General features: G+C 70.6%; 50 protein-coding genes (1 of these 50 running past the window's edge). 17 read left to right on the top strand and 33 right to left on the bottom strand.

The window, feature by feature from the left end; translation table 11 throughout:
- Positions 1-929, top strand: a 929-nt coding sequence (locus BLT97_RS33305) for a 2-oxoacid:ferredoxin oxidoreductase subunit beta (protein WP_093617077.1), incomplete at its 5' end; no start/stop codon positions are given.
- 40 nt (positions 930-969) lie between these two features.
- Here the strand turns inward: BLT97_RS33305 and BLT97_RS33310 are convergent.
- Positions 970-1,353 carry a winged helix-turn-helix transcriptional regulator gene (locus BLT97_RS33310; protein WP_093617079.1) on the bottom strand — a complete coding sequence of 128 codons (384 nt, stop codon included), beginning with the start codon at positions 1,351-1,353 and terminating at the stop codon, positions 970-972.
- Positions 1,354-1,445: 92 nt separating this feature from the next.
- On the opposite strand from BLT97_RS33310, the gene BLT97_RS33315 reads away from it, so the two are divergent.
- Together BLT97_RS33315 and rarD are read left to right on the top strand one after the other, a co-directional pair.
- On the top strand, positions 1,446-2,306 hold the full coding sequence (locus BLT97_RS33315; RefSeq protein WP_093617081.1) for an SDR family oxidoreductase: 861 nt from the start codon (positions 1,446-1,448) through the stop codon (positions 2,304-2,306).
- 203 nt (positions 2,307-2,509) lie between these two features.
- A complete protein-coding gene (gene rarD / locus BLT97_RS33320; RefSeq protein ID WP_245769689.1) occupies positions 2,510-3,412 on the top strand; it encodes an EamA family transporter RarD in 903 nt (300 codons plus the stop codon).
- A 40-nt stretch (positions 3,413-3,452) separates the two neighbouring features.
- On the opposite strand, the gene BLT97_RS33325 is transcribed toward rarD, so the two are convergent.
- The 5 genes from BLT97_RS33325 to BLT97_RS33345 form a co-directional block, all read right to left on the bottom strand.
- Positions 3,453-4,886, bottom strand: a complete 1,434-nt coding sequence (locus BLT97_RS33325) for an alpha/beta hydrolase family protein (RefSeq protein ID WP_093617085.1) — start codon at positions 4,884-4,886, stop codon at positions 3,453-3,455.
- Between the two features lie 219 nt (positions 4,887-5,105).
- Entirely contained in the window at positions 5,106-6,392 is a 1,287-nt protein-coding gene (locus tag BLT97_RS33330) for a LolA family protein (RefSeq protein WP_093617087.1), read from the bottom strand.
- Positions 6,393-6,573: 181 nt separating this feature from the next.
- A complete protein-coding gene (locus BLT97_RS33335) occupies positions 6,574-7,617 on the bottom strand; it encodes a CHRD domain-containing protein (RefSeq protein ID WP_093617089.1) in 1,044 nt (347 codons plus the stop codon).
- 133 nt (positions 7,618-7,750) lie between these two features.
- Positions 7,751-8,761 (bottom strand): polyprenyl synthetase family protein, encoded by a 1,011-nt coding sequence (locus BLT97_RS33340; protein ID WP_093617091.1) that lies wholly within the window; start codon positions 8,759-8,761, stop codon positions 7,751-7,753.
- A 228-nt stretch (positions 8,762-8,989) separates the two neighbouring features.
- Positions 8,990-9,796, bottom strand: a complete 807-nt coding sequence (locus BLT97_RS33345; protein ID WP_093617093.1) for an HAD family hydrolase — start codon at positions 9,794-9,796, stop codon at positions 8,990-8,992.
- Positions 9,797-10,076: 280 nt separating this feature from the next.
- Here BLT97_RS33345 and fahA point away from each other — a divergent pair, with 280 nt between their 5' ends.
- On the top strand, positions 10,077-11,306 hold the full coding sequence (fahA, locus tag BLT97_RS33350; RefSeq protein WP_093617095.1) for a fumarylacetoacetase: 1,230 nt from the start codon (positions 10,077-10,079) through the stop codon (positions 11,304-11,306).
- 194 nt (positions 11,307-11,500) lie between these two features.
- Here fahA and recQ read toward each other — a convergent pair whose 3' ends face one another.
- The 15 genes from recQ to BLT97_RS33425 form a co-directional block, all read right to left on the bottom strand.
- Positions 11,501-13,495 (bottom strand): DNA helicase RecQ, encoded by a 1,995-nt coding sequence (gene recQ, locus BLT97_RS33355; RefSeq protein WP_245769685.1) that lies wholly within the window; start codon positions 13,493-13,495, stop codon positions 11,501-11,503.
- Positions 13,496-14,070: 575 nt separating this feature from the next.
- The gene (nuoN, locus tag BLT97_RS33360; protein ID WP_425442806.1) at positions 14,071-15,774 is read right to left on the bottom strand and encodes an NADH-quinone oxidoreductase subunit NuoN; all 1,704 of its coding nucleotides are present in this window, start codon (positions 15,772-15,774) and stop codon (positions 14,071-14,073) included.
- On the bottom strand, positions 15,771-17,354 hold the full coding sequence (locus BLT97_RS33365) for an NADH-quinone oxidoreductase subunit M (protein WP_093617097.1): 1,584 nt from the start codon (positions 17,352-17,354) through the stop codon (positions 15,771-15,773). The genes nuoN and BLT97_RS33365 overlap by 4 nt, the downstream gene beginning before the upstream one ends.
- Before the next feature lie 5 nt (positions 17,355-17,359).
- Positions 17,360-19,306, bottom strand: a complete 1,947-nt coding sequence (gene nuoL / locus BLT97_RS33370) for an NADH-quinone oxidoreductase subunit L (protein ID WP_093617099.1) — start codon at positions 19,304-19,306, stop codon at positions 17,360-17,362.
- Between the two features lie 15 nt (positions 19,307-19,321).
- Entirely contained in the window at positions 19,322-19,621 is a 300-nt protein-coding gene (gene nuoK / locus BLT97_RS33375; protein ID WP_062780258.1) for an NADH-quinone oxidoreductase subunit NuoK, read from the bottom strand.
- Entirely contained in the window at positions 19,618-20,451 is an 834-nt protein-coding gene (locus BLT97_RS33380; protein ID WP_093617101.1) for an NADH-quinone oxidoreductase subunit J, read from the bottom strand. The genes nuoK and BLT97_RS33380 overlap by 4 nt, the downstream gene beginning before the upstream one ends.
- A complete protein-coding gene (gene nuoI / locus BLT97_RS33385) occupies positions 20,448-21,113 on the bottom strand; it encodes an NADH-quinone oxidoreductase subunit NuoI (protein ID WP_093617214.1) in 666 nt (221 codons plus the stop codon). Before nuoI ends, BLT97_RS33380 begins: the two co-directional genes overlap by 4 nt.
- Positions 21,114-21,162: 49 nt before the next feature.
- Positions 21,163-22,509 carry an NADH-quinone oxidoreductase subunit NuoH gene (gene nuoH, locus BLT97_RS33390; RefSeq protein ID WP_093617103.1) on the bottom strand — a complete coding sequence of 449 codons (1,347 nt, stop codon included), beginning with the start codon at positions 22,507-22,509 and terminating at the stop codon, positions 21,163-21,165.
- The gene (locus tag BLT97_RS33395) at positions 22,509-25,007 is read right to left on the bottom strand and encodes an NADH-quinone oxidoreductase subunit G (protein WP_093617105.1); all 2,499 of its coding nucleotides are present in this window, start codon (positions 25,005-25,007) and stop codon (positions 22,509-22,511) included. Before BLT97_RS33395 ends, nuoH begins: the two co-directional genes overlap by 1 nt.
- Entirely contained in the window at positions 25,004-26,356 is a 1,353-nt protein-coding gene (gene nuoF, locus BLT97_RS33400; RefSeq protein ID WP_176953981.1) for an NADH-quinone oxidoreductase subunit NuoF, read from the bottom strand. The genes BLT97_RS33395 and nuoF overlap by 4 nt, the downstream gene beginning before the upstream one ends.
- Positions 26,353-27,159, bottom strand: coding sequence for an NADH-quinone oxidoreductase subunit NuoE (gene nuoE / locus BLT97_RS33405; protein ID WP_093617109.1), 807 nt, complete (start codon positions 27,157-27,159; stop codon positions 26,353-26,355). Before nuoE ends, nuoF begins: the two co-directional genes overlap by 4 nt.
- A gap of 29 nt (positions 27,160-27,188) precedes the next feature.
- The gene (locus BLT97_RS33410) at positions 27,189-28,511 is read right to left on the bottom strand and encodes an NADH-quinone oxidoreductase subunit D (RefSeq protein WP_093617111.1); all 1,323 of its coding nucleotides are present in this window, start codon (positions 28,509-28,511) and stop codon (positions 27,189-27,191) included.
- A complete protein-coding gene (locus tag BLT97_RS33415) occupies positions 28,508-29,245 on the bottom strand; it encodes an NADH-quinone oxidoreductase subunit C (RefSeq protein ID WP_093617113.1) in 738 nt (245 codons plus the stop codon). Before BLT97_RS33415 ends, BLT97_RS33410 begins: the two co-directional genes overlap by 4 nt.
- Positions 29,242-29,796 (bottom strand): NuoB/complex I 20 kDa subunit family protein, encoded by a 555-nt coding sequence (locus BLT97_RS33420; RefSeq protein WP_093617115.1) that lies wholly within the window; start codon positions 29,794-29,796, stop codon positions 29,242-29,244. Before BLT97_RS33420 ends, BLT97_RS33415 begins: the two co-directional genes overlap by 4 nt.
- A gap of 10 nt (positions 29,797-29,806) precedes the next feature.
- The gene (locus BLT97_RS33425; protein WP_093617117.1) at positions 29,807-30,166 is read right to left on the bottom strand and encodes an NADH-quinone oxidoreductase subunit A; all 360 of its coding nucleotides are present in this window, start codon (positions 30,164-30,166) and stop codon (positions 29,807-29,809) included.
- Between the two features lie 763 nt (positions 30,167-30,929).
- On the opposite strand from BLT97_RS33425, the gene BLT97_RS33430 reads away from it, so the two are divergent.
- On the top strand, positions 30,930-31,718 hold the full coding sequence (locus BLT97_RS33430; protein ID WP_093617119.1) for a C40 family peptidase: 789 nt from the start codon (positions 30,930-30,932) through the stop codon (positions 31,716-31,718).
- An 853-nt stretch (positions 31,719-32,571) separates the two neighbouring features.
- A complete protein-coding gene (locus tag BLT97_RS33435) occupies positions 32,572-32,958 on the top strand; it encodes a DUF952 domain-containing protein (protein WP_093617121.1) in 387 nt (128 codons plus the stop codon).
- Here BLT97_RS33435 and BLT97_RS33440 read toward each other — a convergent pair.
- The gene (locus BLT97_RS33440; RefSeq protein ID WP_093617216.1) at positions 32,924-34,237 is read right to left on the bottom strand and encodes a geranylgeranyl reductase family protein; all 1,314 of its coding nucleotides are present in this window, start codon (positions 34,235-34,237) and stop codon (positions 32,924-32,926) included. The genes BLT97_RS33435 and BLT97_RS33440 overlap by 35 nt on opposite strands.
- Positions 34,238-34,372: 135 nt before the next feature.
- On the opposite strand from BLT97_RS33440, the gene BLT97_RS33445 reads away from it, so the two are divergent.
- Together BLT97_RS33445 and BLT97_RS33450 are read left to right on the top strand one after the other, a co-directional pair.
- Entirely contained in the window at positions 34,373-34,903 is a 531-nt protein-coding gene (locus BLT97_RS33445; protein WP_093617123.1) for a GNAT family N-acetyltransferase, read from the top strand.
- A 151-nt stretch (positions 34,904-35,054) separates the two neighbouring features.
- Positions 35,055-35,384, top strand: coding sequence for a PASTA domain-containing protein (locus BLT97_RS33450; RefSeq protein WP_093617125.1), 330 nt, complete (start codon positions 35,055-35,057; stop codon positions 35,382-35,384).
- Between the two features lie 66 nt (positions 35,385-35,450).
- Here BLT97_RS33450 and BLT97_RS33455 read toward each other — a convergent pair whose 3' ends face one another.
- The 6 genes from BLT97_RS33455 to BLT97_RS33480 all read right to left on the bottom strand — a co-directional run bounded on the left by BLT97_RS33455 (position 35,451) and on the right by BLT97_RS33480 (position 43,555).
- A complete protein-coding gene (locus tag BLT97_RS33455; RefSeq protein ID WP_143041426.1) occupies positions 35,451-37,784 on the bottom strand; it encodes a hypothetical protein in 2,334 nt (777 codons plus the stop codon).
- A 368-nt stretch (positions 37,785-38,152) separates the two neighbouring features.
- The gene (locus BLT97_RS33460; protein ID WP_093617127.1) at positions 38,153-39,088 is read right to left on the bottom strand and encodes a glutaminase; all 936 of its coding nucleotides are present in this window, start codon (positions 39,086-39,088) and stop codon (positions 38,153-38,155) included.
- Positions 39,089-39,091: 3 nt separating this feature from the next.
- The gene (locus BLT97_RS33465) at positions 39,092-39,787 is read right to left on the bottom strand and encodes a demethylmenaquinone methyltransferase (protein ID WP_093617129.1); all 696 of its coding nucleotides are present in this window, start codon (positions 39,785-39,787) and stop codon (positions 39,092-39,094) included.
- A 109-nt stretch (positions 39,788-39,896) separates the two neighbouring features.
- Positions 39,897-40,487 carry an imidazolonepropionase-like domain-containing protein gene (locus BLT97_RS33470; protein ID WP_093617132.1) on the bottom strand — a complete coding sequence of 197 codons (591 nt, stop codon included), beginning with the start codon at positions 40,485-40,487 and terminating at the stop codon, positions 39,897-39,899.
- A 7-nt stretch (positions 40,488-40,494) separates the two neighbouring features.
- Entirely contained in the window at positions 40,495-41,694 is a 1,200-nt protein-coding gene (mqnC, locus tag BLT97_RS33475; RefSeq protein ID WP_093617134.1) for a cyclic dehypoxanthinyl futalosine synthase, read from the bottom strand.
- 115 nt (positions 41,695-41,809) lie between these two features.
- Positions 41,810-43,555, bottom strand: coding sequence for a serine/threonine-protein kinase (locus tag BLT97_RS33480; protein WP_093617136.1), 1,746 nt, complete (start codon positions 43,553-43,555; stop codon positions 41,810-41,812).
- A gap of 272 nt (positions 43,556-43,827) precedes the next feature.
- Between BLT97_RS33480 and BLT97_RS33485 the strand changes: the two genes are divergently transcribed.
- A complete protein-coding gene (locus BLT97_RS33485) occupies positions 43,828-44,865 on the top strand; it encodes an alpha/beta hydrolase (protein WP_093617138.1) in 1,038 nt (345 codons plus the stop codon).
- Positions 44,866-44,885: 20 nt separating this feature from the next.
- Here the strand turns inward: BLT97_RS33485 and BLT97_RS33490 are convergent, their stop codons facing one another.
- Positions 44,886-45,743: a menaquinone biosynthetic enzyme MqnA/MqnD family protein gene (locus tag BLT97_RS33490; RefSeq protein WP_093617140.1), complete on the bottom strand. Its 858-nt coding sequence runs from the start codon at positions 45,741-45,743 to the stop codon at positions 44,886-44,888.
- 341 nt (positions 45,744-46,084) lie between these two features.
- On the opposite strand from BLT97_RS33490, the gene BLT97_RS33495 reads away from it, so the two are divergent.
- The 3 genes from BLT97_RS33495 (at position 46,085) to BLT97_RS33505 (ending at position 48,057) form a co-directional block, all read left to right on the top strand.
- Positions 46,085-46,288 carry a cold-shock protein gene (locus BLT97_RS33495; RefSeq protein WP_033319512.1) on the top strand — a complete coding sequence of 68 codons (204 nt, stop codon included), beginning with the start codon at positions 46,085-46,087 and terminating at the stop codon, positions 46,286-46,288.
- A 235-nt stretch (positions 46,289-46,523) separates the two neighbouring features.
- Positions 46,524-47,318, top strand: coding sequence for a thioredoxin domain-containing protein (locus BLT97_RS33500; protein WP_093617142.1), 795 nt, complete (start codon positions 46,524-46,526; stop codon positions 47,316-47,318).
- Between the two features lie 16 nt (positions 47,319-47,334).
- Positions 47,335-48,057: a trypsin-like serine peptidase gene (locus BLT97_RS33505; protein WP_176953982.1), complete on the top strand. Its 723-nt coding sequence runs from the start codon at positions 47,335-47,337 to the stop codon at positions 48,055-48,057.
- On the opposite strand, the gene BLT97_RS33510 is transcribed toward BLT97_RS33505, so the two are convergent.
- Entirely contained in the window at positions 48,054-49,859 is a 1,806-nt protein-coding gene (locus tag BLT97_RS33510) for an AMP-dependent synthetase/ligase (RefSeq protein WP_245769686.1), read from the bottom strand. The two genes, BLT97_RS33505 and BLT97_RS33510, sit on opposite strands and share 4 nt — an antisense overlap.
- A gap of 116 nt (positions 49,860-49,975) precedes the next feature.
- Between BLT97_RS33510 and BLT97_RS33515 the strand changes: the two genes are divergently transcribed.
- Entirely contained in the window at positions 49,976-51,133 is a 1,158-nt protein-coding gene (locus tag BLT97_RS33515; RefSeq protein ID WP_093617220.1) for an AraC family transcriptional regulator, read from the top strand.
- A gap of 84 nt (positions 51,134-51,217) precedes the next feature.
- Entirely contained in the window at positions 51,218-52,381 is a 1,164-nt protein-coding gene (locus BLT97_RS33520) for a lipase family protein (protein WP_093617146.1), read from the top strand.
- Positions 52,382-52,471: 90 nt separating this feature from the next.
- Here BLT97_RS33520 and BLT97_RS33525 read toward each other — a convergent pair whose 3' ends face one another.
- A complete protein-coding gene (locus BLT97_RS33525; RefSeq protein WP_093617148.1) occupies positions 52,472-54,073 on the bottom strand; it encodes an alpha/beta hydrolase in 1,602 nt (533 codons plus the stop codon).
- A gap of 262 nt (positions 54,074-54,335) precedes the next feature.
- On the opposite strand from BLT97_RS33525, the gene BLT97_RS33530 reads away from it, so the two are divergent.
- Entirely contained in the window at positions 54,336-55,190 is an 855-nt protein-coding gene (locus BLT97_RS33530) for a MaoC family dehydratase (RefSeq protein WP_093617150.1), read from the top strand.
- A 52-nt stretch (positions 55,191-55,242) separates the two neighbouring features.
- Here BLT97_RS33530 and BLT97_RS33535 read toward each other — a convergent pair whose 3' ends face one another.
- Both BLT97_RS33535 and BLT97_RS33540 read right to left on the bottom strand, forming a co-directional pair.
- On the bottom strand, positions 55,243-55,860 hold the full coding sequence (locus tag BLT97_RS33535; RefSeq protein WP_093617222.1) for a TetR/AcrR family transcriptional regulator: 618 nt from the start codon (positions 55,858-55,860) through the stop codon (positions 55,243-55,245).
- 210 nt (positions 55,861-56,070) lie between these two features.
- Positions 56,071-56,622: a GNAT family N-acetyltransferase gene (locus BLT97_RS33540; protein WP_425442809.1), complete on the bottom strand. Its 552-nt coding sequence runs from the start codon at positions 56,620-56,622 to the stop codon at positions 56,071-56,073.
- A 278-nt stretch (positions 56,623-56,900) separates the two neighbouring features.
- Between BLT97_RS33540 and BLT97_RS38135 the strand changes: the two genes are divergently transcribed.
- Together BLT97_RS38135 and BLT97_RS33545 are read left to right on the top strand one after the other, a co-directional pair.
- Positions 56,901-57,065: a DUF5993 family protein gene (locus tag BLT97_RS38135; protein WP_176953983.1), complete on the top strand. Its 165-nt coding sequence runs from the start codon at positions 56,901-56,903 to the stop codon at positions 57,063-57,065.
- Position 57,066: 1 nt separating this feature from the next.
- A protein-coding gene (locus BLT97_RS33545) for a disulfide bond formation protein B (RefSeq protein WP_093617154.1) crosses the window boundary here: on the top strand, positions 57,067-57,671 show its 5' portion. Its footprint extends 31 nt past the window's final position; 605 of the gene's 636 nt are visible here — the first part of the coding sequence; it begins with the start codon at positions 57,067-57,069; its stop codon lies beyond the right edge, outside the window.

Below are 57,671 nucleotides of genomic sequence, written 5' to 3' on the forward strand. Positions count from 1 at the left end.
TCCAGGGCTTCATGCCCGAACTCGGCCTGGCCAAGGAGAACATCGTCTTCGTGTCGGGCATCGGCTGCTCCAGCCGCTTCCCGTACTACATGGACACCTACGGGATGCACTCCATCCACGGCCGCGCCCCCGCGATCGCCACCGGACTCGCCACATCCCGACGGGACTTGAGCGTCTGGGTCGTCACCGGCGACGGCGACGCCCTCTCCATCGGCGGCAACCACCTCATCCACGCCCTGCGCCGCAACGTCAACCTCAAGATCCTGCTCTTCAACAACCGGATCTACGGACTCACCAAGGGCCAGTACAGCCCCACCTCCGAAGTCGGCAAGATCACCAAGTCCACGCCGATGGGCTCACTCGACGCCCCCTTCAACCCGGTGTCTTTGGCGATCGGCGCGGAGGCCAGCTTCGTGGCCCGTACGGTCGACTCCGACCGCAAACACCTCACCGACGTGCTGCGCCAGGCCGCCGCCCACCCCGGCACCGCGCTGGTGGAGATCTACCAGAACTGCAACATCTTCAACGACGGCGCCTTCGAAGTCCTCAAGGACAAGCAGCAGGCAGAGGAAGCCGTGATCCGCCTGGAGCACGGGCAGCCGATCCGCTTCGGAGTCGACGGCGCCAAGGGTGTCGTGCGGGACTCGCTGACCGGTGACCTGAAGGTCGTCGACGTCACCGAGGAGAACCAGTCGCAGATCCTGGTGCACGACGCGCACTCCGCCTCCCCGACGACGGCCTTCGCGCTCTCGCGCCTGGCCGACCCGGACACCCTGCACCACACCCCCATCGGCGTGCTGCGCAGCGTCGACCGCCCGGTCTACGACACCCTCATGGCCGACCAGCTCGACACGGCCATCGAGCAGAACGGCAAGGGCGACCTCGCCGCACTCCTCGCCGGCAAGGACACCTGGACGGTCGTCGGCTAGCTCATAGCGATTGCCTTACGAGGCCCGGTTCTGAGTCCGCTCAGGACCGGGCCTCGTCGTATGCCGTACGGGCCGCCTCGACCCGATCGATGCTCCGCTCCGTCCAGCGGGCCAGCTCCCACACCTGCTGCGCCACCTCACGCCCGAACTCGGTCAGCGAGTAGTCGACGCGCGGCGGGATCACGGGCTTGGCGTCCCGGTGCACGAAACCGTCGCGCTCCAGGGTCTGCAATGTCTGGGCCAGCATCTTCTCGCTGACGCCGCCGATCATCCGGCGCAGCTCGCTGAAGCGGTACGAGCCGTCGAGCAGCGCGGCAAGGACGAGCACGCCCCAGCGGCTCGTGACGTGCTCGAGGATCAGGCGCGACGGGCACTGGGCGGCGTTCACGTCGGGCCGCAGATTCCTCAGCACACTTTCACTCATGCCAGTACCTTACTTCAAAGTGGGTACTTACGAAAAGTTAGTGACTCTCCTAGGGTGAGTGAAGAACACGGACAGTGCGCGTATTGCCAGTCATGAGCCTCGTCATCACCGGAGCCACCGGAAACCTCGGCCGTCTCGTCATCGCGAGCCTCCTCGACTCCGGGGTCCCGGCCGGACAGATCGCCGCGGTCGTCCGCAACAAGGAGAAGGCGGCCGACCTGGCCGAGCGCGGGGTGGAGCTGCGGGTGGCCGACTACGGGCAGCCCGAGACCCTGGCCGGCGCCTTCCGCGCGGGCGACCGCGTGCTGCTGATCTCCGGCAGCGAGGTCGGGCAGCGCATGGCCCAGCACCAGGCCGTGATCGACGCGGCGAAGAACGCGGGCGTGGCGCTGCTCGCGTACACCGGTGTGCTCGGCGGCCCCGAGGCCGACTTCAAGCTCGCCGACGAGCACAAGGTCACCGAGCAGGCGATCCTCGACTCCGGCCTGCCGTACACCTTCCTGCGCAACGGCTGGTACCACGAGAACTACACCGAGAACCTGGCCCCGGTCCTGGAGCACGGCGCCGTGCTCCAGAGCGCCGGCGAGGGCCGGGTCGCCTCCGCCTCGCGCGCCGACTACGCCGCCGCGGCCGCCGCCGTCCTGACGGGCGAGGGCCACGAGAACGCCACGTACGAGCTGAGCGGCGACGACGCCTGGAGCTTCGAGGAGTACGCGGCCGAACTGTCGCGGCAGACCGGCAAGTCCATCGCCTACGCGAACGTGCCGGGCGAGCAGCAGCTGGCCGTCCTGACGGGCGCGGGCCTGCCGCAGCCGTTCGCCGAGATCCTCGTGGACGTGGACGCGGCGATCGCGCGCGGCCGGCTCGCGGTGCGGACCGGCGACCTGGCCCGCCTCATCGGCCGCCCGACCACCCCGATCGCGGACGCGGTCAAGCAGGCCCTGGCCGCCTGACCTGCCGGAACACCCCTTCGTACGCCGGGGCCCGGCTGTCATGACCGTATAGCGATACGGGCATGACAGCCGGGCCCCTCTGCCGCTACCTTCGAAAGAGTCGAGGTACGAGACGAGGAGGGGCCTTGAAGCCGTCGGGTGAGGCCGTGAAGCCGGCAGGGGATGGACGTGCCGGGCTGGTGTACGGGTTTGCCGCGTACGGGATGTGGGGGCTCGTCCCGCTGTTCTGGCCGCTGCTCAAGCCGGCCGGTTCGGTGGAGATCCTCGCCCACCGCATGGTGTGGTCCCTCGCGATCGTGCTCATCGCGCTGCTCTTCGTGCGGCGCTGGGCCTGGGCCGGCGAGCTGATACGCAGCCCGCGCAAGCTCGGCCTGATCACCGTGGCCGCCGCGGTGATCACCATCAACTGGGGCGTCTACATCTGGGCGGTGAACTCCGGCCAGGTCGTGGAGGCCTCGCTCGGCTACTTCATCAACCCGCTCGTCACCATCGCGATGGGCGTCATCCTGCTCAAGGAGCGGCTGCGGCCCGCGCAGTGGACGGCCGTCGGCATCGGCTTCGCCGCCGTCCTGGTGCTCGCGATCGGATACGGGCAGCCGCCCTGGATCTCCCTGACGCTCGCCTTCTCCTTCGCCACGTACGGCCTGGTCAAGAAGAAGCTCAACCTCGGCGGTCTCGAGTCCCTTGCCGCCGAGACGGCCGTGCAGTTCCTGCCCGCGCTCGGCTATCTGCTGTGGCTGGGCTCGCGCGGCGAGGCGGCGTTCGGGGCGCACGGCGCCGGGCATGCGGCCCTGCTCGCGGCCACCGGCATCGTCACCGCACTCCCCCTGGTCTGCTTCGGCGCGGCCGCGATCCGCGTTCCGCTGTCCACGCTCGGACTGCTGCAGTACCTGGCGCCGGTCTTCCAGTTCCTGCTCGGCGTCTGGTACTTCCACGAGGCCATGCCGCCCGAGCGCTGGGCGGGGTTCGCCCTCGTCTGGCTGGCCCTGATCACGCTGACCTGGGACGCGCTGCGCACCGCCCGGCGCAACCGGGCCGAGGCGCTGCGGCTCGCGGTCCAGGCGCAGGCCCAGGCACCGGTGCCGCCGCGGGAGCCGGCCGCGTAGGGCGAGGCGTACGACGGACTCCCCTGCGGCCGGCGTCCGTTCAGGGCGCGATCCCGACCCCTTCGATCCGGCTCCAGCGCCGCTCCTGTGCCGCGGTCATCGCGGGCCAGTCGCGGCCGCCGTCGGGCCGGGGCTCGACCCGGGAGGCGTACGGGCCCGGCCGGAAGCCCGGATCGTAGAAGCAGCCCGTGCCGTACGTCCGGTCGAACGCGGCGCAGCTCTCCGCCACCGACCGGACCGAGGGCCGCCTGCTCGTCTCGGCCCAGCGGGCCAGGTGGGCCATGGAGTTGGCGTACTCGGCCTTGCTGAGCTGGCTGTGCTCGCTCTCCCGCGTGAAGGTCTGCACGAGATGCCGGTCGCGGTCCGCCTCCTCCAGCGTCATCCGGTACGCGGACTCGTGCTCCACGAAGGCCGTCGGGTCGTCGATCGCGTGCAGCGTCAGGACCGGGATCTCGACGTCGCCGGTCAGGTCGCTGTCGTACGAGAGATCGCGCCGGGCGGCCGGATCGGCCTCGAAGCGTGCGACACCGGCGTTGAGCGCCCGGTCGTCGTGCGAGCCGGTGTAGCGGACCCCGGTGTTGGAGAACGGGTTACGGCCGCCGAGCCGGGTGTGCACGATGTCGCGGAAGGTGAACACCGCGAAGCGCAGATGCGATTCGAGGGTGCGCTCGGGGATCTTCGTGACGGCGAGGATGTCGTCGAGGTTGCGCTGCTGTACGGCGGTGCGCTCGGCGGGCGCGAGGTCGTATCCGGTGCACTCGCTCAGGCGGGCGCGCAGGCCGGCCGTGGTCAGCGTGGAGTCGGCGCGCAGGCCCTGCCACAGGGGGTACGGGGGCTCGGTGGGGCGGGGCAGGTTGTTGCAGTAGAACTGGTAGACCACGCGCAGGTCGACCCGGTAGTCGTAGCCGCGCGAGCCGCCGCCGAGCACGCCGTTGGTGAGCAGCGCGGCGTCGTACGGGCCGCGCCGGTCCCCGTACATCTCGAGCGTCTTCGCCGCCACGTTGGCGCCCCAGGACTGGCCGTGCAGGAAGGTGCGCTCCGGCTCGCCGAACTCGGCGACGAACTGCCGGCGCACCTGCTCCGTGTCGATCGCGCCCATCCGCGTCCCGTAGCCGCCGCGGCGGTACGAGGAGCCGGCCCAGGCGTAGCCCTCGTCGACCATGACCGACCAGCGGTCCAGGTCCTCGACGCTGCGGGCCGGGTCGGAGGCCGCGCCGAGGTCGGGGCCGCCGTGGGCGTGCACGACGAGGTCGCCGTTCCAGTCCTTCGGGATCGCGATGGCGTAGTACGCGCCGTTGCCGTCCCGGCCCGTGTAACAGGCCGCCTTGTCCCCGATGTTCGCCGGGCAGGCGACCGGGTCGGACCTGGGCACCTCGGCCTGCGCCGGGGGTGCGACGGTCAGGGTGCCGGCGAGCAGGGCGGCCGCCCCCGCCGCGCTGAGGGTGACGCGCAGTCCGGCTCTCGGTATCCGCACAACAACGCTCCTGTCCTCGGTGGCACGCCGTCGGCGCGCCGAGCGCTGTGATGCTAGGAACGGAGCGGCTCCCCCTCCATGGGCCGGGCCGTTGTGTTCATAGTGTGCGAACGCGCAGGGGTGCGAACGCGCAAGGGTGTGCGAACGCGCAAGGGTGTGCGAACGCGCAGGGCCGGAGGGCGGCAGCCGCCCTCCGGCCCAACTGGCTTGCCCGTACGGTTACTTCGCCTCGTTCGCCGCCTTCACCAGCGCGTCCTTCGTGACGGCGCCCGCGTAGACCTTGCCGTCGTCGGTCATCAGGACGTTGATCAGGCGGGTCTTGAAGACCGTGCCCTCGCCGAACGTTCCGCTGACCTTGTCGCCGAACGAGTCGAGCAGACCGGAGACCTCGGCGGGCATGTCCTTGGTCTCGGAGGTGTCCGGGAGACCCTTGGTGCCGGTGTCGAAGGTGGCGATGGCGGACCAGCCTTCGCCGATGACGTTCATGCCGTTGCCGAAGTCGCCTCCCGCCTCACCCTTGGCGCCGTCCTTCCCGAAGTCCTTGCCGAAGTCCTTGTCGAACTCCTTCTCCAGGTCCTTGAGGTCCTTCTCGACGTCCTTCGGGAGCTCGCCCTTCGGCGCGTCCTTGTGGAGCTCGTCGGCCTCGGTGACCTTGGCGCCCTTGGGCAGCTGGAAGGCCGACGCGTCCGGCTTCGAGAAGTCCACCTCGGTGAAGCCCGCGTCGATCACGGGCTTGCCGCCGTCGGTGGAGTTGAGCGTGAACTTCAGCGGTACGTAGGTGTCCGCGTCCACATCGATCGTGACGGAGCTGATCGTCGAACCGGACTGCTTGGGCTCCAGCTTCAGGCGGTACGCGTCTTGGCCGGCGATCCGCGAGGTGCCGTCCACGGTGACCTTGGTGGTCGGGTCGACGGCCTTCAGGGCCTCCTCGGCGAGCTCCTTCGGGGTCGCGGTCGGCTCGGCCTGCTCGGGGGCGCCCGCGGACTCGTCCTTCGAGTGGACCGCTTCCTTGGACCCGCTGTCGTACGCCCAGACGTCCTCGCCGTTGTGGATCAGGCTGAAGTCCGAGCCCTTGCCGAGGATCGTGAGCTTCTGCCGGTCGGGGCCGTCGGCGGCGACCTCGAGGTTGTGGGTGCCGGTGGCGAGTTCGAGCAGCTTGCCCTGCGGGTCGGCGGTGGCGCCCTTGCCGTCCTTGCCCTCGCCCTGGAGGAACGAGTCGGCGAGACCGGCGAAGGAGGGCAGGCCCAGGTCGGTGGAGATCTTCACGTGGCCCGAGAGCTGCTCGGTGTCGGACGCGGCGATCTTCTCGATGAGCTCCTGCGCGCTGATCTTCGGCAGATCCGGGTCGCCCGAGCTCGCGAGCGCCGGGACGAGGCCGATGGTCGCCGCCGCGACGCCGGCCACGGCGACGGGCACGAGGTAACGCGCGGCCTTGCGCCGGCCGCTGCGCAGGTCGTCGGCCTCGTCGCGTACGGGGGCCGGTTCGTAGGGTGCGTTCGGTGCCATGGGTGCCTTACCTCCGTGGTGCGGCGGCGGTTCTCGTCGTCCTCTGTCCTTCTCCATACGACCAAATCGCCCGCCCGGAAGCGTCAGCCCCCGGAATCAACTCCATGTACTGCTGTGGGATGACATACGGGGGTGGCGCACCCCTCCACCCGTAAGGGATGCACCACCTCAGCCGGTCCGGTCAGTTCTGGATGAACACGTAGTCCGCCTTGTACGGGACCCCGACGACGGCGCCCTTCTCGCAGGTGCCGGCGGGTGCGACGCCGCCCACCGTGTTCAGGCGGAGGATCTCGGTGGTGTCCGCGAGCAGGCCGTGGCGCCTGCCGGTCTGCTCGGCGTCGAGGGCGAGTTCGGGGATGTTGGCCGTGCCGTTCGGGGTCCTGGAGATCAGCTTGGCCTTGACGGCGCTGCCGTCGCGGGCGATCCACTGCGGCGTACCGGAGTTCGGCGCGACGAAGGAGTGGTCGATCCGGCCCGCGAGCACGGCGCGGACATCGCGCTGCTGGAAGGACAGCTTCCCGTCCTCGCCCGCCTTGCACTCGTAGATCTGCTCGCCCTTGATGACGGGGGCCTGGAAGTTGTGCAGCGCCTTGCGGAAGTCGAACGGGTCGCTGACCTTGTGCAGTTGACCGCGGACCGCGCCGCCCGGGAACTCAGCGGTGTGCAGATTCGCGTAGAAGCCGCCCGGGTCGGACTTCAGGGCGTCGAGCAGCGCGCGGTCCTCGACGGTGACGGTGCCGACCGCGCTGCGGCCCTTGCTGTGCGCGAGCAGGGTGGTGAAGTCGACCTTGATGCCGCCGTTGACGCCCTTGGCGCCCTGGTGGATGTGGAGGGCGGTGGGCTTGGCGGTGCCCCGCCACTTCACGGCGAAGGACACCTTGTCCCCGCTGACCTTGACGAACTGAAGCGCCGCACCGTCCTTGTCGCCGACGGCCTTGCCGTCCGGGGTCGGGACCTCGTTCGCGCCGTTCAGGCTCGCGGCGAGGATGGTGCCCTTGCCGGTGGTGACGCCCGGGCTGCCGCCCTGTCCCCCATGACCCTTGCCGTGGCCCTTGCCGTGCTGGGTGCCGATCGCGGCGCCCGTGTCCGCCTTGGCGGCTCCTCCGTTGTCCGCGACCGCGGGCAGCACCGCGACGGCCACACCCGCCGCGGCGACGGCGGCGATGGAACCCGCGATGATCGAACGGCGGCCGGTAAGTCCACGACGTCCGGTAGATGCACTCATGACAGGACTGCTCCCCGTTTCCCCGCCGACGCCCCCTGCGTCAGCTTCTGGGCATGAGTACGGAACGGGTCCTGGCTTGGACTCAATCCAAGAAAGTGACCTACGTCACACCGACTGGATAGCCGTACGGGTCTCAGCCCGCCCGGTGCACCACCGCGTCGCACAGCTCCATGAGCGCGGCCTTGGCGTCGCACTCGGGCAGCGGGGCGAGGGCGGCGCGGGCGTCCTCGGCGTAGCGGACCGTGTCGCGGCGGGCCTGCTCCAGGGCCGGGTGCACGCGGAGGCGGGCCAGCGCCTCGGCGTGCCGGGCGTCGTCCGTGAGGTCGCCGTCGAGCAGCTCGCACAGAGCGAGGTCATCGGGTCGGCCGTACTGGGCGGCCTGGGCGCGCAGATGCAGGACCGGCAGCGTGGGGATGCCCTCGCGCAGGTCGGTGCCGGGGGTCTTGCCCGACTCATGGGAGTCGGAGGCGATGTCGAGTACGTCGTCGGCGAGCTGGAAGGCGACGCCGAGCCGCTCGCCGTACTGCGTGAGCACGTCCACGACCGTCTCGTCCGCGCCGGACATCATCGCGCCGAAGCGGCCGGAGACCGCGATCAGCGAACCGGTCTTGCCGGCGATCACATCGAGGTAGTGGTCCACCGGGTCGCGGCCGTCGCGCGGGCCCGCGGTCTCCAGGATCTGGCCGGTGACCAGGCGCTCGAAGGCCTCGGCCTGGATGCGGACGGCCTCGGGGCCCAGGTCAGCGAGGATGTGCGAGGCGCGCGCGAAGAGGAAGTCGCCGGTGAGGACCGCGACGGAGTTGCCCCAGCGGGCGTTCGCGCTGGCCACACCGCGGCGGACGTCCGCCTCGTCCATGACGTCGTCGTGGTACAGGGTCGCGAGGTGCGTGAGCTCGACGACGACCGCGGAGGGCACGACACCCGGCGCGTACGGGTCGCCGAACTGCGCGGCGAGATGCACGAGCAGCGGCCGGAAGCGCTTGCCGCCGGCCCGTACGAGATGCTGCGCGGCCTCCGTGATGAACGGGACCTCGCTCTTGGTGGCCTCGAGGAGCCCCTCCTCGACAGCAGCCAACCCGGCCTGGACATCGGCTTCGAGGGCCTGGTCCCGCACGCTCAGCCCGAACGGCCCGACGACGGTCACGAGGGGTTCTCCTGTCTGCTGACGAACACAAGGTCGGTCACACGGCACTCACACGGTCGATGACACGGTTTGTCGATGTGTCGCTGCCATCACTCAAGTCAGCGTATCCGGTCGCGTTTCGATCACACTCAGCGCCTGCCCGGTCGCAGGCGACTCACGCAGGGAGCTTGCGGATGTTGCGGCGAAAGGCCCGAAATAAAAGGGAACCGTGCCACCGGGCCCTCCTGATCAGGCGAAGAGGCGCTCCAGGACCACGGCGATGCCGTCCTCCTCGTTGGACGTGGTGATCTCGTCGGCGACGGCCTTGAGCTCCTCGTGCGCGTTCGCCATCGCCACGCCGTAGCCGGCCCAGTGGAACATCGGGATGTCGTTGGGCATGTCGCCGAAGGCGATCGTCGACTCGGGAGCGATGCCCATGCGTGCCGCGGCGAGCGCGAGGCCCGTCGCCTTGGTGACGCCGACCGGCTGCAGCTCGACCGTGCCGGGGCCGGCCATCGTCACCGTGACCAGGCCGTCCGCGGCACTGCGCGCCGCCTCGGCGAGCTCGTCGTCGGAGAGCGAAGCGTGCCGCATGAGCACCTTGTTGATCGGCTCCGACCACAGCTCGGCGCGGTCGGCCACGCGCACGGCGGGCAGCGTGGGGTGCGGCATCTCGTAACCCGGCTCCATGAGCATCAGGCCCTCCATGCCGTCCTGGTTCACCGCCGCGAACACCTCGCCGACCTCGGCCTCGATCTTGCCGAGGGCCACGTCGGCGAGCTCGCGGTCGAGGGTGACGGAACTGACGATGGCGTTGTCCCCCGCGTCGTAGACCTGCGCACCCTGACCGCAGACCGCGAGGCCCTGGTAGTCGAGCTCGAGGAGCAGGTGGCGCACCTGGGGCACGGGCCGTCCGGTGACGACGATGTGCCGGGCGCCGGCCCCGGCGGCCCGCACCAGGGCGGCACGCGAACGGGCGGAGACGGTGTCGCCGCGCCGGAGCAGGGTGCCGTCCAGGTCGGTGGCGATCAGGGGATACGCGGGTGGTCTTGCCATGGGGTACAGGATACGGAGATACCAACAAACCCAGGAAAAATGGACTTGGGTTGACGCGCCGCCCCAGCGTCGCGTCCTTCCCGGGGAGCGCACCGGCCTCCTGGGGAGGTGGGCGGACTCGCGGTGCCGGGGCGGACCGGTGCCGGGGCGGCGTGCCGGGGCTGCCGGGGCGTGCCGGGGCTTGCGAAGATCACGGAGCGGCGGAGAACACCCTGCCGCAGGGGCCGTCCGCGCTTGTACGGTGTGGCCAACCTGCACATGGAAAGCGAGGCAGCGTCCCATGCCCGAGCCCACCCCGCTCGACCTCCCCGAGGGCCACCCCTTCGGTCCGCACAACCTGCCCTACGGCGTCTTCTCCCTGCCCAGCTCGCAGGGCGAGCCCCTGCGCAGGGTCGGTGTCCGTCTCGGCGACCGGGTGCTCGACGCCGGTGCGGCCGCGCATGCGCTGGGCTCGCCGTACGCCTCCCTGCTCGCCCAGCCCACCCTCAACCCGCTGCTCGCCGCCGGTCGCCAGACCTGGCGTGATGTACGCCGGGCGCTGACCGCGTGGGTGACGGTGCCGGCGCACCGGGAGGTCGTGGAGCCCCTGCTCCACCCCCTGTCCGCCGTCGAACTGCACCTCCCCTTCGAGGTCGCGGACTACGTCGACTTCTACGCGAGCGAGCACCACGCGACCAACCTCGGCCGCATGTTCCGCCCGGACGGCGAGGCGCTGCTGCCCAACTGGAAGCACCTGCCGGTCGGTTACCACGGCCGCGCCGGCACGGTCGTGGTCTCCGGCACCGACGTGATCCGCCCGAGCGGCCAGCGCAAGGCGCCGTCGGACGCGGCGCCCGGCTTCGGCCCGTCGGCCAAGCTGGACATCGAGGCGGAGGTCGGCTTCGTGGTGGGCACGCCCTCGGCGATGGGCTCGCCGGTCCCGCTGTCCTCCTTCCGTGACCATGTCTTCGGTCTCTGCCTGCTCAACGACTGGTCGGCGCGCGACATCCAGCCCTGGGAGTACGTGCCGCTCGGCCCGCACGTCGCGAAGTCCTTCGCCACCTCCGTATCCGCGTGGATCACCCCGCTGGAGGCGCTCGAGTCGGCCCGGGTCCAGCTGCCCGCTCGCGACGTGCCGGTCCTTCCGTATCTGGACGACTCCGACGAGGACGAGCCCGGCGGCTACGACCTGCGCATCACGGTGACCCTCAACGGAGACGTCATCTCCGAGCCCCCGTACGCGACCATGTACTGGTCCCCCGCGCAGATGCTCGCCCACATGACGGTGGGCGGCGCGTCGCTGCGCACCGGTGACCTGTACGGCTCGGGCACGGTCAGCGGGCCGCAGACCCACCAGCGCGGCTCCCTCATCGAGCTCACCTGGAACGGCAGCACCCCGCTCGAACTCCCCAGCGGCAAGCGCACCTTCCTCGAGGACGGCGACGAGGTGACGCTCACGGCCTGGGCGCCCGGGCCGGACGGAGTGCGGGTCGGACTCGGCGAGGTGACGGGCCGGGTGGTCTCGGGCTGAGTCCGCGTACGGCTCGATCCGGCTGGGTCCGAGTGCGGCTCGATCCGGCTGGGTCCGAGTGCGGCTCGATCCGGCTGATTCCGAGTACGGCTCGATCCCGCTGAGTCCGGCCGCGCGCGCCGCACTCGTTTCGTCCGCGCGGGCTCAGCCCCGCTCCCGGTGTCCGGTCCGTCGTCACGGGCCGGGCACCGGGGTCATGCGTCCTCGGGCGCTCCTCCGTCCTCCTCGGCCGGTGCCTCGCCCGGCTGGTCCTCGCCTACGCCGGACCACTCGGCCAGGACCCCGAGCACCAGCTCCCCGTACGTCGCGAGCTTCTTCTCGCCCACTCCGCTGATGCCGCCCAGTTCGTGGATGGTGGAGGGCCGGTTGAGGGCGATCTCCCTGAGGGTGGCGTCGGGGAAGACCACATACGCCGGGACGCCCTGCTCCTTGGCCTGGGCCGCCCGCCAGGTGCGCAGCGTCTCGAAGAGCGGCAGCAGCTCCTCGGGCAGGTCGACGGCCGCCTTGGCCTTGCGCTCGCCCTTGGCCCCGGAACTCCGCGACGACGGCGCCCGCTTGGGCTCCTTGCGCAGCGGCACCTCGCGCTGCCGCGAGAGCACCGCGCCGCTGTCCTCGGTGAGCACCAGCGTCCCGTACTCCCCCTCGACCGCGAGCAGGCGCTGGGCGAGCAACTGCCGCACCACGCCCCGCCATTCGGCCTCGGAGAGCTCCTCGCCGATGCCGAACACGGAGAGCTGGTCGTGGTCGAACTGGATCACCTTGGCCGTCCTGCGGCCGAGCAGGATGTCGACGATCTGGCCCGTGCCGAATTTCTGGCCGCGCTCGCGCTGCAGCCGTACGACGGTGGAGAGGACCTTCTGTGCGGCGACCGTGCCGTCCCAGCTCTCCGGCGGGGTGAGGCAGGTGTCGCAGTTGCCGCAGCTCGGGCTCTGCTGCTTCTGGCCGAAGTACGCGAGGAGTTGGGCGCGGCGGCACTGGACCGTCTCGCACAGGGCGAGCATCGCGTCCAGGTGGGCGGCGGCCCGGCGCTGGAAGGCGAGGTCGCCCTCGCCGCTCTGGATGAGCTTGCGCTGCTGGACCACGTCCTGCAGTCCGTACGCCATCCAGGCCGTGGACGGCAGGCCGTCGCGGCCCGCGCGGCCGGTCTCCTGGTAGTAGCCCTCCACGGACTTCGGCAGGTCGAGGTGGGCGACGAAGCGGACGTCGGGCTTGTCGATGCCCATGCCGAAGGCGATGGTGGCGACGACCGTCAGGCCCTCCTCGCGCAGGAAGCGGGACTGGTGGTGCGCCCTGGTCTGTGCGTCCAGACCCGCGTGGTACGGGACGGCCGGGATGTCATTGCGATTGAGGAACTCGGCTGTCTTTTCGACGCTGTTGCGCGAGAGGCAGTAGACGATGCCCGCGTCGCCCGGGTGCTCCTCCTTGAGGAAGCGCAGGAGCTGCTTCTTGGGGTCGTCCTTGGGGACGATCCGGTACTGGATGTTGGGCCGGTCGAAGCTCGCCTCGAAGTGGCGGGCTCCGTCCATGCCGAGGTTCTTGGTGATCTCCTGGTGCGTGGCGCGCGTGGCGGTCGCGGTCAGGGCGATGCGCGGGACGTCGGGCCAGCGCTGGCCCAGCATGGACAGCGCGAGGTAGTCGGGGCGGAAGTCGTGGCCCCACTGGGCTACGCAGTGGGCCTCGTCGATGGCGAAGACGGAGATCTTGCCGCGGGAGAGCAGGTCCACGGTGGAGTCGAGGCGGAGGCGCTCGGGGGCGAGGTAGAGCAGGTCGAGCTCGCCTGCCGTGAACTCGGCCTCGACGAGGCGCTGTTCGTCGAAGTCCTGCGTGGAGTTGATGAACCCGGCCCGTACGCCGAGGGCGCGCAGGGCGTCGACCTGGTCCTGCATCAGGGCGATGAGCGGGGAGATCACGACGCCGGTGCCGGGTCTGACGATCGAGGGGATCTGGTAGCAGAGCGACTTGCCGGCGCCGGTGGGCATCAGGACGACGGCGTCGCCGCCGGCGACGACGTGGTCGATGATCGCTTCCTGGTCGCCGCGGAAGCTGTCGTATCCGAAGACGCGGTTCAGCGTGCGGAGGCTGTCGGTCTCGGTGAGGGTGCTGCTGTCGGTGCGGGTGGTGCTCTCCGTGAGCCCGGGGTCGGCGTGGTCCGCCGGGCTCGCCTCGTCCATCACTGCGATACCGCCCATCGTTGTCTCCCCCGTGCGTCTCGTGGGCCGTGTCTCGACCACGCCCATCACGATAGGCCTCCGCACGGACAGTCCGTTTGTTATCCACAGGTCCTGTGGATAACGCCTCTGGGTGCGGTGCTTCTCGGGCTGCCCCCGTCGGCTGCTCCGCCGCTCCGCGGCGGCGGTGGGGTCGAGGGCTGACGCCCTCAACCCTGTTGCTTCGCCGCTCCGCGGCGAGCGTGGGGGATGTGGGGCTCACGCCCCACGCCCCCGTTCGCGGGGGCTCCGCCCCCTGCACCCCCGCGAAGCTCCGCCGACCCAGGGCGCGCAGCGGGTCGGGGCTGACGCCCCGACCACGTTGCTTCGCCGCTCCGCGGCGGATGTCGGGGGAAGCAGGGCTGACGCCCCACAGCCCTCGCGGGGGCTCCGCCCCCTGCACCCCCGCAACACCGCTCCCCGGCAGGCGACCGGCGAGCAACCAGCACCCAACGCCGGGCCGGGCCGGCCCCACCACCCCACCCCAACCCCAAAGCCAACCGCCCAGCACCCCACCAAGGGGACACCGGGCGGTAAGCCGAAGCGTGCAGCAAGCGTCAGCGGACGAAGACTCCCGCCTGGTTTGCCAGGTCCAGGAAGTACTGGGGGGCCAGGCCCAGGACCAAGGTGACGGCTACGCCTACGCCGATGGCCGTCATCGTCAGTGGGGACGGGACCGCCACCGTCGGGCCCTCCGGCTTGGGCTCGCTGAAGAACATCAGGACGATCACGCGGATGTAGAAGAAGGCCGCGATGGCCGAGGAGATCACGCCGACCACGACCAGCGCGCCCGCGCCGCCCTCAGCCGCCGCCTTGAACACCGCGAACTTGCCCGCGAAGCCCGACGTCAGCGGGATGCCCGCGAAGGCCAGCAGGAACACCGCGAAGACCGCCGCCACCAGCGGTGAACGGCGGCCCAGGCCCGCCCACTTGGACAGGTGCGTCGCTTCGCCGCCCGCGTCCCGGACCAGCGTGACCACGGCGAAGGCGCCGATGGTCACGAAGGAGTAGGCGAGGAGGTAGAAGAGGACCGAGGAGATGCCGTCCGGGGTCGTCGCGATGACGCCCGCCAGGATGAAGCCCGCGTGGGCGATCGAGGAGTAGGCCAGCAGGCGCTTGATGTCCGTCTGCGTGATGGCCACGATCGCGCCGAGGAGCATCGTGACGATGGCCACGCCCCACATCACCGGGCGCCAGTCCCAGCGCAGGCCCGGCAGGACCACGTAGAGGAGACGGAGCAGCGCGCCGAACGCCGCGACCTTCGTCGCCGCCGCCATGAAGCCCGTGACCGGGGTCGGGGCGCCCTGGTAGACGTCCGGGGTCCACATGTGGAACGGGACCGCGCCGACCTTGAAGAGCAGGCCCATCAGGATCAGTGCGGCGCCGACCAGGAGCAGCGCGTCGTTGCCCATCGTGCCGGCGAGCGCCGGGGTCACGTTCTGCACGGTGCCGTCGACGACGTCGGCGATGCCCGCGTACGAGACGGTGCCCGCGTATCCGTACAGGAGCGCGATGCCGAAGAGCAGGAAGGCGGAGGAGAACGCGCCGAGGAGGAAGTACTTGACCGCCGCCTCCTGCGACATGAGCCGCTTGCGGCGGGCCAGGGCGCAGAGGAGGTAGAGCGGCAGGGAGAAGACCTCGAGCGCGATGAAGAGCGTCAGGAGGTCGTTCGCCGCCGGGAAGACCAGCATGCCGCCGATGGCGAAGAGGGCGAGCGGGAAGACCTCGGTGGTGGTGAAACCGGCCTTGACCGCGGCCTGTTCGCTCTCGCTGCCCGGCACGGACGCCGCCTGGGCCGCGAAGGAGTCGACACGGTTGCCGTGCGCCTCCGGGTCCAGGCGCCGCTCGGCGAAGGTGAAGACGGAGACCAGTCCGGCCAGCAGGATCGTGCCCTGCAGGAACAGCGCGGGTCCGTCCACGGCCAGCGCGCCCATCGCCGCGATGCCGGACTCGGTGGTGCCGCGTCCGTCGGCCGCCAGGGCCACGACGGCCGCGAAGGCCGAGACCAGCGCGACCACGGACAGGAACAGCTGTACGTAGTAGCGCGAGCGGCGCGGCACGAACGCCTCGACCAGGATGCCGAGCACCGCCGCGCCGATCACGATCAGCGTGGGGGCGATCAGGCTGTACTCGATCTGCGGGGAGTCGATCTTGGCGACCGGCTCCGCCGCCGCGGCCCACAGGCCACCGTGGGCCCAGAGCCCGTCGGAAGCCGAGAGACCGTCGGTTGTCCACAGGCTGTGGACGGCTGTTGCGCTCACTTGGCCGCCACCTCCGGCTCAGGGTCGGGGTTCTCATCCCCGTAGACATCGGACAGCGTGTGTCCCACGGCCGGGTCGACCACGTCGGTCAGCGGCTTCGGGTACACGCCGAGGAAAACAAGGAGAACGATCAGCGGGCCCACCACGAGCAGTTCCCGCAGCTTCAGGTCGGGCATCTTCGCCGTCTCGACCTTCACCGGGCCCGTCATCGTCCGCTGGTAGAGGACGAGCGAGTACAGCGCGCCGAGCACGATGCCGAAGGTGGCGATGATGCCGATGACCGGGTAGCGCGCGAACGTGCCGACCAGGACCAGGAATTCGCTCACGAACGGGGCGAGGCCCGGCAGCGACAGCGTGGCCAGCGAGCCGATCAGGAAGGTGCCGGCCAGGATCGGCGCCGCCTTCTGCACCCCTCCGTAGTCCGCGATGAGCCGCGAGCCGCGCCGGGAGATCAGGAAGCCCGCGACCAGCATCAACGCGGCCGTGGAAATACCGTGGTTGACCATGTAGAGCGTCGCGCCGGACTGGCCCTGGGTCGTCATGGCGAAGATGCCCATGATGATGAACCCGAAGTGCGAGATGGACGCGTACGCCACCAGGCGCTTGATGTCCCGCTGGCCGACCGCGAGCAGCGCCCCGTACACGATGGAGACCAGGGCCAGGACCAGGATGACCGGGGTGGCCCACTCCGAGGCGCCCGGGAAGAGCCCGAGGCAGAAGCGGAGCATCGCGAAGGTGCCGACCTTGTCGACCACCGCCGTGATCAGTACGGCGACCGGGGCGGTGGCCTCGCCCATCGCGTTCGGCAGCCAGGTGTGCAGCGGCCATAGCGGGGCCTTCACCGCGAAGGCGAAGAAGAAGCCCAGGAACAGCAGGCGTTCCGTGTTGGTCGCCATGTTCAGTTCGCCGGAGGCCCGCATCTCGGCGATCTCGGTCAACGAGAAGGTGCCGGCGACGACATAGAGCCCGATCACCGCGGCCAGCATGATCAGGCCGCCGACCAGGTTGTAGAGCAGGAACTTGACGGCCGCGTACGAGCGTTGGGCCGCCGCGTTCTGGTCCGAGCCGCTGTGGGCGCGGTCGCCGAAGCCGCCGATGAGGAAGTACATCGGGATGAGCATGGCTTCGAACAGGATGTAGAAGAGGAAGACGTCGGTGGCCTCGAAGGAGAGGATCACCATCGCCTCGACCATGAGGATCAGGGCGAAGAAGCCCTGGGTCGGGCGCCAGCGCGTGTTCCCCGTCTCCTGCGGGTCGGCGTCGTGCCAGCCCGCCACGATGATGAACGGGATCAGCAGGGCGGTGAGGCCGATGAGGGCCACGCCGATGCCGTCCACGCCCAGCTCGTAGCGGACCCCGAAGTCGGCGATCCAGGAGTGCGACTCGGTCAGCTGGTAACGGTCCGCGCCCGAGCCGGTGTTGAACCGGACCGCGACGACGGCCGCGAGGGCCAGCGTGGCGAGCGAGAAGAACAGCGCGAGCCATTTGGCCGCGGTGCGCTTGGCGGCGGGCACGGCGGCGGTGGCGATCGCACCGACCGCCGGCACCACGGCCGTCGCTGTCAGAAGAGGAAAGGACATCGTGATCAGACCGCCCTCATCAGCAGGGTCGCGGCAACCAGTACCGCCGTACCGCCCAACATCGAGACCGCGTAGCTGCGGGCGAAGCCGTTCTGCAGCTTGCGCATCCGGCCGGAGAGCCCGCCGAAGGACGCCGCCGTGCCGTTGACCACCCCGTCGACCAGGGTGTGGTCCACGTAGACGAGGGAGCGCGTGAGGTGCTCGCCGCCGCGGACCAGGACCACGTGGTTGAAGTCGTCCTGGAGCAGGTCGCGGCGGGCGGCCCGGGTGAGGACCGAGCCGCGCGGCGCGGTGACCGGGACCGGGCGCTTGCCGTACATGAACCAGGCGATGGCGACACCGATGGCGAGGACCACCATCGTGGAGGCCGTGATCGCCGGAACGCTGATCACCGGGTGCGGGTGCTCGAAGGCCGTGACCGGCTCCAGCCAGTGCACGAACGACTCGTTGAGCGAGAAGAGTCCGCCCGCGAAGACCGAGCCGAAGGCGAGCACGATCATCGGGATCGTCATCGACTTGGGGGACTCGTGCGGGTGCGGCATCTCCCCGGCGTGCGCGTCGTCCGCCGCGGGCTCGGCGCTCGGCTCCTTGTGCGGGTCGGGCGTCGGCTGCCAGCGCTTCTCGCCGAAGAAGGTCATCAGCATCACGCGGGTCATGTAGAACGCGGTGATGCCGGCGCCCAGGAGCGCGACCCCACCGAAGATCCACGGCCGTACGCCGTCCCCGTACGCGAACGCCGCCTCGATGATCTTGTCCTTGGACCAGAAGCCCGACAGGCCAGGGAAGCCGATGATCGCGAGGTAGCCGAGGCCGAAGGTGACGAAGGTGACCGGCATGTACTTGCGCAGGCCTCCGTACTTCCGCATGTCCACCTCGTCGTTCATGCCGTGCATGACCGAACCGGCGCCGAGGAAGAGCCCGGCCTTGAAGAAGCCGTGCGTCACCAGGTGCATGATCGCGAAGGCGTAGCCGATCGGGCCGAGGCCTGCCGCGAGGACCATGTAGCCGATCTGCGACATCGTCGAGCCCGCGAGGGCCTTCTTGATGTCGTCCTTCGCGCAACCGACGATCGCACCGAACAGGAGCGTGACCGCACCGACGATGACGACCGCGAGCTGCGCGTCCGGGGCGGCGTTGAAGATCGCGCCGGAGCGGGTGATCAGGTAGACGCCCGCGGTCACCATGGTCGCGGCGTGGATGAGGGCCGAGACCGGGGTCGGGCCCTCCATCGCGTCCCCGAGCCAGGACTGCAGCGGCACCTGGGCCGACTTGCCGCACGCGGCGAGCAGGAGCATCAGGCCGATGGCCGTGAGCTTGCCCTCGCTGGTCTCACCGGTGGCCGCGAGCACATCGCCGAAGGCGAAGGTCCCGAACGTGGTGAACATCAGCATGATCGCGATGGACAGGCCCATGTCGCCGACGCGGTTGACCAGGAAGGCCTTCTTGGCCGCGGTGGCCGCGCTGGGCTTGTGCTGCCAGAACCCGATGAGCAGGTACGACGCCAGACCGACGCCTTCCCAACCCACGTACAGAAGCAGGTAGTTGTCGGCGATGACCAGGATCAGCATCGCCGCGAGGAAGAGATTCAGATAGCCGAAGAAGCGGCGCCGGCGCTCGTCGTGCTCCATGTAGCCGATCGAGTAGATGTGGATCAGCGAACCCACACCGGTGATCAGGAGCACGAACGTCATCGACAACTGGTCGAGCTGGAAGGCGATATCGGCCTGGAAGCCGCCGACCGGGATCCAGCTGAACAGGTGCTGGTGCATCGCCCGGTCCTCGCCGTCCCGGCCGAGCATGTCCGTAAAGAGCAGTGCGGCGACGACGAACGAGCCGAGCGCGAGCAGTGTGCCGAGCCAGTGGCCGGTCCGGTCGAGCCGGCGCCCGCCGCACAGCAGGATCACCGCTCCGAGCAGAGGCGCCGCGACGAGCAGCGCAATCAAGTTCTCCACGATTCAGCGACCCCTTTAGAGCTTCATCAGGCTGGCGTCGTCGACCGAGGCCGAGTGGCGGGAACGGAACAGGGACACGATGATCGCGAGTCCGACCACGACCTCGGCGGCCGCGACGACCATCGTGAAGAACGCGATGATCTGGCCGTCGAGATTGCCGTGCATCCGCGAGAAGGCCACGAGCGCCAGGTTGCAGGCGTTGAGCATCAGCTCGATGCACATGAACACGACGATCGCGTTCCGCCTGATCAGGACGCCGGTGGCACCGATCGCGAACAACAGGGACGCGAGATAGAGGTAGTTGACCGGGTTCACTTGGCAGCCTCCTGACCCCTGCCGAGCCGCTCCTCGGAGCGCTGTTCCAGAGCCGCGAGGTCCCGCAGCGCCTCCGTGGACACGTCGCGGATCTGACCGCGGTCGCGCAGGGTCTTCATCACCGTCAGCTCGGACGGGGTGCCGTCGGGCAGCAGGCCGGCGATGTCCACCGCGTTGTGCCGGGCGTAGACACCGGGCGCCGGCAGCGGCGGCAGGTGCTTGCCCTCGCGTACACGCTGCTCGGCCAGCTCGCGCTGGGTCTTGGCGCGCTCGGTGCGCTCGCGGTGCGTGAGCACCATCGCGCCGACGGCGGCCGTGATGAGCAGGGCGCCGGTGATCTCGAAGGCGAACACGTACTTGGTGAAGATGAGGGCGGCGAGGCCCTCCACGTTCCCGCCCGCGTTGGCCGTGCCGAGGCCGTTGAACTCGGTGATCGCCGCGTTCCCGATCCCGCCCACGAGCAGGACCGCGAAGCCGAGGCCGCAGAGCAGGGCCAGCCAGCGCTGGCCCTTGATGGTCTCCTTCAGGGAGTCGGCCGCGGTGACACCGACGAGCATGACCACGAAGAGGAAGAGCATCATGATCGCGCCGGTGTAGACGACGACCTGGACGATGCCCAGGAAGTACGCACCGTTGGCGAGGTAGAACACCGCCAGGATGATCATGGTGCCGGCCAGGCACAGCGCGCTGTGCACGGCCTTCTTCATCAGGATCGTGCACAGCGCGCCGATCACGGCGACGGTGCCGAGCACCCAGAACTGGACGGCCTCACCGGTGGAGGTGGTGTAGGCGGCGAGGTCGGTCACCGCCTGGGAGGCGAGCGCGCTCATCGGCCGATCACCTTCCCCGAAGCGGGCTCCTCCGGACCGAAGGTCGACTCCGCCTCCTGCACCACTTCGCCCTTCGACACCGCGGGCTGCTGGACGGTGCCGGGCGCGGCCTCGGTGACGAGACCCCGGTAGTAGTCGCCCTCGTCCATGCCCGGGTAGATCGCGTGCGGGCTGTCGACCATGCCCTCTTCGAGCCCGGCGAGCAACTGCTCCTTGGTGTAGATGAGGTTGGCGCGGCTGGAGTCGGCCAGCTCGAACTCGTTCGTCATCGTGAGCGCCCGGGTCGGGCAGGCCTCGATGCAGAGCCCGCACAGAATGCAGCGCGCGTAATTGATCTGGTAGACGCGGCCGTAGCGCTCACCCGGCGAGTAGCGCTCCTCGTCCGTGTTGTCCGCGCCCTCCACGTAGATCGCGTCGGCGGGACAGGCCCAGGCGCACAGTTCGCAGCCGACGCACTTCTCGAGTCCGTCGGGGTGCCGGTTGAGCTGGTGCCGGCCGTGGAAGCGCGGCGCCGTGGTCTTCTGCTGCTCCGGGTACTGCTCCGTGAGCCGCTTCTTGAACATGGCCTTGAAGGTCACGCCGAACCCGGCGACGGGGTTGTGGAACCCCTGCGCCGTGTCCTTGCCTTCGACCGGTTCCGCGCCGGACGCCTGAGCCGGCAGGCCGGCGCCTCCGGTCGGCGCAGTGGACTCGATGGCCTTCCCATTCTCCTCAGACACCGTCAGCCTCCTTTCCGTCACTGGGAGTATCCGACCCGCCACTGACAACCAACTCCCGCTCGTGCCTGGGCCGTCGGCGCGGCACGGGCGGCAGGGTCTGACCGGGCTTCGGCGGTACGGGGAAGCCGCCGGCCATCGGGTCGAAGACCTCCGGGGCCTGCTCGGCCTCCGTGTCCTTCTCCTTGCCGCGGAACATGTCCACCACGAAGGAGAGGAGCAGCAGGGCGAGGACGCCGCCGCCCACGTACATCACGATCTCGGAGAAGTCGTAGTTCTCGTTACGGAGCGTCCGCACGGTCGCGACGAGCATCAGCCAGACCACGGAGACCGGGATGAGCACCTTCCAGCCGAGCTTCATCAGCTGGTCGTAGCGCACACGCGGGAGCGTGCCGCGCAGCCAGATGAAGAAGAACAGCAGCAGCTGGACCTTGACGATGAACCAGAGCATCGGCCACCAGCCGTAGTTGGCGCCCTCCCAGAAGGTGCTGATCGGGTACGGGGCCCGCCAGCCGCCCAGGAAGAGGGTGGTCGCCACGGCCGAGACCGTCACCATGTTCACGTACTCGGCGAGCATGAAGAGCGCGAACTTGATGGAGGAGTACTCGGTGTTGAAGCCGCCGACCAGGTCGCCCTCGGACTCCGGCATGTCGAACGGGGCGCGGTTGGTCTCGCCGACCATGGTCACGATGTAGAGCAGGAACGAGACCGGCAGGAGCAGGATGTACCACCTGTCCCCCTGCGCCTCCACGATCGTCGAGGTCGACATCGAGCCCGAGTAGAGGAAGACGGAGGCGAAGGCCGCACCCATGGCGATCTCGTACGAGATCATCTGGGCGCAGGAGCGCAGACCGCCGAGCAGCGGGTACGTGGAGCCGGAGGACCAGCCCGCGAGCACGATGCCGTAGATGCCGACCGAGGCGACCGCGAGGATGTAGAGCATCGCGATCGGCAGGTCGGTGAGCTGCATCGTGGTGCGCTGGCCGAAGATCGACACCTGGTTGTCGGCGGGCCCGAAGGGGATCACCGCGATCGCCATGAAGGCCGGGATGGCCGCGACGATCGGCGCCAGGATGTACACCACCTTGTCGGCGCGCTTGACGATGACGTCTTCCTTGAGCATCAGCTTCACGCCGTCCGCGAGGGACTGGAGAAGTCCCCACGGGCCGTGGCGGTTGGGGCCGATGCGCAGCTGCATCCAGGCGACGACCTTGCGCTCCCACACGATGGAGAGCAGCACGGTCACCATCAGGAACGCGAAGCAGAAGACCGCCTTGACGGCGACGAGCCACCACGGGTCGGTGCCGAACATCGACAGGTCCTCTGCGGCAAGCGGGGTCATCATGCCTCCACCTCCGCCACTTCCGAAGTCACAGTTGCCGGGCCGATCTTGACCAGCTCACCGGGGCGGGCCCCGGTGTCGGAGGCGACGCCGCCGCCCGCCGAGTTCAGCGGGAGCCAGACCACGCGGTCGGGCATCTCGGTGACCTGGAGCGGCAGCTGAACGGAGCCGGCGGGGCCGGTGACCGCGAGCTCGTCTCCGTCCTTGACCCCGGCCTCGGCCGCGGTGGCGGCGGAGACCCGGGCGACGGCGGCGTGCCGCGTACCGGCGAGCGCCTCGTCGCCCTCCTGGAGCCGGCCCTGGTCGAGCAGCAGCCGGTGGCCGGCGAGCACCGCCTCGCCCGAGCCCGGACGGGGCAACGGCCCGGCGGTCTCCAGCGGTTCGGTGGCGCGCGGTCCGTCCCAGGGGCCGAGCCGGTCCAGCTCGCGGTGGATGGACGCGTTGTCCGGCAGCGCGAGGTGGACGTCCATCGCGTCCGCGAGCATGTGCAGCACGCGGGCGTCGGTGGGCGACAGGGCGCGGGTCATGTGGTCCGGCTTGATCGCGGCCTCGAACGGCCTTGCCCGGCCTTCCCAGTTGAGGAAGGTGCCGGCCTTCTCCACGACCGCGGCCACCGGCAGGACGACGTCGGCCACGGCGGTGACCTCGCTCGGCCGCAGTTCGAGCGAGACCACGAAGGCCGCGCTGAGCGCCTCGCGCGCGCGGGCCGGGTCCGGCAGGTCCGCGACCTCGACGCCGGCCACGACCAGCGCGCCGAGCTCTCCGGTGGCGGCGGCCTCGACGATCTGGCCGGTGTCGCGCCCGTAGCGGTGCGGGAGTTCGGCCACACCCCAGGCGACGGCGACTTCCTCGCGGGCCCGCGGGTCGGTCGCCGGACGCCCGGCCGGGAGCAGCGAGGGCAGCGCGCCCGCCTCGATGGCGCCGCGCTCCCCCGCCCTGCGCGGGATCCACAGGAGCTGGGCGCCGGTGGCGGTGGCCGCGCGCATCGCCGCGGTCAGCGCGCCCGCGACGGACGCGAGCCGCTCACCGACGATGATCACGGAGCCTTCACCGCGCAGCGCCTCGGCCGCCTTCGCGCCCTCCTCGTCGAGCCCGACGCCGGAGGCGAGCGCGTCCAGCCACTCGGTCTCGGTGCCGGGCGCGGCGGGAAGCAGCGTGCCGCCGGCCTTCTCCAATCCCCGCGTCGCGTACGGCGCGAGGCCGAAGGTGCGCTGGCCGGACTTGCGCCAGGCCTTGCGCAGCTTCAGGAAGACGCCGGGCGCCTCCTCCTCGGCCTCGATGCCGACGAGCAGCACCGCGGGCGCCTTCTCCAGCTTCGTGTACGTGACTCCGGAACCGTCGAGGTCACGGCCGCGGCCCGCCACCGCGGCGGCCAGGAAGTCGGCCTCCTCGGAGGAGTGGACGCGGGCCCGGAAGTCGACGTCGTTGGTGTCGAGGGCCACGCGCGCGAACTTGCTGTACGCGTAGGAGTCCTCGACGGTCAGGCGGCCGCCGGCCAGAACTCCCGCGCGGCCACGGGCGGCGAGCAGTCCCTCAGCGGCCTTTTCGAGAGCCTCCGGCCAGGACGCGGGCTCTAGAACGCCTTCGGCATTCCGTACGAGAGGAGTCGTGAGCCGGTCGCGCTGCTGCGCGTACCGGAACCCGAACCGCCCCTTGTCGCAGATCCACTCCTCGTTGACCTCGGGGTCCTCGGCGGCGAGCCGCCGCATGACCTTGCCGCGCCGGTGGTCGGTGCGGGTGGCGCAGCCGCCCGCGCAGTGCTCGCACACGCTCGGGGACGACACGAGGTCGAAGGGGCGCGAGCGGAAGCGGTACGCGGCCGAAGTGAGCGCGCCCACCGGGCAGATCTGGATGGTGTTCCCGGAGAAGTACGACTCGAAGGGGTCGCCCTCGCCGGTGCCGACCTGCTGCAAAGCACCGCGCTCGATCAGCTCGATCATCGGGTCGCCCGCGATCTGGTTCGAGAAGCGGGTGCAGCGCGCGCAGAGCACGCAGCGCTCGCGGTCGAGCAGCACCTGGGTCGAGATCGGCACGGGCTTCTCGTACGTGCGCTTCTTGCCCTCGAAGCGCGAGTCCGCCTGGCCGTGCGACATGGCCTGGTTCTGCAGCGGGCACTCGCCGCCCTTGTCGCAGACCGGGCAGTCCAGCGGGTGGTTGATGAGCAGGAGCTCCATCACACCCTTCTGCGCCTTCTCCGCGACCGGCGAGGTCAGGTGGGTCTTGACCACCATGCCGTCGGTGCAGGTGATGGTGCAGGAGGCCATGGGCTTGCGCTGCCCCTCGACCTCGACGATGCACTGCCGGCAGGCGCCGGCCGGGTCGAGCGCCGGGTGGTCGCAGAAGCGCGGGATCTCGATGCCGAGCTGCTCGGCGGCCCGGATGACGAGGGTGCCCTTGGGCACGCTCATCTCCACGCCGTCGATGGTCAGCGAGACCAGGTCCTCCGGCGGGACCGCCGCCTCTCCGCCCCCCGCGGGAGCGTTCGTCGTGACGGTCATGCGTTCACCTCCGCGTGCTTGTCCGCCCACAGGGTCGACTTGGCGGGGTCGAAGGGGCAGCCCTTGCCGGTGATGTGCTGCTCGTACTCCTCGCGGAAGTACTTGAGCGAGGAGAAGATCGGCGAGGCGGCGCCGTCGCCGAGGGCGCAGAAGGACTTGCCGTTGATGTTGTCGGCGATGTCGTTCAGCTTGTCGAGGTCGGACATCTGTCCCTTGCCGGCCTCGATGTCACGGAGCAACTGCACCAGCCAGTACGTGCCTTCGCGGCAGGGGGTGCACTTGCCGCAGGACTCGTGGGCGTAGAACTCGGTCCAGCGCGTGACCGCCCGGACGACGCAGGTGGTCTCGTCGAAGCACTGGAGGGCCTTGGTGCCGAGCATGGATCCCGCGGCGCCCACGCCCTCGTAGTCCAGGGGGACGTCGAGGTGCTCGTCCGTGAACATGGGGGTGGAGGATCCGCCCGGCGTCCAGAACTTCAGCCGGTGTCCGGGCCGCATCCCGCCGCTCATGTCGAGGAGTTGGCGCAGCGTGATCCCGAGCGGGGCCTCGTACTGGCCGGGACTCGCCACATGGCCGCTGAGCGAGTACAGCGTGAAGCCCGGGGACTTCTCGCTGCCCATCGACTTGAACCAGTCCTTGCCCTTGTTGAGGATCGCGGGAACAGACGCGATGGACTCCACGTTGTTCACCACAGTGGGGCACGCGTACAGACCCGCGACCGCGGGGAAGGGGGGACGGAGCCTGGGCTGGCCGCGACGCCCTTCGAGCGAGTCGAGCAGGGCCGTTTCCTCGCCGCAGATGTACGCGCCGGCGCCGGCGTGCACGGTGAGTTCGAGGTTCAGCCCGCTGCCGAGGATGTTCTCGCCGAGGAAGCCGGCCTCGTATGCCTCGCGTACGGCCTCGTGCAACCGCCGCAGGACGGGGACGACTTCACCGCGCAGGTAGATGAAGGCGTGCGAGGACCGGATCGCGTAACAGGCGATCACGATGCCCTCGATCAGGCTGTGCGGGTTGGCGAAGAGGAGCGGGATGTCCTTGCAGGTCCCGGGCTCCGACTCGTCCGCGTTCACCACCAGGTAGTGCGGCTTGCCGTCCCCCTGCGGGATGAACTGCCACTTCATGCCGGTCGGGAAGCCGGCGCCGCCGCGGCCGCGCAGACCGGAGTCCTTCACGTACGCGATGAGGTCGTCCGGGGACATCGCGAGCGCCTTGCGCAGGCCCTCGTACCCCTCGTGGCGCCGGTAGGTCTCCAGCGTCCAGGGCTTCTCCTCGTCCCAGAACGCGGAGAGCACCGGGGCGAGCAGCTTCTCCGGGCTTGTTTCGTTGATCTCGGCTGCCAAGGTCATCACTCCCCCTCCTCGGCGGTGGGGCCTGCCGGGTGGGCCGGGTCGGAGGCCGAGGTGTCCTGCGGCGCGTCGTGCGAGGACAGGTGCTCGGCCGGGCGCTCGTCCCGCAGGGCCTCGCCGCGCGGGTGGACGACGCGGGCCGGTGCCACCTCGCCCTTCGCGAGACGCAGCCCGATGAGCGAGGCGGGCCCGGCGCCGCCGGACTCGTCCACCGCGCCTTCGCGCTGGTCGGGGAAGCCGGCCAGGATGCGGGCGGTCTCCTTGAAGGTGCACAGCTTGGCGCCGCGTGTGGGCTGGACCTCGCGTCCGGCGCGCAGATCGTCGACCAACTGCCGTGCGCTGTCCGGGGTCTGGTTGTCGAAGAACTCCCAGTTGACCATCACCACGGGGGCGTAGTCGCAGGCCGCGTTGCACTCGATGTGCTCGAGGGTGACCTTGCCGTCCTCGGTGGTCTCGTTGTTGCCGACCCCCAGATACGACTTCAGGTCCTCGAAGATCGCGTCGCCGCCCATGACCGCGCACAGCGTGTTCGTGCAGACGCCGACCTGGTAGTCACCGCTCGGCTTGCGCCGGTACATGGTGTAGAAGGTCGCGACCGCCGTGACCTCGGCCGTGGTCAGGCCGAGCACATCGGCGCAGAACTGCATGCCGGTCCGGGTGACATGACCCTCCTCGGACTGCACGAGGTGCAGCAGCGGAAGCAGCGCCGAGCGCGAGTCCGGGTAGCGGGCGATCACCTCCTTGGCGTCGGCTTCGAGCCGGGCACGGACGTCGGCCGGGTAGTCGGGGGCCGGCAGCTGGGGCATGCCCAGGCTGACGCCCTCTTGTGAAGTGGTCACCGGTCGACGCCTCCCATCACGGGGTCGATGGACGCGACGGCGACGATGACGTCGGCGACCTGGCCGCCCTCGCACATCGCCGCCATGGCCTGCAGGTTGGTGAAGGACGGGTCGCGGAAATGGACCCGGTAGGGGCGGGTGCCGCCGTCGGAGACGACGTGCACGCCGAGCTCGCCCTTGGGCGATTCGACGGCCGCGTACGCCTGTCCCGGCGGGACCCGGAAGCCCTCGGTCACCAGCTTGAAGTGGTGGATCAGGGCCTCCATGGAGGTGCCCATGATGTTCTTGATGTGGTCGAGCGAGTTGCCCAACCCGTCCGGGCCGAGCGCGAGTTGCGCGGGCCAGGCGATCTTCTTGTCGGCCACCATGACCGGTCCCGGCTCCAGACGGTCCAGACACTGCTCGATGATCCGCAGCGACTGCCGCATCTCTTCGAGCCGGATCAGGAAGCGCCCGTACGAGTCGCAGGTCTCGGCGGTCGGGACCTCGAAGTCGTACGTCTCGTAGCCGCAGTACGGGTCCGTCTTGCGCAGGTCGTGCGGGAGGCCGGCCGAGCGCAGGATCGGGCCCGTGGCGCCGAGGGCCATGCAGCCCGCGAGGTCGAGGTAGCCGACGTCCTGCATACGGGCCTTGAAGATCGGGTTCCCGGTGGCGAGCTTGTCGTACTCGGGAAGGTTCTTCTTCATGGTCTTCACGAACTCGCGCAGCTGGTCCATCGCGCCCGGCGGCAGGTCCTGGGCGAGACCGCCCGGCCGGATGTACGCGTGGTTCATGCGCAGACCGGTGATCAACTCGTACAGATCCAGGATCAGTTCGCGGTCCCGGAACCCGTAGATCATGATCGTGGTCGCACCCAGCTCCATACCGCCGGTGGCGATGCAGACCAGGTGCGAGGAGAGTCGGTTCAGCTCCATGAGCAGGACGCGGATGATGTTCGCGCGGTCCGGGATCTGCTCCTCGATGCCGAGCAGCTTCTCCACGCCCAGGCAGTACGCCGTCTCGTTGAAGAACGGCGTCAGGTAGTCCATGCGCGTGACGAAGGTGGTGCCCTGCGTCCAGGTCCGGTACTCGAGGTTCTTCTCGATGCCGGTGTGCAGATAGCCGATGCCGCAGCGGGCCTCGGTGACCGTCTCGCCGTCGATCTCCAGGATCAGGCGGAGCACGCCGTGCGTGGACGGGTGCTGCGGGCCCATGTTGACGATGATGCGCTCGTCGTCGGACTTGGCCGCGGACTGGGCGATCTCGTCCCAGTCGCCACCGGTGACCGTATATACGGTCCCCTCGGTGGTCTCGCGTGCGGATGCGTGCGACGTGCTCATGAGTACGACCTCCGCTGGTCCGGAGCCGGGATCTGGGCGCCCTTGTACTCGACGGCGATACCGCCGAGCGGATAGTCCTTGCGCTGCGGGAAGCCCTGCCAGTCGTCCGGCATCATGATCCGCGTCAGCGCCGGGTGACCGTCGAAGATCAGCCCGAAGAAGTCGTACGTCTCGCGCTCGTGCCAGTCGTTGGTCGGGTAGACGCCGACCAGGCTGGGCACGTGCGGATCGCTGTCCGGGGCGCTGACTTCGAGCCGGATAAGCCGGCCGTGCGTGAGCGAGCGCAGGTGGAAGACGGCGTGCAGCTCGCGGCCCTTGTCGTTCGGGTAGTGCACACCGGAGACGCCGGTGCACAGCTCGAAGCGCAGGGCCGGGTCGTCGCGCAGGGTGCGGGCGACCTGGACGAGGTGCTCGCGTACGACGTGGAAGGTGAGCTCGCCGCGGTCGACGACCGTCTTCTCGATGGCGTTCTCCGGAAGGAGGTCCTGCTCCTCCAGGGCGCCTTCGAGTTCGTCGGCCACCTCGTCGAACCAGCCGCCGTACGGCCGGGCGGACGGACCGGGCAGCCTGATCGAGCGGACGAGGCCGCCATAACCGGACGTATCACCGCCGTTGTTGGCGCCGAACATGCCGCGCTGGACGCGGATCTCCTCGCCGTGCTCGCCGCGCTGGCCGGGGAGGTTGGAGGCGCCGAGGTCCTTCTCGGGGTTCACGCCGTTGCTGTTCTCACTCACCGGAGCAGCCCCTTCATCTCGATCAGGGGGAGCGACTTCAGGGCCGCCTCCTCCGCCTCGCGGGCGGCGTCTTCGGCGTTCACACCGAGCTTGGAGCCCTGGATCTTCTGGTGCAGCTTGAGGATCGCGTCCATCAGCATCTCGGGCCGCGGCGGGCAGCCGGGCAGGTAGATGTCGACGGGGACGATGTGGTCGACGCCCTGGACGATCGCGTAGTTGTTGAACATGCCGCCGGAGGAGGCGCAGACGCCCATCGAGATGACCCACTTGGGGTTGGGCATCTGGTCGTAGACCTGCCTGAGGACCGGCGCCATCTTCTGGCTGACCCGGCCCGCGACGATCATCAGGTCCGCCTGGCGGGGCGAACCGCGGAACACCTCCATGCCGAAGCGGGCGAGGTCATAGCGGCCCGCACCCGTCGTCATCATCTCGATCGCGCAGCACGCGAGGCCGAAGGTGGCGGGGAAGACGGATGCCTTGCGCACCCAGCCCGCGGCCTGTTCGACCGTCGTCAGCAGAAAACCGCTCGGCAGCTTCTCTTCGAGTCCCATTGGTGACCCCTCAGTCCCATTCCAGGCCGCCGCGCCGCCATACGTACGCGTAGGCGACGAAGACGGTGAGCACGAAGAGCAACATCTCCACGAGCCCGAAAACACCCAGGGCGTCGAAGGTGACCGCCCAGGGATAGAGGAAGACGATCTCGATATCGAAGATGATGAAGAGCATCGCCGTCAGGTAGTACTTGATCGGGAAGCGCCCACCGCCGGCCGGAGTCGGCGTCGGCTCGATACCGCACTCGTAGGCTTCGAGCTTGGCGCGGTTGTACCGCTTTGGACCGATAAGCGTGGCCATGACCACGGAGAAGATCGCAAAGCCTGCCGCTAGGGCTCCCAGTACGAGGATGGGCGCATAGGCGTTCACCGCTCCTCGCTCCTCTCAGTCGACATTGACTGCTTCGGCGGACGGACCTGCACGGGGCGCGGCCCCGTCGCCGGACGTGTGTCCCGGCTCACCAAGATCGTGCTTATGTGAGGCAGTTCACAAGCCCAACTGCCCCGCATCCTATGCCTGCCGGTCTGTGATCTGCGACACGGGGTACGACAACGCCTTTGTGATCTCCACCACCTGACGAAGGATCATGAAGTCGGATGAGCGGTGATCTTCACACGCGAAGCTCCGGAGTGATCACCAATGGTGATCAATTCGCCAGTTACCCTGGTCATGGGGGTGCGCCCACTATCAAGTGATGGCTACTGCAAGCAAATTGGCGCCTTGATCGGGAACCTGATAAGGGGAGCCTTCCCTCGCCCGGGGGACCTCTTCGTACGCGCGCTGACGCGTGCACGCGTTCACGATCGATCGGTGCCGGAGATGTGCCCGGAATGCGACTGCGGGGTGAACGGCCGCCGGAGATCGTCACGGTGACCATTCCGTGACCTGTGCCACACCTGTGCGGCGGCTGAACAACCGGGCTTGGCCAACGAGGCCGAGCAGTGGTAGGCGCCTGGCAAATCGGGCGTTATTTGGAAAACCCATGATCACAGCGTCGATCAAGGCTGTCCGAATTGCCCGTTACGGCGTCAATAAGCGTCGACACGCGCGGGATTCGGCTTGATCGGCCTCAACTGTGGCGCAGCACACGTTTCTTGAAGGGAACCCTGACGCCCTGATAGCGGTTGTTCTCATGTCCCACACCGCTCACATACCCAGCCACCGGAAGCCCCGCCCGCAGCGCGTCACCAAGCTGCGCGCCGGAGTTGCCGGTGGCGTCCTCAGCACCCTCGCGGTGGCCGGCACCACTGGCATGGCGAACGCGGCCGAGCCGGTGACCGAGACCATCGAAATGCCCACGCTCACCGCCGACCTGGCGACCCAGGTGGCCGCCACGGCGGACGCCACGCAGCAGGCGGCCGACGCGTACACGCTCCAGGCGGACAAGGACGCGGCCGTCGAGCAGGCGGCCAAGGACGCCAAGAAGGCCAAGGAGAAGGCCGAGGCGAAGGCCGAGGCCGAGAAGAAGGCCGCCGAGCGCGCGGCCAAGGAGCGCGCCGCCCGCAGCTCCGAGCGCGCCACGCTCTCCACCGCCTCCTCCGCCGCCACCGCCGAGGCCCCCGCCTCCGGCTCGGTCTCCGCGGTCATCTCCTTCCTCAAGGCGCAGCTCGGCGACGCGTACGTCATGGGCGCCACCGGCCCCAACGCCTGGGACTGCTCCTCCCTCGTCCAGGCCGCCTTCAAGCAGGCCGGCGTGGACCTCCCCCGCGTCTCCCAGGACCAGTCGACGGTCGGCACCGAGGTCGGCACGTCCAACCTCCAGGTGGGCGACATCCTTTACTGGGGCGGCAAGGGCTCCGCGTACCACACGGGTGTCTACATCGGTAACGGCCAGTACCTGGACGCCGCGAACCCCTCGAAGGGCGTCGTCATCCAGGACCTGTCGGGCTACCCGGCTTCGGGCGCGGTCCGCGTCCTGTAATTCCCGCTAGCCATCAGGGCCGCCGCTCCTCGGGGGAACGGCGGCCCTTTGGCGTGCGCGGAGTTACGGCACGACGTGTCGGTGACGCGCACCCCATCGCACCCGCAGCCGCGGACCGGGCGTGCAAGCCGTGACGCACGCCCCCACCGGACCCGCAGCCGCACGACCGTCGGAAGGGGACGGGGAGGGGTGCCGGTTACACGGGCGCCCCCGACCCGGACGTGCACGCTCGCAGACCTGCGGCGCCATTGCCCGTGTAACCGGTACCCCGGACCGGCACCGACCCCAAACGAACGGGAACGCGGATCACACCCGCCCACGCGACAGGCGGGGAAAGGGGGTTGAGGGCGACGGGGGAGGCGCACAGGGCCGCAGCCGAGACCGCGAACGGGAGCGAGAGCGGGGCCTAGCCGTGGGCGCGAGCGGGAGCGAGAGCGGGAGCGAGAGCGGGGCCGGGAGCGAGAGCGGGGCCGGGCCGTGGGCGAGAGTCGCCCGAAGGGGCGCACCAACCAGCCGCACCACCTGGCGGGGGCTCCGCCCCCTGCACCCCCGCCCCGCGCCCACACGGGGCCCAGCCAGGCGGGGCAAGGAGGTTGGGGCGACGGGGAGGCGCACAGGGCCGCAGCCAAGAGCGGGGCCGGGGCCAGGGGTGAGAGCTGCCCGAAGGGCGCACCAACCAACCCCAGCACCCGGCGGGAGCTCCGCCACCTGCACCCCCGCAGGGCCCAGCCAGGCAGGGCAAGGGGGTTGGGGGGACGCGGAGGCGTACAGGGCCGCAGCCACGGCCGCAGGCGCCAGCCCCTAGCACCCGCTCCGCACCCACGTGCCCCACCCCTTGCTACGCTCCCCCGCCATGACAGAAATCGTGCACCTCACCGAGCGCACCCTGTGGGACGAAGCCGTTCGGGCGGGGGTGTACGCGCAGTCCACTCGGGGGCGGACCCTCGCTGAGGAAGGGTTCGTTCACTGTTCGACGTGGGAGCAGCTGCCCGACGTCGCGTCGTTTCTGTACCCCGACGCCGACGCCCCCGGTCGCCGCGCACTCGAACTCGTGCTGCTCGTCATCGAGTCCGAGCGGCTGAGCGTGCCCGTGCGCTACGAGGCCGCGGCTCCCGGCGGGCCCGAGTTCCCGCACATCTACGGGCCGGTCCCGACGGAAGCCGTGGTCCGCGTGGAGAGCTGGCCTCCCCCGGGGTGTCTCGGGCTCAGGCCTTCGGAGCCACCTTCGACAGACCGTTGATGATGCGGTCCATCGCGTCCCCGCCCGACGGATCCGTCAGGTTGGCGAGCATCTTCAGCGTGAAGCGCATCAGCATCGGGTGCGTCAGACCCCGCTGCGTCGCAATCTTCATGACCTTCGGGTTGCCGATCAGCTTCACGAACGCGCGGCCCAGCGTGTAGTACCCGCCGTAGGTCTCCTTGAGGACCTTCGGGTAGCGCGCGAGGGCCAGTTCGCGCTGCGCGGGCGTCGCCCGGGCGTGGGCCTGGACGATGACGTCCGCGGCGATCTGGCCGGACTCCATGGCGTACGCGATGCCCTCGCCGTTGAAGGGGTTCACCAGGCCGCCCGCGTCACCGACGAGCAGCAGGCCCTTCGTGTAGTGCGGCTGGCGGTTGAAGGCCATGGGGAGGGCCGCCCCGCGGATCGGTCCGGTCATGTTCTCGGGCGTGTAGCCCCAGTCCTCCGGCATCGAGGCGCACCACGCCTTCAGCACCTCGCGCCAGTCCAGCTCGCGGAAGGCCTTGGAGGAGTTGAGGATGCCGAGGCCGACGTTCGACGTGCCGTCGCCCATGCCGAAGATCCAGCCGTAGCCGGGAAGGAGTCGGTCCTCGCCCGGGCCTCGGCGGTCCCACAGTTCCAGCCAGGACTCCAGGTAGTCGTCGTCGTGGCGGGGCGAGGTGAAGTACGTACGGACCGCGACGCCCATCGGGCGGTCCTCGCGGCGGTGCAGGCCCATCGCCAGCGAGATGCGGGAGGAGTTGCCGTCGGCGGCGACCACCAGCGGGGCGTGGAAGGTGACGTCCTGCTTCTCCTCGCCGAGCTTGGCGTGCACACCGGTGATGCGGCCGGTGCGGTCGTCGAGGATCGGGGCGCCGACGTTGCAGCGCTCGTACAGCCGCGCCCCCGCCTTCTGCGCCTGGCGCGCGAGCTGCTCGTCGAAGTCGTCGCGCTTGCGCACGAGTCCGTAGTCCGGATACGAGGCCAGCTCGGGCCAGTCGAGCTGGAGGCGCACCCCGCCGCCGATGATGCGCAGGCCCTTGTTGCGCAGCCAGCCGGCCTCTTCGGAGATGTCGATGCCCATCGACACCAGCTGCTTGGTGGCACGCGGGGTCAGACCGTCGCCGCAGACCTTCTCGCGCGGGAACGCGGTCTTCTCCAGGAGCAGGACGTCGAGTCCGGCCTTCGCCAGGTAGTAGGCCGTCGTGGATCCGGCCGGTCCGGCTCCGACCACGATGACGTCGGCGGTGTGCTCGGCCTGTCCGGACTGTCCGGAGGATTCGGCGAGGGGCTTGGTCAGGGAGTCGGAGGCGGGCTCGGAGAGGGGCTCGGTCACGGCGGGTTCTCCCCTGGCGTAAAGAATCTGCGTGCTGAACAGCACTGGACAGGGGCAGTCTATGGGGGCCGCTTGATCACGAATCGGAGGGCCGCCCGCATGACACCGCCTGCGCCACGCTCGCTCGTGCCCCTGCCCGCCGACCGGCTGCGCGTCCCGACCGAGGAGGACGCGTACGCCTGGCACACGGTCTTCGACCACCCCGAGGTCATGGAGTTCCACGGCGGGAGGTCCGCCGAGGTGTCGGTGTACGAGGAGCTCACGGCCCGTCAGCGCCGCCACGACGCCGAACTCGGCTTCTGCTTCTGGACGATCCTCGACGAGGACGGCCGGGTCGCCGGCTTCACCGGCGCGCAGCCCTGGCCGCACCAGGAGTGGGGTCCGGTCGGCGCGATAGAGATCGGCTGGCGGCTCGGGCGCGCGGCCTGGGGCAAGGGGCTTGCCACCGGCGCGGCGCTCACCACGCTGGAGCGGCTGAAGGCGGCCGGGGTGCCGGAGGTGGTCGCGATGGTCGATGCCAGGAACCACCGTTCGATCGCCGTGGTCGAGCGGCTCGGGATGGAGCTCGCCGAGGTGTTCACGACACCGGTGGGCAAGCGGCGCGGACACCGCTACCGGCTCGCGCTCTGAGACGGACCGGTCCCGGCGCGCGCTACGAGAGCGACCGGTACCGGCTCGCGCTCCGGGACCGGGCGGGCCGTCCGGCGCCTTCCGGACGGCCCGGTTGCCGTTTACCCTTCCGGTACGCCTGGGGGTGACGGCTTTGCGCAGAAAACCCGAAGTGACGGTTCCGAAGTTCGTCGGTCAGATGGCCATGGACGTGCGCGAACAGGCCGCGCTCGCCGGTCTGTTGGTCGAGGCGCCGCAGGAGCCCGACTTCCCGTACATGGTCACGGACTACGTCGTACGGCAGTTCCCCGAGCCGGGTGCGCGGATCCCGTTCGGCGCGGTCGTCACCGTCTGGTTCGACTTCGGCCCCGACGAGGGCGAGGGCGGCAGCGGGGTGCGCGAACCCCGTACTCCACGGCCGCCGCGCGGCGGAATGCAGCGCGAGCTCGACGAGCCGGGTGAGCACGGCGGCAGCGGGGAGTGGATCCTTCCGGTGCGCTGAGGCCCGTACGGCGAGGGCCTGCCGCGCGGTGCACCACCACGCCGCAGGCCCTGGCCGGAGGTCGCGTCAGCCGGTCACCCGCCAGGTCGCGAGCGCCTCGTCGAAGATCTCCTGGCCGCCCAGCTGCCAGTTCTCCTCGTAGTCCGTGAAGTAGATCGCGTACTCCGTGCCGTCCTCGGCCACATAGCCCTGGTCGATGGCGTGCACGGTGCGGCCGGTCTCCTTCTCGGTGTACGTGTACTCCCAGATCGCGCCCGGCAGCCCGTGGAAGGTGTTCTCCTCCAGGCGGATCCGCTGATAGTCCGGGTTCTTCTGCGACTTCTTCTCGATCGTCAGGAAGTTCTCGTACGAGGTGACCTGGGCGTCCGGCACGATCCCGATCAGGAAGTGCCCGAAGCCGGTCGAACCGGCGTACGTGATCTGCCCGTTCTCCTCGCCCGTACGGCTCCAGACCTTCGGGACCGCGAGGGAGAAGCCGGCGGGATCGGTGACGATCCGGGAACCGGTGCCGGTGGCCGGGCTGTCGGAGGGGCCCTCCGCCGCGGGGTCGCCGGACGCGGACGGCTCGGCAGTCGGGGGCTCCGAACTCGGCGCCTGCGAGGGCGAGTCCGAGACCGACACCGAGGGCTTGGCATCCTCCTTGGCACCCGGGTCCTCGTCGTCCTTCTGGAGGAGCAGGAAGCCGGCCGTCGCACCGGCGCCGAGCGCGAGCGCCGCGGTCAGCGTGACCACCCACAGGGTGACGCGGGAGCGCTGCCCCTCCGGCGAGGACGGGGTCGGGTGCGGGGACGGATCCGGATAGGGAGGCGGGGACGTGGACGGGGGCGTGGACGGGGACGTGGGCGCGTAGGGGGCAGCGGGGGTCTGCTGCTGCGGGTAGCCGTATCCCGGGGCGGGCGGGTGCACCTGCCCCTGCGTCTCCGCCTGTCCGTGACCGCCGCTCTGCAACGCCTCGGAGTCAGGCGCGAGTTGAGCACCCGGAGCGCCGTGAGCATCCTGCGCGGCCGCCGTCGGCGCGTACCCCGGCGCGTACGGGGCGTAGGGCGCAGGCTGTACGGCCGCGCCGCCGGTCATGCGCAGCACGTACGGGCCGAGGAAGACCGCCGCCGAGAGCCAGAGCAGCCCGAACAGCAGCACCTCCGCGATGTCGACCGCGACCTCCGCGCCGCCCGCGCCGCCGAACCCGCCGAACTCCGTGCTCTCGCCGTCGGCTCCGAGGCCGGACAGCGCGCACACCACGAGCAGCAGGACGAAGAACAGGCCTGCCACCAGGACCTGTTCGCCCCGGTTCGGGTGCCGGCGGGCCGCGAGCACGCCGACCGTGAGGGCGCAGACCGCGCCGAGCGCGAGGCCGCCCACCAGGGCCCAGTCGCCGGCGAGGTCGGAGAGTTCGGACAGGCCGATCGTCTCGGACTCCGTGCCCCCGCCACCGAAGTTCGAGCTGCCCTTGGCCGTGAACTCCAGCGAGCCGCCCCAGCCGATGCCGAGCGCCGCGGCGCCGATGTTCGGCAGGAAGGCCAGCAGGACGAGCAGCCCCTCCTTCTCCATGTCGTCGAGGGAGGCCAGACACAGGTACGCGGTCACGGCGGCCACCGCGAGCACAACGGCCAGTGCGCGCAGGGCAGTTGCCGTGGCCCGTACGAAGGCCTGCGCGCCCGGGCGCACCGCGAGCCACTGCGCGAGGTCGTCCCGGTGCAGCAGCCCCACGGCGACGGCGGCCGTCAGACCGAGGGCGCCGAGCGCGGACAGGAACGGCAGCGAGGAGATCTCGACCCCCTCCACGGTGGGCTGCGCGAACAGGGCGAGCACCAGGACCCCGGCGGTGGCCAGCAGGGCGACCCGTACGGCGGCTTCGAGACCAGCGGTGCGGGAGGCGGCGGGTGCGGCGGCCTGGCGGTTACGGAGCATCCGTACGCCGATGAGCGTGGCCGCGATCCAGAGCGCGGTGAGGGTGAGCGGGGCGATGGACAGCGCAGCCGTGCCCGAGTCGGCGCCGCCGGTCTCGAACAGGCCCGAGCCGCCGCCGTAACCACCGTCGCCCCCGAAGCCCGAATCCCCGTCGGTGCCGAAGGGGTTGGAGTCCTCGGCGGGGCCCGTCACCTCGAAGCCGCCGCCGAGTCCCTGGAGGAGCAGCGCGAGGACGAGGCGGAGCCGGTCGGTGAAGGAGACGACGACCTCGTCGTCCTGTCCGTATGTGGGGATGGCGAGCGAGACCGAGGCGATCAGGAGCATGCCGAGGGGCCACAGCGCGGCCTGCGCGGACGCGGCCCAGCCACCACGGAAGGCCCGCCCGAGGAACGCGCCTACGGGGGAAGGCCCCGCGGGTGCGGGGGCGAAGGCGGGCGGGGGCAGGGGCGGGGCACCGGGCGCGGGGACGCTCGGCTCGGGAGTGCTCGGCACGGAGGCGCCAGGCGCGGGTGCGCTCGGCGGAGGGGGCGGGGTGCCAGGGGCTGCCGGAGGCGGGGTGCCGGGGACGGCCGGAGGCGGGGTACCTGGGACGGCCGGAGGCGGCAACTCCCCTCTCTCGCGCCCGCATTTCATGCAGAAGCGGGCCTCCTCCACGAACGGGGTGCCGCAATCTGGGCAGTACGAGGACAAGCCGGGCTCCAGGACATCAGGGACGGAGACGGGGTGAGCGGTGTTCCGCACCCGTACGGACTCAGCTTGCCCCTGCGCCGGTTCCCGTCAACTCCCTTCCCGGGAGGGCCCGACGGGCCCGGCCGGCCCGACGGGCCCAGTGGACGCCCCACGCCTCAGAAGACCGAACCTCAGAACACCGACAGCCCCGTCAACGTCGTGAACGCGTCGAGCGCGTCCACCCCCGCCACCGAGTTCCCGCGCGCGTCCAGCCCCGGGCTCCACACGCACACCGTGCACCGGTTCGGCACGACCGCGACGATGCCGCCGCCGACACCGCTCTTGCCGGGCAGGCCGACGCGGTAGGCGAAGTCGCCCGCGGCGTCGTAGGTCCCGCAGGTCATCATCACCGCGTTGATCTGCTTGGCCTCGCTGCGGCTCAGCAGCCGCGAGCCGTCCGCGCGCACACCGTGCCGGGCCAGGAAGCCGGTGGCCAGGGCGAGATCGGCGCAGTCCATCTCGATCGAGCACTGCCGGAAGTAGTGGTCGAGCAGCGGCGGAATCGGCTGGCGGATATGCCCGTACGAGGCGATGAAGTGCGCGAGCGCGGCGTTGCGGTCCCCGTGGGCCGCCTCGGACGCGGCGACTTCGAGGTCGAAGCGGAGCTCCGGGTTGCCGCTCTCGGCGCGCAGGAACGCGAGCAGGTCGGCGCTCGCGTCCCCGGTCGCGGTCTGGAGGCGGTCGGTGACCACGAGGGCGCCCGCGTTGATGAACGGATTGCGCGGGATGCCGTTCTCGTACTCCAGCTGCACCAGGGAGTTGAAGGGGTTACCGGAGGGCTCGCGCCCCACGTGGTCCCAGAGTTCGGCGCCCTCGTGCGCGAGGACGAGGGCGAGCGCGAACACCTTGGTGATCGACTGCGTGGAGAAGGGCGTACGCCACTCCCCCACCCCGCACACCCCGCCGTCGAGGTCGGCGACGGCCATGCCGAAGCGGTCGGGGTCCACGCAGGCGAGCGCGGGGATGTAGTCGGCGGAGCGGCCGCGGCCGGTCCTGATCCCGGCCGCGATCTCCTCGAGGACGGACAGATAGTGCTCGGCCTTCGGGGCCTCGTGCTCGTACGGCATCGCTCAGGAAGCCTTGAAGCCCCGGTGGAGCGTGACGATGCCGCCGGACAGATTGCGCCAGGCGACCTTGCCCCAGCCGGCCTTCTGCAGCTTCGCGGCGAGCGCGGGCTGGTCCGGCCAGTCGCGGATGGACTCGGCGAGATAGACGTACGCGTCCGGGTTGGACGAGACCGCGCGCGCGACGGGCGGCAGCGCGCGCATCAGGTACTCGGTGTAGACGGTGCGGAACGGAGCCCAAGTCGGGTGGCTGAACTCGCAGATGACCACGCGTCCGCCGGGCTTGGTCACGCGGTACAGCTCGCGCAGCGCCTGGTCGGTCTGCTGCACGTTGCGCAGCCCGAAGGAGATGGTGACGGCGTCGAAGGTGTCGTCCTTGAACGGCAGCTTCGTGGCGTCGCCCGCGGTGAACGGCATGTGCGGGTGGTTGCGCTTGCCCACCCGGAGCATGCCGAGCGAGAAGTCGCAGGGCACCACGTAGGCGCCGGCCTGGGCGAAGGGCTGGCTGGAGGTGGCGGTGCCGGCGGCGAGGTCGAGGATCTTCTGCGCGGGCCGGGCGTCGACGGCCTTCGCGACCTCCTTGCGCCATCGGCGGTCCTGCCCGAGCGACAGCACGTCGTTGGTGAGGTCGTACTTCTCGGCGACGTCGTCGAACATCGAGGCGACTTCGTGCGGCTGCTTGTCCAAGGATGCGCGGGTCACGTGCCCATCCTCTCAGGCCCGGATGGGCGGCCCTCGCTGTGGGGCGGGTGAGTGTCGTGTGGGGGTGGGCGGGGTGTGCCCGGTGGGCGCCTGCGGCGGAGGGCCGGATTCACCTGCCCCGGTACACCAACCGCCCGCCGATCACCGTGGCCACGCAGGTCGACGGTCCGAGGCGGACCAGGTCCTCGCGGGACTCGACGTCGAAGACCGCGAAGCGGGCCGGGCCGCCCACCACCAGCTGAGGCAGCAGCACCAGCGGCTTCGGGGACAGCGACACCGGGCCGGGGAGCTGTGCGGGGCGGGCCGCGAAGACCAGCCCCACGCCCCGTACCGCGTCCAGCGCCGCCTTCGACCTGAGCTCGCCCGCGATCGCCACCGTCCCGTGCGCGAGCAGCCGCTGGACACCCCGGCGGGCCGAGGGGCCGAGGCGGGACGGATCGGTGCGGAAGAGTTCACGGGCGCGCTCGCCGCCGATCGGCAGCGTGCCGAACTTCTCCGCCTCGCGCGGGTCCGGGTGGTAGGTCGACTCCAGGATCTCCGGGCCGTACGGGTTGAGGAGCCCCGGCGTGAGGAGGCCCGGCCAGCGGCGCACCCGGGCGGACGGGTGGGCCGCGGTCAGTTCCTCGGGAGAGCCCAGAGCTGCGACGGTGTCCCCGTCCACGAGGACAGCGGACGAGCCGGTGACGTGAAGGGTCAGCAAAACAGGCTCAGTTGGCCGGGAGCAGCTTGAGCTCCGGGTGGGCCGTGCCGCCCTCGATCGCCGTGGAGGAGATGTGCGAGGCCACGCGCGCGTCCACCGGGTCGTTCGCCGGGTCGTCGTGCACGACCAGGTGCTCGTACGTGGTCGAGCGCTGCGCCGGGACGCGGTCCGCGGTGCGGATCATCTCGATGATCTCCTGGAGGTTCGAGCGGTGCTTGGCACCGGCCGAGGAGACCACGTTCTCCTCCAGCATCACCGAGCCGAGGTCGTCCGCGCCGTAGTGCAGCGTCAGCTGGCCGACCTCCTTGCCGGTGGTCAGCCAGGAGCCCTGGATGTGCGCGACGTTGTCCAGGAAGAGGCGGGCGATCGCGATCATCCGCAGGTACTCGAAGAGCGTGGCCTGCGTCTGGCCGCGCAGCTTGTTGTTCTGCGGCTGGTAGGTGTACGGGATGAACGCGCGGAAGCCGCCCGTGCGGTCCTGCACGTCACGGATCATGCGCAGGTGCTCGATGCGCTCGGCGTTGGTCTCGCCGGTGCCCATGAGCATCGTGGAGGTGGACTCCACGCCCAGGTTGTGCGCGATCTCCATGATCTCCAGCCAGCGCTCGCCGGACTCCTTGAGCGGGGCGATCGCCTTGCGGGGACGCTCCGGGAGCAGCTCGGCGCCGGCGCCCGCGAAGGAGTCGAGACCGGCCGCGTGGATCCGGCGGATGGCCTCCTCGGCGCTCACACCGGAGATCCGCGCCATGTGCTCGACCTCGCTCGCCCCCAGCGAATGGATCACCAGCTGCGGATAGGCCTTCTTGATCGCCGAGAAGTGCTCCTCGTAGTACTCCACACCGAAGTCCGGGTGGTGGCCGCCCTGGAACATGATCTGCGTGCCGCCCAGCTCGACCGTCTCCGCGCAGCGGCGCAGGATGTCGTCGAGGTCGCGGGTCCAGCCCTTGGCCGTGTCCTTCGGCGGGGCGTAGAAGGCGCAGAACTTGCAGGCCGTCACGCAGACGTTGGTGTAGTTGATGTTCCGCTCGATGATGTACGTCGCGATGTGCTCCGTACCGGCGTAGCGGCGGCGGCGCGCGGCGTCCGCGGCGGCGCCCAGCGCGTGCAGCGGGGCGTGCCGGTAGAGGTCGAGGGCCTCTTCGGGGGTGATCCGCCCACCCTCGGCGGCGCGGTCGAGAATCGACTGGAGTGCGGCCTTCTCGGTCACCGGGTCCCTTTCGGCAGGCTTCCACTACGGACCGATCCAGCGTACGCCAGCGGCCTGCGCGGGTTTCCGGGGGATCCGTCCCCCTCACCGCCCGGCCGTCCCCAGCCCCGGGGCGCTAGCCGACCTTCGAGAGCCGGGCCCGCGGGTCGCCGCCGTCCGGGTTCTCGGAGGCGTACTGAAGATCGTCACCTACCGGGGTCAGCCGTACGACGTGGTCGTTCTGCGTGCAGCGCGCGTCCCCCTTGTTCTTCGCCCGGCCGGTGGCGACCAGCTCCTTCTCGGACACGGACTTCAGGATCAGGACGTCCGTGCAGGTGCTCGCACCGAGCTCGTCCGTCATGCTCGCGCTGCCGATCTCCTTGCCGACGGCCGCCTGCTGCACCGTCACCTTCACCGTGCCCGCGGGCAGCAGGCCGTCGAGCGCCTGGGCCTTGCCCTCCCAGGTGCCGAGGTAGCGCTCGGGGATCTCGTTCAGCTGCTCGCCGGAGCCGCCGCTGCCGCCGGGCTCCTGCGAGGGGGTGGCCGACTGCGTGGCCGCCGGCGGTCTGGTCGACTGGTCGGTCCCGCCGCCCGCACCGCTGTCCGCGCCGCGGTCGGGGAGCATGTTGAACACGAACACCCCGCCCAGGCTCACCGCCGCGACGGCGCTCGCGACGGCGAGGGCCAGGGTGCAACTCACCTTGCGCCCGCGCCCGTTGTCGCCCTGCGCGGTGGCGGCCGTCACCGAGACGGACAGCCGGCCCGGCGTGGGCACGGCGTCGGCCGGCGCCGCGGACGGGCCACCGGCCGTGGCGGGCTCGGAAGACTGCGCGGCCGCCGGTGCAGCTCCCTGTGCGGATCCCTGTGCCGATTCCTGTACGGGGGCCGGTATGTAGGAGGGGTCCGGCGGCCCGAACACCCCGGCGCCCACCGCGGGCTTGCTGAACTCCACCGGCCCCGAGGCGGGCGGCGGTGCCACCGGCTCCAGGTCGAGCAGGCGTACGGCGGTCCTGCTGACCTGCTCGACCAGCGGGCCCGGCAGCCAGCCCGCCGCCACCAGTTCCGCCGCGCCGCCGGGCGCGAGCCGGCGGGCCACCTCCTCGGGGGCCGGCCGGGCCGCGGGGTCCTTGGCCAGGCAGGCGAGGACCACCTCGCGCAAGTCCCCGCCGGGGAGCGGGACTTCGGGCTCGGTGTGCACGACCTGGTAGAGCAGGGCCGCCGAGGAGTCCCCGGTGAAGGGGGCGGTGCCGGTGGCCGCGTACGCGAGGACGGCGCCGAGCGAGAAGACGTCCGAGGCGCCGCTGACGCCCTGGCCGAGGATCTGCTCGGGGGCCATGTAGCCGGGCGAGCCGATCGAGACGCCGGAGGAGGTGAGCGAGGCCGTGCCGTCCGTGGCGCGGGCGATGCCGAAGTCGATCAGGCGCGGGCCGTCCAGGGCGAGCAGCACGTTCGACGGTTTGACGTCGCGGTGGATCAGGTCGAGGGCGTGCACGGCCGCGAGCGCCTCGCCGAGTCCGGCGCCGAGCACCCGTACCGAATGATCGGGCAGCGAGCGCAGCGTGCCCCGCTCGCCCACCGCGTCCGACAGCGAGGGACCGGCGACATAGCCGGTGGCCACCCACGGCACGGCGGCCGTGGGGTCGGCGTCGAGCACGGGGGCGGTCCAGGCGCCGCCGACCCGGCGCGCGGCCTCCACCTCGCGCCGGAAGCGCTCGCGGAACTCCTCGTCGAGCGCGAAGTGCGGGTGCACGACCTTGACGGCGACGGTCCGCCCGCCGGTGCTGCGGCCCAGGTAGACCCGGCCCATGCCGCCGGCGCCCAGGCGCCCGAGCAGCCGGTACGGGCCGATGGCGGTCGGTTCGCCCGCTTCGAGCGGCTGCATGGTGTCGGCCTCCCCCGATGTACCTCACTGACCTCGGCCGTACGGCGCGCCGGCCCACGGCCCCGGACCTCACCGGCCTCGGCTAGGAGCAGCGTAGGCCCGCGGGGGGTGGGCGCAGTGGCCCGGATCACCTTCTGCCACAGGCAACCGCATAGGTCGCCTTTGCCTCTTTATGTCCGGAATCAGGACGCCGGAGCGCGTCCTCACCACCCCTGTACCGCCCCCGTCCCCTTTCCTTCCTGTCCCCTTCCCTTCCTGCCCGGAGAACTCCCATGAAGCGCCTGACGCATCTGAAGCGCCCGTACATCACGGTGGTGATCACCACCGTGGCCATCGCCGCCGCCCTCGTCGCCGTCCTGCGGCCGGGCGGTCATCAGGACGAGGTCAGCTACGGCGGCTCGCGGCCGGTGACCCAGGCGAAGGCGACTCCGGGCTCGGACGTGCAGCTGCCCACCAATCCGCGCACCTGGGAGACCCAGCGCACCCTCGCCGACGGCACCACGATCGGCGTGACGACGCTGCACGGCGAGAAGTCGGGCTTCACCGGCAAGGTGTGGGTCTGGGCGCCGAAGGAGTACAGCGACCCGAAGTACGCGAACAGCGCCTTTCCGGTGATGATCGCGCTGCCCGGCTCGTACGGCTTCCCCAACAACTACTGGTGGGGCACCGACTTCGCGCTCCAGGAGAAGGTCGCGCAGGCCGCGGCCCAGGGGAAGAGCAAGCCGTACATCATCGTGATGCCGGTCCAGAACCCGAACCGGGACCACTACTACGACGGCGCCGACATCCCGGGCCAGCCGAAGATGGGCACCTGGATGTCGGACGACGTGCCGAACCTGGTCAAGGAGAACTTCCGTACGCTCCGCTCCCCCGAGGGCTGGGGCTTCTTCGGCTCGTCCTCCGGCGGCTACATCGGCCTGAAGATGGCGCTCCAGCACCCGGACAAGTTCGGCTTCGCCATCGCCGGCGGCCCCGACACCTACCCCGACTCGCCGCTCTGGAAGGGCCACGAGAAGGAGAAGCAGGCGAACAACCCCGAGCAGCTGGCCGCGGACCTGATCAGGAAGGGCGGACCGGTCAAGGTCCGCATCACCTTCCTGATGGGCGACAAGGAGCCCGCGAAGGACCTGGCGCGGATCAAGGACTTCATGGCGAAGTACGGCAAGGGTCCGGTCGCGACCGACCTGCACATGATCGCCAACGCCGGGCACGACGGCTACAAGTACGGGGCCGCCCTGTTCGACGGCCCGCTGCAGAAGATCAGCGAGCACGTCCCGGGTCCCACGGCCGGACAGGCCCCGGCCGCCTGAGGACCGGAGCGCACGCCCGTCTAGCCGCCGAGCAGGTCCACCTTCACGTCCGCCGCGAAGCCCGTCGTCGGGCCGACGCGGCGGGCGAACTCGGTGACACCGGCCAGCTGGTCCGGGCCGAAGCGGAAGTCGAGCGTCGTGAAGTACCGCTCGAGCACCCCGGCGTCGAAGCTCTCCCAGCGCGCCGCCTGCTCGGCCACCTTCGCGACCTCCTCGAGGGAGACGTCGCGCGAGGCCAGGAACGCCTCGTGCACCTGCCGTACGACGTGCGGCTCGCGCTCCAGGTAGTCGCGCCGGGCCGCCCACACCGCGAAGACGAAGGGCAGTCCGGTCCACTCCTTCCACATCGCGCCGAGGTCGTGCACCTGAAGGCCGAGCCGCGGCGCGTCGTGCAGGTTCGCGCGCAGGGCGGCGTCCCCGATCAGGACGGCCGCCTCGGCCTCCTGCATCATCAGGCCGAGGTCGGGCGGGCACGTGTAGTAGTCGGGCGTCACCCCGACGTGCTCGGCGAGCAGCAGCTGCGCCAGGCGCACAGAGGTGCGCGAGGTGGAGCCGAGCGCCACGCGCGCCCCGTCCAGCCGGTCGAGGGGCTGCTGCGAGACGATCACGCAGGACATCACCGGGCCGTCGCAGCCCACCGCGATGTCGGGCAGGGCGACCAGCTGGTCGGCGTGTTTCAGGAACTCCACGAGCGTGATCGGACCGATGTCCAGATCGCCGCGTACGAGCTGCTCGCTGAGCTTCTCGGGGGTGTCCTTGGTGAGCTCGAGGTCGAGCAGGGTGCCGGTCCGGGCGAGACCCCAGTACAGCGGCAGACAGTTCAGGAACTGGATGTGGCCGACTCGTGGCCGGCTGCGACGGGATGCAGGATTGTCCACATCGCGAGGCTAGACCCGATGTGGTGCGGTGCGGACGCCGGGGGGGCGGCGCCGGGGTCGCCGCGTATCCGTTCACCCGCCCGTTTCCGTCCGATAAGTCACCGTTCGTCAATCACCGCCTCACCCCTGTCAAACATACGAGTGACGTGATCTTGCCCTCTATCGCTTCCCACAGACTGCGTGCTAGGCTCGCCGCAAGTTGCAGTTTGGTTTCCCTTGCAGTACAGAGCCTGCGGAGCATGTGACCGCGGGCTCTCGTCGTTTTCAGACTTACGCAGTAGTGGTGACACTTCGCAGAAGGTTCTGGAGCAGGGCGACCCTTTGGCCCATAGGAGGGCTTTATGGCTACCGGAACCGTCAAGTGGTTCAACGCTGAAAAGGGCTTTGGCTTCATCGCCCAGGAAGGCGGCGGCCCGGATGTCTTCGTCCACTACTCCGCGATCAACGCGTCCGGCTTCCGCTCCCTCGAGGAGAACCAGGCCGTGACCTTCGATGTCACGCAGGGCCCGAAGGGCCCGCAGGCCGAGAACGTCACGCCGGTCTGATCCGGACGACACTGCGTTTGATCCGCCCGGCCGGCTGAGGCCGGGCACGGATTGCACCACCCAAGGAGCCCCCTCCCCGCAGCAGCGGGGAAGCGGGGCTCCTGCCTTTTCCGCCGGCGTTCCTTTTGAGGCCGACAGTCCCGACCCTCCGGGCCCAATTGCCCTGAGAAGTGCGGACGGCTCCTGTTTACGGTGAACGCGAACTGCATTCATCGACAGGGAGCCGGCACACCTCATGAGCGGCAGCAAGAAGGACCAGCAGCGGGCTGCGCGGGAGCGGCTGCGGGCCGAGCGGGACGCCGCCGCGCGCAAGGCGAAGGTGCGCGGCAGGCTGCTGGTCTCCACCGCCGTCGTGGCCGCGCTCGCCGTGGTGGGCGGCGCCGCCTGGTACATCGCGCGGCCGAGCGCCGACGCCGCTGCGGCCGAGGGCCCGCTGGTGCGGCCCGCGCACACCACCGGTGCGGACGGCGTGGTCGTGCCGTACGGCAAGGCCGGCAGCGAGCACGTCCTGAGCATCTGGCTCGATCCGCGCTGCCCGTACTGCGCGGGTGTGGAGACCGGGCTCGGCAAGACGATGAAGCAGCAGGCCGACGCCGGCACGTACCGGATCGAATACCACTTCGCGAGCTTTCTCGACGGGTCGCTCGGCGGGAAGGGTTCCAAGCGGGCGCTGAACGCGCTCGGGGCCGCCGTGAACGAGAGCCCCGAGAAATTCATGGAATACCTGAACGTCCTGTACGCGAACCACCCCGAGAAGGAGACCGACGACAAGTTCGGCTCCACCGCCACGCTCCTCGAGCTCGCGGACCAGGTGGAGGGACTGCGGACTCCCGCATTCAACAAGGCCGTCAAGGAACTCACGTATATGCCGTGGGTGGAAAAGGTCTCGCAGCAGTTCTACGAGCAGGACATCAATGGGACGCCGACGGTCCTGATCGACGGGAAAAAGATCCAGGTAAACTCGGGAAAGGGCATCGAGTCCATTTCGCCCGGGCAGTTCACGAAGCTCGTCGACGAGCACATCGGGTAGTCCGCTGCGGGCCGACGTGAGGGAGCGTGCCATCCGGAGCAGGTGGGCATGGCGGATCAAGGCGCTCGCGTGTGCGGGCGCCCTGGTCACCGTGGTCGCGCTGACCGACCGGGAGACCACTCCGGAATCCGCCGCGGAGATCCCGCCGTATGTCGGCGCGCTGTTCAGCAATGATCTGGACGGCGGGCATTTCTGCACCGCTTCGGTCGTGCACAGCGAGGGCCGCAATCTGATCGCCACCGCCGCGCATTGCCTGGGCGACGCGGAGGGAAAGGTCTTCGCCCCGGCGTACGCGTACGGCGAGGCGCCCTACGGCACCTGGACCATCGAGAAGATCTACGAGGACTCCTCCTGGCTGGACGGCGAGGACGAGGACGCGGACCTCGCCTTCGCGACCCTCGCGCCCCGCGACGGCGAGGAGATCGAGGACGTCACCGGGGCGAACGTGCTGGACGCGGGTGGCCGCACCGCGGGGAAGGTCACCGTGACCGGCTACCCCAGCGACCTCGACCACCCGCTGACCTGCACGGTCGAGCCCACCGAAGAGACCGCCACGCGCCAGCGGGTGGACTGCCCCGACTTCGCCACCGGCACCAGCGGCAGCCCGTGGGTGACCGGCGACGGCCGGCTCGTCGGGGTGCTGGGCGGCTACGAGGGCGGCGGCGAGTCGGACGACGTCTCGTACAGCATCGTGCTCGGAGAGCTGGCGGCGCGGCTGTACGAGCAGGCGACCGGCTAACTGCCCGCTTCCGGGCGGCCCTTGGCGTACAGCGCCTCGATCCGGTCCGCGTACCGTTCGAGCACCGCCTTCCTGCGGACCTTCATGCTCGGGGTGAGCAGGCCGCCCTCGATGTCGAAGTCCTCGTCGAGGATCGCGAAGGCGCGGATGCGGGCGGGGCGGGCGAGCTGGGTGTTGGCCGTCTCCACGGCCTCCTCGATCAGGGTGTGGATGCGCGGGTCCTGGAGTGAGGTGAGGGTGATGCCTTCGCGGGCGGCCCAGCCGCGTATCTCCTCCTCGTCGAGGGTGAGCAGGGCGACGGGGTAGGGGCGGTGGTCGCCGACCATCACCGCGCGGGAGACGAACCGGGACTGTTGGAGGGCGAATTCGGTCAGCGACGGGGTGAGGTTCTTGCCGCCGGAGGTGATGATCAGGTCCTTCTTGCGGCCGGTGATGAAGAGGTATCCGTCCTCGTCCAGGCGCCCCAAGTCCCCGGTGTGCAGCCAGCCTTCGGCGTCCAGGGCCTCGGCGGTCGCCGCCGGGTCCGCGTGGTAGCCGAGGAAGACGTGCGGGCCGCGCGTCAGCACCTCGCCGTCCTCGGCGATCCGCACCTCGCAGCCGGGCATCGGCCGGCCGACCGAGCCGAAGCGGTACGCCGCCGGGTGGTTGAGCGAGACGACTCCGCCGGACTCCGTCATGCCGTACCCCTCGAAGAGGGAGATGCCGCAGGCGCGCAGGAAGGTGAGGGTGGCGGGGGCGATGGGGGCCGCGCCGGTCAGCGCCCACTTCAGGCGGCCGCCGAACGCCGCCCGGACGAGGGAGAAGAGCTTCTCGTCCGCGGCCCGCCAGGCTTCGAGGAGTCCGGGGTCGGGCTCCTCGCTCCGTTCGCGCACGTCGGCCATCGCCACGCCGACCCGCAGCGCCTCCTCGAAGCGCGCACGGCCGCCCTCCTGCCCTTCGGCGAGACCGAGCACCACCGAGTGGATCTTCTCGAACAGGCGCGGTACGGAAGGGAGATGGGTCGGGCGGGCCTCGGCGAGCTCACCGACGATGTCCTCCACGCGGCCGCCGAAGTAGATCAGCTCCGAGCCCTTGAGCACCGTCTTGAACTGCACGAGCTGCGCCATCGCGTGCGCGAGCGGCAGATAGAGGTACGTGGAGTCGCCCTCGCCCTCGGGGATCAGGTCGAGCGTGCCCTCGCGCACCGCCGCGAAATTGCCGTGCGTGAGCGTGCAGCCCTTGGGCATGCCGGTGGTGCCCGAGGTGTAGATGACTGTGGCGACGTCGTCGTCGCTACGGGCCTGCGCGCGGGCGTCGAGTGCCTGCTCGGGGGACGGGTCCGGCAGGCGGAGCAGGTCGAGGTCCTTGTCGGCCGCCTCCGTCATCAGAACCACGTCGCGCACGCCGGGCAGCCGGGCGCGCAGCCGCTCGATCTTGGCTGCCTGGGCGGGGTTCTCGCAGATCACCACCGAGGAACCGGAGTTGGTGAGCACCCACACCACCTCCTCGTCCCCGGCCGTCGGATAGACCGGCACCACCACCGCACCGGCCGCGAAGGCGCCGAGCTGCGCGTAGGTCCACTCCGGCCGGGTCTCCCCGAGCACCGCCACCCGGTCGTCTGCGCGCACCCCGAGCCCCATCAGACCGCGGGCCACCTGCCGCACGGTGGCGCGCAGTTCCGCGTACGAGAGGGAGTGCGGGCCGTCCGGCGTCCTGAAGCGCAGGGCGGGACGGCCCCCGTAGCGCTCGGCCGCCCAATCGGCCAGCACAGCAAGGGATTTGGGCGCTTCGGTCAGGGTTTCTGGCTGTTCGGTCTGCTGCACGACGCCTCCCCGGGTCCACGGTGCGTAGGACCTTAGGGACGCTGCGCTACGGAAAGGGATGACTGGAGGCGTCAGCGGCACTGACCTTGGAGCTCAGTCCCGCTACCGTCATGACCATGGCGAGGCGGACGATCACCGTGCACCAGGTACGGGCGCTGCTGAGCGGCGCCGAGCGCCGGGGCGCCGACACCCTGCCCCTGCTCCAGCGGGCGCAGATCCCTCCGCTGCTGCTCGCCGACGACCGGGCCCGCGTCACCCCGGCTCAATTCGCCCGGCTCTTCCGGGGGTTGTACGAGCTCACGGGCGACGAGTTCCTCGGGCTCAGCGAGGCCCCGAGCCGGCCCGGCACCTTCGCGATGATGTGCCACGCCTCGCTCGGATCGCGCGATCTGGGGGCGGCGATCGAGCGCGGGGTGACCTTCTACGGGCTCTTCCCGGGCGGGCCCGATCTCGTGCTCGAACGGGGTGGCAGCGGAGACGACGGCGAGGCGGTGTTCGTCGTGCGCAACGACTTCGCCTCCGCGGAGCAGCGCTTCCTCGCCGAGTGCGTGGTGATCATCTGGCACCGGCTGTGCAGCTGGCTGATCGGCCGCCGGATCCCGCTGAGCTGGGCCTCCTTCGCCTGTCCCCCGCCTCCGTACAAGGACGAATATCCCCAACTCTTCGGCTGCCCCGTGCACTTCGGGGCCGAGCGCACCGGCGCGGGCTTCGCCGCGCGGTACCTCGCCGCGCCGCTCGTACGCGACGAGGACGAGCTGGCGCAGATGCTGCGGCGGGCGCCGTTCGAACTGCTCAGCCGGCGCGAGTACGAGACCACGGTGGCCGAGCAGGTGCGCCGGGCCCTCGTGCGGGCGCTCGGGGACGCGCCGCGGCTGCCTGCGCTCGGCGAGACCGCGGCGCGGCTCGCGGTGAGCCCGGCCACGCTGCGGCGGCGGCTCGCGGCGGAGAACACCTCGTACAAGGAGCTGAAGGACTCGGTGCGCCGGGACGCGGCGATCGCCCATCTTGCCGAGGGCGGCGAGCCGATCGCGGAGCTGGCGGCGCGGCTCGGGTTCTCCGAGGACACGGCGTTCCACCGGGCCTTCCGGCGCTGGACGGGGACGACTCCGGGGGCGTACCGCCTGGCGACGTCCGCGCACGAGGCGGCGTCCGGCCGCGAGGCCGCGCCCGCGCACGAAGCGGCGTCCGGCCGCGAGGCCGCATCCGACCACGACGGCGCATCGCCCGGCGAGGCGGGCCCGGCCGCTCATGAGACGCGGAGTCAGCAAAGCTGAGCTGTCCGGTCAGCCCCGTACTTACTCGCCGGTCACTACGGTCTCCCCACTACCCCTTCCCCACAGGACAGTTGGGAGAGCCGCATGCGTATCCCCAGATCGCTCCTCTCGGGACTGTGCACCGCCGCCCTGGCCGTGGCCGTGCTGCCGGGCACTGCCGCCGCGGCGCCCGAGGCCGCCGAAGCGCCCGGTGACGTGCTGAGCGTCGCGGACTCGGCGTTCCATCCGCTGCCCGGGCAGCCCACCGACACCAAGGCGTGGAAGATCAGTTACCGGTCCACCTCCGCCACCGGGCAGCCCAACACCGTCACCGGCACGGTCATCGTGCCCAAGGACGGAAAGACGGGCCCGCGCCCGCTGATCACCTACGCGGTCGGCACCGTCGGGCTCGGCGACTCCTGCGCGCCCAGCGCCGGCTTCCCCAAGGGCACGACGATGGAGGCCAGTCTCATCCAGCAGTACCTGTGGCGCGGCTGGGCCGTGGTCGTCACCGACTACGAGGGCCTCGGCACCCCGGGCGAGCACACCTACACGGCCGGTCCCTCCGCCGGGCACGCCATGCTGGACGCGGCCCGCGCGGCCCAGCGCATCCCCGCCGCCCGGGACTCGGGGATCACCGCGCAGAGCCCGATCGGGATCGTCGGCTACTCCCAGGGCGGTCAAGCCTCCTCCTGGGCGGCCGAGTTGAAGGACTCCTACGCGCCCGAGCTGAACGTCAAGGGCACGGCGACCGGCGGCGTGCCCGCGCACCTGGAGAAGCTGGTGCCCGTGCACAACGGCTCGTACGGCTCGGGCCTGCTGTTCATGGCGGCCGCAGGCCAGGACGCCGCGTACCCGGAGCTGAAGCTGGACTCGTATCTCAATACGGCGGGCAAGGCGCTCATCGGGTTCTTCCGGAACAACTGCGTGGTCATCGACTCGACGGTCGGGTCCTTCAAACGGATCTCGGACCTGACCACGAGCAATCCGCTGGACACCCCGGAGTGGCAGAAGCGCCTGAACGAGTCGGATCTCGGCACGCACAAGCCGGACCACCCGGTGTACCTGTACCACGCGCTCGCGGACGAGCTCATCCCGTACTCGCTCGGGACCGGGCTGCGCAAGGACTGGTGCGCGCGGGGCGCCACCGTGGACTGGCGGACGATCGTGGTCGGTGAGCACGTGTCCGGGGTGATCACCGAGGTGACCCGGGTGCAGAACTGGCTCGCGGACCGCTTCGCGGGGAAGGCGACTTCGGGCAACTGCTGAACCGTCTGCTCGTGCGAGGGCCCGGCTGCGTACGCCGGGCCCTCGCTGTCGTGCGTCCGCTCAACTCCCGCCCGCTCAACTCCCGCCCGCTCAGCTCTCGTCCGCCCCGCACGAGGAGCCGTCGCTCGGCAGGGAGCCGTGCAGCAGGAAGTCGTTGACCTTGCGGTGCACGCACTTCGAGGAGGCGTAACCCGTGTGCCCCTCGCCCTTGTTGTCGAGGACCACCGCCGAGTCGCCCAGACGGCGGGCCGTCTCGGTCGTCCACTGGTACGGGGTGGCCGGGTCGCCGCGGGTGCCGACCAGCAGGAACTTCGGGGTGTCGACGTCCTTGATGGTGCGGATGTAGTCGGTGCCCTTGGGGCGTCCTGCGCAGAGCATCACCTCGTAGAACCGGACCGGCCCGAAGACGGGCGACGCCTGCCGGAACTCGGCGTCCAGCTCCTCCAGCTTCGCTTCGTCCTTCAGGTCGTCGGCCGTCAACCGGTCCGGGTCGTCGGCGCAGTTGACCGCCACCAGGGCGGCGTTGGCGTTGTCGTACGGGACCTCCTCCTCGTACGCGCCGATGTCGCGCCGCAGCAGGGACGTGGACGCGGAGGAGTCCGGCGCCGAGGCGTCCGGCGCCGGCAGGGTCAGCGCGCCCGAGATCCGCATCAGGGAGCGCGGGTCGCCGTCGAGCACCAGGGAGAGCAGGCCCTGCGAGAGGTAGGGCCACATGTCGCGGTTGTAGAGGGCGTGGCCGATCGAGTTGACCAGGTCGTCGCCGGTGAACTGGCCGAACATGGTCTCGGCCGGGAACTTGTCGAGCTGTCCCACCAGCTTGACGATGTTCTCCTTGGCCTCGCGCGAGTTGGGGCCGAGCGCACAGCCGGTGTTCCCGGCGCACCAGGTGAGGAAGTTGTCCAGAGCGGTCTGCTGGCCCTCCGCGCCCACCAGGGCCTGCTCGGTGAGCGGTTCGGTCAGGGTGTCCACACCGTCCAGCACCATCCGGCCGACCTTCTTGGGGAACTGCGCGGTGTAGACGGCGCCGAGCCGTGTCCCGTACGAGAAGCCGAGGTAGTTGAGCTTCTTGTCGCCGAGTGCCGCGCGGAGCACGTCGAGGTCGCGCGAGACGTTCACGGTCCCCATGTGCGCGAGCACCGGCCCGGAGTGCTTGCGGCACAGCTCGTACTGGGCCTTGAGCATGTCCATCGCCAGTGCCGTCTCGTCCCCGGCGTCGGAGCCCGATTCCAGCTCGGGCATGTCCGAGCCGTCGCCGCAGGTCACGGGGGAACTGCGGCCCACACCGCGCGGGTCGAAACTCACCACGTCGTACGCGTTCGTCAGCTCGCCGAAGACCTTCTCGCCGCCCGCGAGTCCTGGCACGCCCGCGCCGCCGGGTCCGCCGAAGTTCAGCACCACCGAGCCGCGCGGGTTCTTGGCCGAGGACCGGAAGCGGGCCGTCGCGAGCTTCAGGGTCTTCTTGCCGGGGTCGGCGTAGTCCAGGGGCACCTCGACCGTGCCGCACTCCAGGCCCTTCGGGGCGTGGGCCAGGGCGGTGCACTTGCCCCACTTGATCTGCTGGCTGTAGAAGCGCTGGAGGTCGGGCTGCCGGTCCTCACCGGCCGGCCCTGGAGACCCGCCGGACCCGGCCGCCGCGGCACCGCTCCCGAGCAGGGCCAGGGCGGCTACTGAGGCGATCGCGCGTATGTGCATCGGCAGCCCTTCGCTGGGGATGCCCCTTGGGCCACCATAGGTGGGGTCGCAGGGCGGGGCATGTCGGGGAGGCGGCTCTCGACGCATTCCTGACTCTCCAGTAACTTTGCGCCGTTGCCCGTTCAACTGTGTGCGGTCGGGTGTGCCGTCTGTGTGCGGTCAGGTCTGCCGTCTGTGTGCTGTCAGGTCTGCCGTCTGTGTACGGCAGGTGTGCCGTTCAGCTGTGCCGTCGCTTTGTCCCGCCCTGGTCAGGAGCCCTGTGATGACCGTCGTACGACTGGAGCACACGCCCCGCCTCGGGCCCGTGCTCCTGGCCGGTGCGCTGCGTTCCCCGCTGAAGCGGCCGCGCCCGGACGCTCCGCTGCCGGGCCGGTCGATCGCGCTCGACGCGGCCCAGGTCGACCGGGGGCGGCTCGCGGCGTACGCGGAGCTGTGCGGCTTCCCCGCCGACGGGCGGCTTCCGGTCACGTATCCGCATGTGCTCGCCTTTCCGCTGGCGATGCGCCTGATGGCGGCGCGCGACTTCCCGCTGCCGCTGCTCGGCCTGGTCCACACGTCGATCGAAATACGGCAGGAGGCCGCGCCGCTGCGCGTCGAGGACCGGCTCGAACTCTTCGTGCACGCCGAGAAGTTGACGCCGCACCGGCGCGGCACCGAGGCCACCGTGGTGACGCGGGTGCGGTGCGCGGGGCGCGGGGACACGGCCTGGATGTCGCGGTCCACGTACCTGGCGCGGCACGGAAAGCCGGGGCCCGCCACGGCCGGAGCGCCGGGCGCCGGTACGCCCGATCCCCTTCCCGTACAGGCGACTTGGCGGCTGCCGGCCTCGCTCGGGCGGCGTTACGCGGCGGTCTCGGGCGACCGCAACCCCATCCACCTGCACCCGCTCACGGCCCGGGCCTTCGGCTTCCCGCGGCAGATCGCGCACGGCATGTGGACGGCCGCCCGCTGTCTGGCGGAGCAGCCCTTCGAGGGCCCCGTGGACGTGCGCGTGGACTTCCGCGCGCCGGTGCTGCTGCCCGGCACGGTGACGTACGGCGGCCGGACCGGGCCGTTCGAACTGCGGGGTGCGGACGGGCGGTTGCATCTGACGGGGCGGGTGTCGGGGCGGGTGTGAGCGGCCAGGTCGCCGCTCGGACCGGGGTGCGGCAGCGCGTCGGCCGGCCGGGTCACTTCGGGGGCGACCAGGGCTTCCCGTGCATGAGGTTGGCCAGGCCCGACCACGCGAAGTTCATCAGGGTGGTGGCCGCGTCCCGTGCCGTGACGCCCTCGGTCGCGTTGGCCCACACCGCGAGCGCCTCGGCCGCGCCCACCAACGCCTCGGCCAGCGGGGCGACTTCGCCCTCCGGCAGGGTCGGGTCGCTGTGCGCCTCGCGGGCGGCCTCGGCGATGAGCAGCGTCACGAAGGCGACGATCTCCGCCCGCATCACGGCCACTTCGCGGGCGAAGGGCTCGCCGTGGGTACGGGCCTGGCTGTGCAGCACCGCCCAGCCGTCGGGCCGCTCCGCGGTGTGCGTGAAGAACGCCAGCAGTCCGGCCCACAGCTGCTGGTCGGCGGGTTCGCCCGGCGTGATGCCGCTGCGCACCGCCTCCACGAGGGCTGCGGCCTCGCTGCGGATGCAGGCCGTGAACAGGTCTTCCTTGGAGTTCAGATAGAGGTAGACCAGCGGCTTGGAGACGCCGGCGAGCTCGGCGATCTCGTCCATGGAGGCGGCCCGGTAGCCGCGGCGTCCGAAGGTGGCGACCGCGGCCTCCATCATCTGCCGCTCGCGCTCGGCCCGCGGCATGCGCTTGCCGCGGCGACCGCCGCCCTTCTTCCCCGCGTCCGTGCCCTGCACCCCGGCCGACCTCCCCTGTCGCTGTGCGCCTGGGCCAAGCGTACGCATGCATATGCCAGGGCGGGGGCGGGGTGCCGACGCCACGGGGGCGGGCCACGGCGCCACGGGTGCGGGGGCCTCAGGTGCGGAGGGCGCCTCAGGTGCGTGGGGCCGGCGCCGTCAGCCCCGCGCGCCAGTCCGCCGCTCCCCCGCCTCGTACTCCGCCCTGCTCAGGCCGTGCACCCGGGCCGTCCGTCCGGCCGACGGGTCCACCGTCTCGTGCAGCAGGCGCATGCCGAGCTTGGCCATGATGCGTTCCGATGCGGTGTTCTGCGGCTGGGAGATGCTCAGGATCTGGTTCAGGCCCCGGTCCACGAAGCCGAAGCGCAGCGCCGCCCTCGCCGCCTCCGTCGCGTACCCCTTGCCCCAGAACTCACGCCCGAGCCGCCAGCCGATCTCGACCGCGGGCAGCACCTCGGGCAGGAAGTGCGGGACCGCGAGACCCGTGAAGCCCGCGAACCGGCCGCCCTCGCGGACCTCGACCGCGAACAGGCCGAACCCCTCGTGCTCCCACGCCCGTTCGACCGCCTCGATCGCCGACCGCGTCGCCGCCTCGTCGCGCACCGCACCGTCGCCGATCCACCGCATCACCTCGGGGTCGGCGTTGACGGCGGCCATCGCGGCCACGTCCTCCTCGCGCCAGCGCCGCAGCACCAGGCGCTCCGTCTCGATCCTCCGCACCGTCACTCCCTTCGCACCCTCCATCCTCGGCGGGCGCGGGGCCCGGCGGCCAGACCCGATGGCCGCGCACGTACGGGCCGTACGCCCCGTCGTCCCCAGGGCCGAAGAGGCACCCGCCGTGCCGGGCCCGGGACGGACCAGGAACGGCGCGGGCGAGGCACAGCGCAGGCCCGAAGGGACGCACATCCCGCCCCGCGCGGGTGACCGCGCCGGGGCGCCGGGCTGCGCCTCGTACGCCGCGGCGGTCCGCGCCCCTACCGTCCGCGCCCATGGACACCCTCATCTTCGGCGGCCTGTTCGCCGCCCTGGTGGTCCTGTACCAGGGCCGCCCCAGGAAGATCCTTCTCGCGGTGTGGTGGGTGGTGCTGTGCGCGACGATCGCCCTCCTCGCGCACCACATCACCAGCAGCCTCAAGCTCGGGCTGAGCTACTGAGATGGCGGCCACGACCACCGCGCCCACGGCCGCGGACTCCACGCGCCCGCTCGGCAGGCTCCAGTTCTGGTTCGCCTGCTTCTTCGCCGTCGGCTGGACCGGAGTCGTCTGCGGCGGACTCGGCGTCCAGTTCATCAGCTGGGACTACCCGTGCCCGCTGTGCATGGTGCAGCGGATGTTCATGCTGCTCGCGGCGCTCGGCGCGGCCTGGATCGTGCGCCGCGGCATGACCGGCACGGTCACCGGACGCGACTACATGATGGGCTGGGGCATGGCCCTGGTCGCCGTCATGGCGGGCGGCTTCGCCTCCTGGCGCCAGACGATGCTGCACATCCTGCCCGGCGACAAGGGCTACGGGAATCCGGTGCTGGGCCTGCACATGTACGTGTGGGCCTGGATCCTCTTCATGGCCTCGGTGGTCGCCGTCGGCGTGGTCCTGACCTTCGCGCACCTCACGTCGGACACCGAGCTCCCCGTCACGCCGCTGTACCGCAGGGCGGGCCTGGCCGTGCTGGGCTTCGTCGGCCTGGTGATCGCGGTGAACCTGGTGGCGGTGTTCCTCCTGGAGGGCTTCCACTGGTTCCTGCCGGACGACCCGATCCGCTA

Source organism: Streptomyces indicus, assembly GCF_900100315.1.
Lineage (GTDB): Bacteria > Actinomycetota > Actinomycetes > Streptomycetales > Streptomycetaceae > Streptomyces > Streptomyces indicus.

What these genes read in the sequence shown, in the direction of transcription:
- BLT97_RS33310 (WP_093617079.1), bottom strand. Translation starts at nt 1,353, where the DNA reads ATGAGTGAAAGTGTGCTGAGGAATCTGCGGCCCGACGTGAACGCCGCC.
- BLT97_RS33315 (WP_093617081.1), top strand. Translation starts at nt 1,446, where the DNA reads ATGAGCCTCGTCATCACCGGAGCCACCGGAAACCTCGGCCGTCTCGTC.
- rarD (WP_245769689.1), top strand. Translation starts at nt 2,510, where the DNA reads ATGTGGGGGCTCGTCCCGCTGTTCTGGCCGCTGCTCAAGCCGGCCGGT.
- BLT97_RS33330 (WP_093617087.1), bottom strand. Translation starts at nt 6,392, where the DNA reads ATGGCACCGAACGCACCCTACGAACCGGCCCCCGTACGCGACGAGGCC.
- BLT97_RS33335 (WP_093617089.1), bottom strand. Translation starts at nt 7,617, where the DNA reads ATGAGTGCATCTACCGGACGTCGTGGACTTACCGGCCGCCGTTCGATC.
- BLT97_RS33345 (WP_093617093.1), bottom strand. Translation starts at nt 9,796, where the DNA reads ATGGCAAGACCACCCGCGTATCCCCTGATCGCCACCGACCTGGACGGC.
- fahA (WP_093617095.1), top strand. Translation starts at nt 10,077, where the DNA reads ATGCCCGAGCCCACCCCGCTCGACCTCCCCGAGGGCCACCCCTTCGGT.
- recQ (WP_245769685.1), bottom strand. Translation starts at nt 13,495, where the DNA reads ATGGGCGGTATCGCAGTGATGGACGAGGCGAGCCCGGCGGACCACGCC.
- BLT97_RS33365 (WP_093617097.1), bottom strand. Translation starts at nt 17,354, where the DNA reads ATGTCCTTTCCTCTTCTGACAGCGACGGCCGTGGTGCCGGCGGTCGGT.
- BLT97_RS33380 (WP_093617101.1), bottom strand. Translation starts at nt 20,451, where the DNA reads ATGAGCGCGCTCGCCTCCCAGGCGGTGACCGACCTCGCCGCCTACACC.
- nuoH (WP_093617103.1), bottom strand. Translation starts at nt 22,509, where the DNA reads ATGACCCCGCTTGCCGCAGAGGACCTGTCGATGTTCGGCACCGACCCG.
- BLT97_RS33395 (WP_093617105.1), bottom strand. Translation starts at nt 25,007, where the DNA reads ATGACCGTCACGACGAACGCTCCCGCGGGGGGCGGAGAGGCGGCGGTC.
- nuoE (WP_093617109.1), bottom strand. Translation starts at nt 27,159, where the DNA reads ATGCCCCAGCTGCCGGCCCCCGACTACCCGGCCGACGTCCGTGCCCGG.
- BLT97_RS33410 (WP_093617111.1), bottom strand. Translation starts at nt 28,511, where the DNA reads ATGAGCACGTCGCACGCATCCGCACGCGAGACCACCGAGGGGACCGTA.
- BLT97_RS33420 (WP_093617115.1), bottom strand. Translation starts at nt 29,796, where the DNA reads ATGGGACTCGAAGAGAAGCTGCCGAGCGGTTTTCTGCTGACGACGGTC.
- BLT97_RS33430 (WP_093617119.1), top strand. Translation starts at nt 30,930, where the DNA reads ATGTCCCACACCGCTCACATACCCAGCCACCGGAAGCCCCGCCCGCAG.
- BLT97_RS33435 (WP_093617121.1), top strand. Translation starts at nt 32,572, where the DNA reads ATGACAGAAATCGTGCACCTCACCGAGCGCACCCTGTGGGACGAAGCC.
- BLT97_RS33445 (WP_093617123.1), top strand. Translation starts at nt 34,373, where the DNA reads ATGACACCGCCTGCGCCACGCTCGCTCGTGCCCCTGCCCGCCGACCGG.
- BLT97_RS33460 (WP_093617127.1), bottom strand. Translation starts at nt 39,088, where the DNA reads ATGCCGTACGAGCACGAGGCCCCGAAGGCCGAGCACTATCTGTCCGTC.
- BLT97_RS33480 (WP_093617136.1), bottom strand. Translation starts at nt 43,555, where the DNA reads ATGCAGCCGCTCGAAGCGGGCGAACCGACCGCCATCGGCCCGTACCGG.
- BLT97_RS33485 (WP_093617138.1), top strand. Translation starts at nt 43,828, where the DNA reads ATGAAGCGCCTGACGCATCTGAAGCGCCCGTACATCACGGTGGTGATC.
- BLT97_RS33495 (WP_033319512.1), top strand. Translation starts at nt 46,085, where the DNA reads ATGGCTACCGGAACCGTCAAGTGGTTCAACGCTGAAAAGGGCTTTGGC.
- BLT97_RS33500 (WP_093617142.1), top strand. Translation starts at nt 46,524, where the DNA reads ATGAGCGGCAGCAAGAAGGACCAGCAGCGGGCTGCGCGGGAGCGGCTG.
- BLT97_RS33515 (WP_093617220.1), top strand. Translation starts at nt 49,976, where the DNA reads ATGGCGAGGCGGACGATCACCGTGCACCAGGTACGGGCGCTGCTGAGC.
- BLT97_RS33520 (WP_093617146.1), top strand. Translation starts at nt 51,218, where the DNA reads ATGCGTATCCCCAGATCGCTCCTCTCGGGACTGTGCACCGCCGCCCTG.
- BLT97_RS33525 (WP_093617148.1), bottom strand. Translation starts at nt 54,073, where the DNA reads ATGCACATACGCGCGATCGCCTCAGTAGCCGCCCTGGCCCTGCTCGGG.
- BLT97_RS33530 (WP_093617150.1), top strand. Translation starts at nt 54,336, where the DNA reads ATGACCGTCGTACGACTGGAGCACACGCCCCGCCTCGGGCCCGTGCTC.
- BLT97_RS33535 (WP_093617222.1), bottom strand. Translation starts at nt 55,860, where the DNA reads ATGCCGCGGGCCGAGCGCGAGCGGCAGATGATGGAGGCCGCGGTCGCC.
- BLT97_RS38135 (WP_176953983.1), top strand. Translation starts at nt 56,901, where the DNA reads ATGGACACCCTCATCTTCGGCGGCCTGTTCGCCGCCCTGGTGGTCCTG.